The sequence below is a fragment of the Pseudomonas sp. GM79 genome (assembly GCF_000282495.1).
GTDB lineage: Bacteria > Pseudomonadota > Gammaproteobacteria > Pseudomonadales > Pseudomonadaceae > Aquipseudomonas.
On the sequence record NZ_AKJE01000013.1, the window covers coordinates 1 to 56438 of the forward strand.

Below are 56438 nucleotides of genomic sequence, written 5' to 3' on the forward strand. Positions count from 1 at the left end.
ACTCGCTGTAAAAGCGAAACCATAGGCGGCCGTTACCGCAGAAACGGATATGTACCCGATCAAAGACCCCAGTCGACTATCAGGCCACCTTCGCGGGCAAGCCTCGCTCCTACAAGGGCGGGCGATAACCGTCGGCCGCCGTGACCGCAGGAACGGATATGTACACAATCAAAGACCCCAGTCGACTATCAGGCCGCCTTCGCGGGCAAGCCTCGCTCCTACAAAGACGGGCGATAACCGCCAGTGGCCGTGACCGCAGAAACGGATATGAACGCAACCAAGAGCCGGGTCACCGCGGTAATGGATATGTCCCCGACCAAACCATCGGTATAAAAAAAACGGCCTCCCAGCGGAGGCCGTTTTACATTCTCACATTCGACTTTTCTTACGCCGCTTCCACTGCCGCCCAACCCACCAGCGCCAATACATCATCACCAGGCAATAGGCGAGGGCACCCAGCACCAACCCCGTCACCACCGAACCAAGCAAGAACGGTTGCCACAGGCTCGAGAGTTCGCCGCTGATCCATTCCCAGGTCAACTCATCCGGCAGGCTGCGGGCGGGAACGTCCATCAGCCAGGCGCCGGTCTGGTAAGTGCAAAAGAACACCGCCGGCATGGTGATCGGGTTGGTCAGCCAGACCAGGCTGACGGCAATCGGCATGTTGCCGCGCACCACAATGGCAAGGATGGCCGCTAACAGCATCTGCAACGGGACGGGCAGGAATGCCGCGAACAGACCGACCGCCATGGCCCGCGCGACGGAGTGGCGATTGAGGTGCCAGAGGTTCGGGTCATGCAGCAGGGTGCCGAGAAAGCGTAAGGATTTGTGTTCCCTGATGCTGGTCGGGTCTGGCATGTAACGTTTGAATAAGCGCCGGGGCATAAGGCTTCTCGGTCGGTTCAGGCGGCAAGTATGTCTGGATTCTACGAGCCGCCCATTCAGACTTTGTGACAATTGATAACGACGTACGTGCGGCGCACCGGCTAAGCCTAGGGAGGGGACTCTCAAGGACGGGCTTATGCGCACAGGGATGATGGCGCTGGCGTTGGGTTTGCTGGCCCTGCGTTTTTTACCGGTATTACCGCCGGCAGGGTTGTGGTTGTTGTTGCCGGTAGTGGGTTTGATGTTGTTGCCGTTTCGAACTTTTCCCTTGGCATTTTTTCTGTTCGGTTTCAGTTGGGCGGGCGCGAATGCACAGTGGGCGCTGAATGATCGCCTGGCAGCGACGCTCGATGGCGAGACTCGCTGGCTCGAAGGTCGTGTGACCGGATTACCGCAGCAGGCCGAGGGCGTGGTGCGTTTCGAACTGACAGACAGCCAGTCGCGTCGCACCAGACTGCCCCGGCACCTGCGTCTGGCCTGGTATGGCGGGCCGCCCGTCAACAGCGGCGAGCATTGGCGGCTGGCGGTCAAATTGAAGCGTCCTGCCGGGTTGCTCAACCCGCATGCGTTCGATTACGACGCCTGGTTATTGGCCCGGCACATCGGCGCCACCGGGACCGTCAAGGATGGCCAGCGACTGATGGACGCGCAATGGGCCTGGCGTGACGGCATTCGCCAGCGTTTGCAGGGGGTGGATGCCCAAGGGCGAACGGGGGCGCTGACCGCGTTGGTGCTGGGGGATGGCGCCGGGTTGAGTCGTGAGGACTGGCAGGTGCTGCAAGACACCGGCGCCGTGCATTTGTTGGTGATTTCCGGGCAGCACATTGGTTTGCTGGCGGGAGTGGTGTATCTGCTGATTGCCGGGTTGGCGCGTTATGGTTTGTGGCCCAAGCGCTTGCCGTGGCTGCCATGGGCATGCGGGCTGGCGTTCGCGGCGGCGCTCGGTTATGGGCTGTTGGCCGGCTTCGAGGTGCCGGTGCGGCGGGCCTGCCTGATGATCGGTCTGGTGCTGTTGTGGCGACTACGGTTTCGTCACCTTGGCGCATGGTGGCCGCTATTGCTGGCGCTTGACGGTGTTTTGCTGCTGGACCCGCTGGCGAGCCTGCAACCGGGTTTTTGGTTGTCCTTTGCAGCGGTCGCGGTGCTGATTTTCACTTTTGGCGGCCGATTGGGGGCATGGCGCTGGTGGCAAACCTGGACCCGTGCTCAATGGCTGATCGCGATCGGTCTGTGCCCGCTGCTGTTGGTGCTGGGGTTGCCGATCAGTCTCAGCGGGCCGCTGGCCAATTTGCTGGCGGTGCCCTGGGTCAGTCTGGTGGTCCTGCCGCCGGCCTTGCTTGGGACGATGTTGTTGCCCGTTCCTTATGTGGGCGAAGGATTGCTGTGGTTGGCCGGCGGTCTGATCGATCTTTTGTTCAAGGGGTTGGCGTTGATCGCCGGGCAATTGCCCGCGTGGGTTCCGGTGGCGGTCCCGTTGTGGGTATGGGCGCTCGGCACACTGGGGGCTTTTCTGCTGTTATTGCCGCGAGGCGTGCCGTTGCGCCCGTTGGGCTGGCCGATGCTGCTGTTACTGGTTTTTTCGCCCCGGCACATGTTGCCTGAAGGCATGGCCGAGGTCTGGCAACTGGATGTCGGTCAGGGTTTGGCAATCCTGGTGCGTACCCGCCATCACACCTTGCTGTATGACGCCGGGCCACGGTTCGGCGATATCGATCTGGGTGAGCGGGTGGTGTTGCCGTCATTGCGCAAACTGGGTGTGAACGGGCTCGATCTGATGCTGATCAGTCATGCCGACGCCGATCACGCCGGCGGTGCGCGAGCAATTGCCAATGGAATACCGGTGAAGCAAATACTGAGCGGCGATCACCAGGCCCTGCCAGACGAACTGCACGCCGAGAGCTGCGAGAGCGGTCGGCAATGGGCCTGGGACGATGTGAAGTTTCAGCTCTGGCAGTGGCCGTCTGCCATCGACAGCAATCAGAAGTCCTGTGTGCTGCAGATCGAAGCCAATGGCGAGCGGTTGCTGCTGACTGGCGATATCGATAGCGCGGCCGAGCGGGCGCTGCTCGACGGTCCTTTGGCGGTGCCGACGGATTGGTTGCAGGCCCCGCACCATGGCAGTCGCAGTTCATCTTCGATGGCGTTGCTCAGCGTGTTGCAACCCAACGCGGTGCTGATCTCCCGTGGCAACGGCAATTCTTTCGGCCACCCCCATCCCACGGTCGTGGCGCGGTATCAAAAACGCGGTGTGGCGATCTACGACAGCGCCGAGCAAGGTGCCATTCGTCTGCAACTGGGACGCTTCAAGCCGCCGTGGACGATGCTTCAAGAACGGCGCTTCTGGCGCGATCCGCCACCATCCAGCCAGTAACCCGAACTGTCGAAGCCCGACCGGATACGACATCGCGGTCTTCGGTGCGTCCACCCCCTATGTTAGAGTGGCGCACTTTTCGAGGGGACTGTCACTGTGTGGGAATTGGTCAAATCCGGCGGCTGGATGATGCTGCCGATCATTCTGAGTTCCATCGCCGCCATGGCGATCGTTGCCGAGCGTCTCTGGACCCTGCGTGCCAGCCGCGTGACCCCGGAGCACTTGCTCGGGCAGGTCTGGGTCTGGATCAAGGACAAACAACTCAATAAAGAAAAACTCAAGGAACTGCGTGCCAACTCTCCGTTGGGCGAGATCCTGGCCGCCGGTCTGGCGAACTCCAGGCATGGTCGCGAGATCATGAAAGAGTGCATCGAAGAGGCCGCTGCGCGGGTGATTCACGAGCTCGAACGCTACATCAATGCCCTCGGCACCATTGCTGCCATGGCCCCGTTGCTGGGTCTGCTGGGTACGGTGCTGGGCATGATCGATATTTTCAGTGCATTCATGGGCACGGGCATGGGCACCAACGCCTCGGTACTGGCCGGTGGTATTTCCAAGGCGCTGATCACCACCGCTGCAGGCCTGATGGTCGGTATTCCGGCTGTGTTCTTCCACCGCTTCCTGCAACGCCGCATAGATGAGCTGGTGGTAGGCATGGAGCAGGAAGCGATCAAGCTGGTTGAGGTGGTGCAGGGCGACCGCGACGTGGATCTGGCTGAGGGTAAAGCGTGAAATTCCGTCGTAAACCACGGGAAACGATAGACATCAACCTCGCGTCGTTGATCGACGTGGTGTTCATCCTGCTGCTGTTTTTCGTTGTAACCACCACCTTCACCCGTGAAACCCAGTTGCGCGTCGACCTGCCGGAAGCGGTCAGCGGTTCCCCGGCCGAAGACCAGCAGGCCAAGCAACTGGACATCGCTATCAGCGCCGAAGGGGTGTTCTCGGTCAACAACCAATTGTTGCCCAAGAATGACCTGACCAGCCTGATGGAAGCGCTACAAAAAGAATCCAATGGCGATACCAACCTGCCGTTGTCCATCAGCGCTGATGGCAAGACCCCCCATCAGTCCGTTATCACCGCAATGGACGCTGCTGGCAAACTCGGTTTCAGTCACTTGCGCATGACCACTGTCGAGGCGGCGCCGGCATCCTGATGGCCATGTCCGATCGATTGCTCGCTGCGTGGTACGAAGGCCATCCGGCGCTGAAGCTGCTGCAGCCTCTGGAATGGCTGTATCGGCGTGTGGTCATCGGCAAGCGCGAGCGCTTTCTGGCGGGTGAGGGCGAGATCTATCAGCCGCCGGTGCCGTTGATCGTGGTCGGTAACATCACGGTGGGCGGCACCGGCAAGACGCCGCTGATTCTATGGATGATCCAGCATTGCCAGCGCAACGGTTTGCGCGTTGGCGTCGTCAGCCGTGGTTACGGCGCCAAACCTGCGCAATTGCCGTGGCGGGTCGAGGCGGATCAAGGCGCGGACGTGGCGGGCGATGAGCCATTGCTGATCGTCCAGCGCACCGGCGTGCCGCTGATGATCGATCCGGACCGCAGCCGCGCAGTCAAAGCCTTGCTGGCGAGCGAGCCGCTGGACCTGATCCTCTCCGACGACGGCATGCAGCATTATCGGCTGGCCCGGCATCTGGAACTGGTGCTGATCGATGCCGCCCGGGGGCTGGGCAACCAGCGTTGCCTGCCGGCCGGGCCGTTGCGCGAACCGATCGAGCGTCTGCAAAGCGTCGATGCGGTGCTTTACAACGGTGCCACGGCCGACCGCATCGACGGTTTTGCCTTCCAGCTGCAACCCACGGCACTGGTCAACCTGCAAAGCGGCGAACGCCGGCCCCTTGACCACTTCCCCTCAGGCCAGGCTATTCACGCCGTGGCCGGGATCGGCAATCCCCAGCGTTTCTTCACGACCCTCGAAACGCTACACTGGCGGCCAGTGCCGCATGCATTTGCCGACCACGCCGAGTACAGCGTGCAGGCCTTGAATTTCACACCGTCATTGCCAGTGGTGATGACGGAAAAGGACGCGGTGAAGTGCCGTGCCTTCGCCGCCGCCGATTGGTGGTACCTAGCGGTCGATGCTGCGCCATCGCCGGCCTTCGTGGCCTGGTTCGATACGCAGCTGATGCGCCTGTTGCCGGCTCGTCTTTTGCCTTAAATCCGTTTCTATCCAGGGAATGTTCATGGACACCAAATTGCTCGATATCCTCGCTTGCCCGGTCTGCAAAGGCCCGCTCAAGCTCAGCGCCGACAAAACCGAGCTGATCAGCAAGGGCGCTGGCCTCGCATACCCGATTCGCGACGGTATCCCGGTGATGCTCGAAAGCGAAGCGCGCACCCTGACCACCGACGAGCGTCTGGATAAATGACCACAGCCTTTACCGTTGTCATTCCATCGCGCTATGCCTCCACCCGTCTGCCGGGCAAACCCCTGCTGCTGATCGCCGGCAAGCCGATGATCCAGCACGTCTGGGAACAAGCGAGCAAAAGCAGTGCCCAGCAAGTGGTCGTTGCCACTGACGATGCGCGCATTGTCGAGGCCTGCAAAAGCTTTGGTGCCGACGTGGTGCTGACGCGCGAAGACCATAATTCCGGCACCGACCGTCTGGCCGAAGTCGCGGCGAAACTGGGCCTGGCCCCGGACGCCATTGTGGTCAACGTTCAGGGTGACGAGCCGTTGATTCCGCCGAGCGTGATCGATCAGGTCGCCGCCAACCTGGCCGCCCACACCGAAGCGCGCATGGCCACCCTGGCCGAGCCGATCGAAGACGTGGAAACCTTGTTCAACCCCAACGTGGTCAAGGTGGTCAGCGACCTCAATGGCCTGGCGCTGACGTTCAGTCGTGCCACTTTGCCGTGGGCTCGCGACGCGTTCGCCAAGAGCCGCGAGCAATTGCCGGAAGGCGTGCCGTATCGCCGCCACATCGGCATTTATGCCTATCGCGCCGGTTTCCTGCAGGACTTCGTCACCTGGGGCCCGTGCTGGCTGGAAAACACCGAGTCTCTGGAGCAACTGCGGGCGCTCTGGCACGGTGTGCGGATTCACGTCGCCGATGCGCTGATCGCACCGCCTACCGGTGTCGATACCATTGAAGACCTCGAGCGCGTTCGTCGCTTGCTGGAGGCCTGATGCGGGTTCTGTTCGTCTGCCTGGGCAACATCTGCCGTTCGCCCACGGCCGAAGGCGTATTGCGGCACAAACTGCGTGAGGCGGGGCTGGCCGATCAAGTCGAAGTGGCCTCCGCCGGCACCGGTGACTGGCACGTCGGCAAGCCCCCGGACAAGCGCAGCCAGGCCGCGGCGAAACTGCGCGGCTACGACCTGTCCGCCCAGCGCGCTCAGCAAGTGACCCGCGCCGATTTCGCCACCTACGACCTGATTCTGGCGATGGACAACAGCAACCTGCGCCACCTCAAGGCCCTGCAACCGGCCAAGGGCAAGGCCGAGCTGGACCTGTTCCTTCGTCGCTACCAGTCGGAAATCGATGAAGTGCCGGATCCTTATCACGACAGCGACCAGGGTTTCGAACAGGTGCTGGACCTGATCGAGCGCGCCAGCGATTTGCTGGTGATCGAATTGAAGGGACGGCTATGAGTTTGCAGCTTCAACCCCAGGTTTCGCTCAAGCCGTACAACAGCTTTGGTGTGGACGTTCAGGCCCGGCTGTTTGCCGAGGCGCATAGCGATGCTGACGTGCGCGAAGCCCTGGCCTATGGGTTGGAACATGATGTGCCCGTGCTGGTGATCGGCGGCGGCAGCAATTTGCTGCTGACTGCTGATGTGCAGGCGCTGGTACTGCGCATGGCTACACGCGGGATTCGCATCCTCAGTGATGACGGCAGCAAGGTCGTGATTGAAGCCGAGGCCGGCGAGCCTTGGCATCCGTTTGTGCAGCACACCTTGGCGCAAGGGCTGTCGGGGCTGGAAAACCTCAGCTTGATCCCCGGCACTGTCGGTGCGGCACCGATGCAGAACATCGGCGCTTACGGCGTCGAAATCAAAGACGTGTTTGCCGGCCTGACGGCCCTCGATCGCCAGACCGGCGAGCTGCGCGATTTCTCGCTGGCCGAGTGCAACTTCGCCTACCGCGACAGCCTGTTCAAACAGGAACCGGGGCGGTGGTTGATCCTGCGCGTTCGTTTTGCCCTGGATCACGCCGCACACCTGCATCTGGAGTACGGCCCGGTGCGTCAGCGCCTGACTGAACAGGGCATTGATCACCCGACTGCCACCGATGTCAGCCAGGCCATTTGCAGCATCCGTAACGAAAAGCTCCCGGACCCGGCGGTGCTCGGCAATGCCGGCAGCTTCTTCAAGAACCCCTTGGTGCCGGCGACATTAGTGGCGCAACTCAAGGAGCAATACCCGGAGCTGGTGGCCTACGCGCAACCCGACGGGCAAATGAAACTGGCGGCGGGCTGGCTGATCGAACGGGCCGGCTGGAAAGGCTTTCGCGAAGGCGATGCCGGTGTACACAAATTACAGGCACTGGTGCTGGTCAACTACGGCGGCGCAACAGGCCTGCAATTGCTGAACCTGGCGCAACGTATTCAGAAAGATATTTCGGAGCGATTCAAGGTCGACCTGGAAATGGAACCCAATCAGTATTGAGGCTACGCTTTCAGGCTGATCCCAAAGCCCTGCACATCTTCAATGTGCAGGGCTTTTTTGTTAATGCTCAGTTAACTTAGCCACCTAACGATGCAAGCATTTGCTCCACCAAAGGCCCGATGCAGACGTCGCCGTCCGCATAAGAGAGCCCATTAGCCTGAGTCGATCTGCGTGAAGGAACCCAGCGACAGATTGCTCGACCCCATAACCTCGACCTCTTATGAGAAAAAATGGCGGGCGTGCCCATGATTACCCTGAAACTCAATGGACAAGATCATCAACTCGATGTCACCGAGGACATGCCGCTGCTCTGGGCGATCCGTGACGTGGCGGGTTACAACGGCACCAAATTCGGCTGCGGAATGGGCCTGTGTGGTGCCTGCACCATTCATATCGACGGCGCGCCTGCGCGCAGTTGCATAACGCCAATCGGCTCGGTGGTCGGCCAGAACGTCAGCACCATCGACAACCTGTACGCCGACCCGGTTGGCAAAATCGTCCAGCAAGCCTGGCTCGACAGCGCCGTGGCTCAGTGCGGGTACTGCCAGGGCGGGCAGATCATGTCAGCCACCGCGCTGCTGAAAACCAATCCGAACCCCAGCGACGAGCAGATTGAAGAGGCAATGGTCGGTAACATTTGCCGTTGCGGCACCTACAACCGGATCAAGACCGCCATCCGCCAGGCATCCACTCACCTGAAGGAGGCCAAGGCATGAGCCGGTTACCGAATGATTTTGCGCTAAGCAACCTCAGCCGCCGTGGTTTCCTCAAAGGCGTGGGCGCCACCAGTGCGCTGGTGCTGGCAGCCAGCTGGGGTTGGCAGGACGCGCTCGCCGCCGAAAAAGACAAGAAGTTCGGCGCCGACGGCATGCCCAACGGCTGGATCGATGATCCTAAGGTTTATGTCAGCATCGCCGCCGATGGCAGCGTGACCGTAGTCTGCAATCGCTCGGAAATGGGCCAGGGCGTGCGCACCAGCCTGAGCATGGTGGTGGCCGATGAACTGGACGCCGACTGGGCGCTGGTCAAAGTGCAACAGGCCCCGGGCGACGAAGTGCGTTTCGGTAACCAGGACACTGACGGTTCGCGCAGCATGCGTCACTGGTACGAGCCGATGCGCCGTTGCGGTGCTGCCGCGCGGACCATGCTTGAGCAAGCCGCCGCCGCGCAGTGGAAAGTGCCGGTCAGCGAGTGTCGTGCGCAACTGCATAAAGTCATTCACCAACCGACCGGTCGTGAACTGGGCTACGGCGCATTGGCCGCTGCTGCCGGTGCACTGGCGGTGCCGGCCCGAGACAGCCTACGGCTCAAGCAGCCATCGGAATTCCGTTACATCGGCAAGGAAGGCACCAAGGCCATCGACGGTGCGGACATCGTCAACGGCCGGGCAGTCTACGGCGCCGATGTGCATTTCGACGGCATGCTTTTCGCCACCATCGCGCGTCCAGCGGTCTACGGTGGCAAGGTCAAATCCTTCGATGCCAGCGCCGCGATGAAAGTCCCGGGCGTAATCAAGGTTCTGCAAATCGAAAGCCGACCATTGCCGTCCGAATTTCAGCCTCTGGGCGGCGTGGCCGTGGTGGCCAGCAATACCTGGGCCGCTATCAAGGGCCGCGAAGCGCTGAAAATCGAATGGGATGACGGCCCCAACGCCAGTTACGACTCGATCGCCTACCGCAAGGAACTCGAAGCCGCGTCCCTCAAACCCGGCAAAGTGGTGCGCAATACCGGCAGCATCGATCAGGCCATGAGCAGCGCCGACAGCACCCTCGAAGCCTCTTACTACCTGCCGCACCTGGCGCAATCGCCAATGGAACCGATGGTCGCCATCGCCCGCTTCAAGGACGGCGTGTGCGAAGCCTGGGCCCCAAGTCAGGCCCCGCAAGTCACCCGCGAACGGATCGGCGAGCGCCTCGGCATTCCATTCGATAACGTCACGTTCAACGTCACCTTGCTCGGCGGCGGTTTCGGTCGCAAATCCAAGCCAGACTTCGTCGTTGAAGCGGCGATCCTGGCCAAGGAGTTCCCGGGTAAGGCTGTGCGGGTGCAATGGACCCGTGAAGACGACATCCACAACTCCTATTTCCACACCGTGTCTGCCGAATACCTGAAGGCCAGCCTGAACAAGGACGGCCTGCCGTCCGGGTGGTTGCACCGCACGGTGGCGCCGAGTATCACCGCACTGTTCGCGCCGGGCATGAACCATGAGGCGGCTTTCGAACTGGGCATGGGCTTTACCAACATGGCTTATGCGATTCCCAACGTGCGCCTGGAAAACCCTGAAGCGACAGTCCATACCCGGGTCGGCTGGTATCGCTCGGTGTCGAACATTCCCCACGGCTTTGCGATTCAGAGCTTTGTCGATGAACTGGCCCACAAGGCTGGCCAGGATCCACTCAAGTACCAGATCAAATTGCTCGGCCCGGACCGTCAGATCGATCCGCGCACCTTGAGTGAAGAGTGGAACTACGGCGAATCTCCCGAGCGTTATCCAATCGACACTGCACGGATGCGCACCGTACTGGAAACCGCCGCCAAAGCGGCCGGTTGGGGGCGTGAGTTGCCCAAGGGCCGAGGTCTGGGCTTGGCGGTGCACTATAGTTTTGTCACTTATGTGGCGGCGGTGATCGAGGTGGAAGTCAAAGATGATGGCACGCTGATCGTGCACAAGGCTGACATCGCCGTGGATTGCGGCCCGCAGATTAACCCTGAGCGGATTCGCTCGCAGTTCGAAGGTGCCTGCGTGATGGGCCTGGGCAACGCGGTGCTGGGGGAAATCAGCTTCAAGGACGGCAAGGTCCAGCAGGACAATTTCCACATGTACGAAGTGGCGCGCATGTCCCTGGCGCCGAAGGAAGTCGCCGTGCATCTGGTCACGCCACCGGGCGATGTGCCGTTGGGCGGAGTCGGTGAGCCGGGCGTGCCGCCGATTGCGCCAGCGCTGTGCAACGCAATCTTCGCCGCCACCGGCAAGCGCATCCGTAATCTGCCGGTACGCTATCAGTTGCAAGGCTGGCAGAAGGCGCAAGCCTGATGGACAGCGTCGATCTGAACGTCCTGCGCAGCGTGCTGGAATGGCGCCGCGCCGGTCAGCGGGTGATGTTGTACAGCGTGGTCCAGACCTGGGGCACCGCGCCCCGGGCACCTGGCGCCATGCTCGCCTTGCGTGAAGATGGCGTGGTGATTGGCTCGGTGTCCGGTGGCTGCGTCGAGGATGATCTGATTGCCCGGCTGCACGATGGCCGTATTCCGGCCGATGGGCCGCCGGTGCAGTTGATTACCTACGGCGTCACCCGTGAGGAGGCCGCACGGTTTGGTTTGCCGTGCGGCGGCACGTTGCGCCTGACCGAGGAGCGCGTCGGTGATCCGGCGTGGGTTGCCGAATTGCTGACGCGCTGCGAGGCGCATGAAATCGTTGCGCGTGAGTTGAACCTGGCGACCGGTGAAGTGATTCTGCAGCCAGCGAGCAAGACTGATGTGCTGGTGTTTGACGGACAGACCTTGCGCGCCATTTATGGTCCGCGCTGGCGGTTGCTGCTGATCGGCGCCGGACAACTGTCGCGCTACGTTGCCGAGATGGCGCGGCTGCTGGATTTCGAAGTGCTGATCTGCGATCCGCGCACCGAGTTCGTCTATGGCTGGGAAGAGCAACACGGTCGCTTCGTCCCGGGCATGCCCGACGAAGCGGTGCTGACCATCCAGACCGACGAACGTACCGCCATCGTCGCTTTGACCCACGATCCGCGCCTGGATGACATGGCGCTGCTCACGGCGCTGGACTCCAAGGCGTTTTATGTCGGTGCGCTGGGTTCGCGGGTCAATAGCCAGAAGCGCCGGGACAACCTGGCTCAGCTAGGCTTGTCACAACAGGCCATCGAGCGCTTGCACGGCCCGATCGGTTTGCAAATCGGCAGCCATACACCGGCGGAAATTGCCTTGTCGCTGCTGGCCGAAATTGTGGCGATCAAGAACGGCGTCGAGCTGAAACAGAAGAGGCCGTTGCAGGAGGGCGTATGAGCGACTCCATCGGCGTTATCGTTCTGGCCGCGGGGCAGGGCAGTCGGTTTCGACAGGTAGCGGGCGACGACAAGGACAAGCTGCTGGTGGATTGCACAGCTCGTGACGGCGTCACCGTGCATTCGGTGATCGAGCAGGTGCTGGTGAATCTGCCGGCCACGCTTGAGAAACGCGTACTGGTGACCACGGCGGATCGCCCGCAAGTGATTCGCATGGCTCAGGCCTATGGCTGCGAGATTGTGCGGATCGAGTCGACCGGTCTGGGCGACAGCATTGCGGCGGGTGTGGCGGCGTGCTCACAACTCGCTGGCTGGCTCATCATGCTGGGGGACATGCCGTTTATCCTGCCGTCCAGCATTGAACAGGTTGTTGCGAATATTGCCGATGATGCGATCAGCGTGCCGGTGCATGAAGGGCAATATGGGCATCCGGTGGGGTTCGGGCGAAGCTTCGGTCCAGGGTTGATGGCGTTGACCGGTGATCACGGTGCCAAGTCGCTGTTTGCACAGGCGAGGGTGGTCGAGGTGGCGGTGGAGGATCCCGGGGTGTTGTGGGATGTGGATGTGCCAGAGGCGTTGACCTTTAAGTAGCTTTGGCGCAGATCCAATGTGGGAGCGGGCTTGCTCGCGAAAGCGGTGGGCCTGCTTGCATAGATGTTGAATGTTAAACCGCTTTCGCGAGCAAGCCCGCTCCCACAGGGTATGTGTGTTGTTTTCGGGCATAAAAAAAGCCCCGCCTGGATCACCAGGCGGGGCTTTTTAGTGGCCGATGGAATCAGGCGAGGGGTTTAGGCTCGTGCTCTTTTTCCTGGGCTTGCTCGTGTTGCTCTACCGCTTCCTGAACGGAGCGCGGTGCTTCGTCGATCGCGGATTCAACCGGTTCGGCAGCGACTTCAGCGGCCGGGGCAGGGGCTGCCTCGACAACTTCAGCAACAACAGGGGCTGGCTCGGCAGCGGCCGGAGCAGCAGTGGCAGCCAGTTCGGCTTCTTTCTGCAGACGCTCGGCTTCACGCTTGCGACGACGCACTTCACGCGGGTCATTCGGCGCGCGGCCACTTGGGGTCAGGGCGCTGACAGGGGCGGCTTCAACCACTGGTTCGGCCACTTCGGCAACCACCGGCGCTTCAACCACCGGAGCAGGCTCGGCAGCAGCGACTACTGGCTCGGAAACCATGGCTTCAGCAACCGGGGCTTCAGCGACTGGCGCTGGAGCTTCGACCGCTACAGGTGGCTCGGCAACCCAGTTGAACGTGGTTTGCTCTTCGCGAACTTCACGGACCGGTTCAGCCGGTGCTTCAACCACAGGCTCGGTAGCAGCCACTGGTTCAGCGACGACGGCCGGCTCAGCGGCAGCTTCAACTTCAGGCTGTGCTTCACGAACCGGTGCCACTTCGATTTCCGGAGCGGCGGTAACTTCTACCGGCGTGGTCGCTTCAACCACTGGAGCTTCAACCGGAGCAGTTTCCAGCGTGGCGGCAGTGGCGCGTTCAGCTTGCTCGTTGGCTTGTGCTTCAGCGGGAGCGCTGATCACGGAACTGGCAACGGCTGCGGTAACAGCCAGGCCGGCGGCCAGATCGGCAGCGCTTGGTGCTTCGGCGTTTTCAGCCGATTCGGACTCTTCCGAACCTTCGATCACGTTGCCGTTGGCATCGCGTTGACGCTCACGACGGTTGCTGCGACGACGCTGACCACGGGAGCGGCGGCGTGGACGATCGCCTTCGGCGCCTTCCTGACCGTCTTCCTGCAGTTGCTCTTCGTTGGTGGTCAACTCTTCTTCAGCAACGGCAGCAGCGGCTTGCTCGGTACGTGGCTGACGTTCTTCACGCGGTGGGCGTGGAGCGCGTTCTTCACGTGGCTGACGGGCTGGACGCTCTTCAGCGTTGGCAGCGGCGGCCGGAGCGGCATCCAGAGGCTCGCGCAATTCACGAACCGGACGTTCTTCACGCTCGCCACGTGGCTTGCGATCTTCACGCGGGGCGCGCGGTGCACGTTCTTCACGAGGCGGGCGTGGTGCGCGCTCTTCGCGCGGAGCGCGTTCCTGGGCAACTGCTGGAGCTTCTTCGCGGGCTTCACGTGGCTCACGTGGTGCGCGTTCTTCACGCGGTGCACGTTCCTCACGAGGCTTGCGCTCTTCATCGCGGCGACCATTACGGTTGCGGCTCTGTTGACGGCCGTTACGGCGCTCTTCGTTGCGAGCAGGGCGTTCGGCGGCTGGCTTTTCAACCACAACCGGCGCAGCAGGCTCTTCCTTGGTGGCGAACAGGCTGACCAGCGACTTCACCAGGCCTTTGAACAGGCTTGGCTCCGGGGCTACGGCCGGTGCAGCCACCGGAGCCGCGACGGCTTCGGTCGGAACCGGAGCGTTGGCGCGGGCCGGAGCCGTCTTGACTGCGGCTTCCTGGCGAACCAGGGTACGGGTCGCGGCGGCTGGCTGGACTTCTTCGACTTCGGCAGCGGCAGCGGCGATTTCGTAGCTGGACTGGCCGACCGCGGCTTCCGGGCTGTCATCGCGCAGGCGCTGAACTTCGAAGTGCGGCGTTTCGAGGTGATCGTTCGGCAGAATGACGATGCGGGCACGGGTGCGCAGTTCGATCTTGGTGATCGAGTTGCGTTTTTCGTTGAGCAGGAAAGCTGCAACCGGAATCGGCACTTGTGCGCGAACTTCGGCGGTGCGGTCTTTCAGGGCTTCTTCTTCGATCAGGCGCAGGATCGCCAGCGACAGCGATTCAACGTCACGGATGATGCCGGTGCCGTTGCAACGCGGGCAGACGATGCCGCTGCTTTCGCCCAGGGATGGACGCAGGCGCTGACGGGACATTTCCAGCAGGCCGAAGCGCGAGATGCGACCGACTTGCACGCGAGCGCGGTCGGCTTCCAGGCATTCGCGGACTTTCTCTTCCACGGCGCGCTGGTTCTTGGCAGGGGTCATGTCGATGAAGTCGATGACAATCAGGCCACCGATGTCGCGCAAGCGCAACTGACGGGCGATTTCTTCGGCAGCTTCAAGGTTGGTCTGCAGTGCGGTTTCTTCGATGTCGCTGCCTTTGGTGGCGCGCGCCGAGTTGATGTCGATGGACACCAGGGCTTCGGTCGGATCGATAACGATGGAGCCGCCGGAAGGCAGTTCGACGACGCGCTGGAAGGCGGTTTCGATCTGGCTTTCGATCTGGAAACGGTTGAACAGCGGAACGCTGTCTTCGTACAGTTTGATTTTGCTGGCGTACTGCGGCATCACCTGACGAATGAAGGTCAGGGCTTCATCCTGGGCTTCAACGCTGTCGATCAGTACTTCGCCGATGTCCTGGCGCAGGTAATCGCGGATGGCGCGGATGATCACGTTGCTTTCCTGGTAGATCAGGAACGGCGCGGAACGATCCAGCGAAGCTTCTTTGATGGCAGTCCACAGTTGCAGCAGGTAATCGAGGTCCCACTGCATTTCTTCGCTGCTGCGGCCAAGGCCGGCAGTGCGAACGATCAGGCCCATGTCGGCCGGGGCAACCAGGCCGTTCAGGGCTTCACGCAGTTCGTTGCGCTCTTCACCTTCGATGCGACGGGAGATACCGCCGGCACGCGGGTTGTTCGGCATCAGCACCAGGTAACGACCGGCCAGGCTGATGAAAGTGGTCAGGGCGGCGCCCTTGTTGCCACGTTCTTCTTTTTCGACCTGAACGATGACTTCCTGGCCTTCGCTCAGGACGTCCTTGATGTTGACGCGGCCTTCGGGGGCTTTCTTGAAGTATTCGCGGGAGATTTCTTTGAGGGGCAGGAAGCCGTGGCGCTCAGAGCCGAAATCGACAAAGGCAGCCTCAAGGCTTGGTTCGATGCGAGTAATCCGGCCTTTATAGATGTTGGCCTTCTTCTGCTCGCGTGCACCGGATTCGATGTCCAGGTCGTAGAGGCGCTGGCCATCTACCAGTGCAACACGCAACTCTTCGGGTTGAGTTGCGTTAATCAGCATTCTTTTCATGTAGTACCGTCGGTTTCCGGGCTGCCGGAAACGGCGTTCGGCACACACGACTTCTCACGGTCGGTGTCAGGTGCGTCAGGAGTGGTTGGCCACTCCAGTGTCTAGCGAACCCCGGCCAATTGGGCCGGTGTCGCGACGTACGCGTCCTGCTTGCTGTGGCTACTTAAGCACTCAGTCAGGAGGAGGAATCAACCGGCGGCTGTGGACGAGATGAAGCGTCTTGATAAAGCCTATTGCTACACAGTCCAGCGGTTGTGCATCTCCACCCTACACGTATCCCTGATAATTCGGGTGCTGCCGCGCGCAGAATCCGCAGCGGGTTGGCATTTACCGTGAGCTCCGAAAGGGGAGGTCACGCATCATGGCTAATTTAGGCGGTGTTTCCGAAGCGTTCGCTCGGGGTCGTTCGCAGCTGACTGCACTTTGTGAACTGGCCGTGAATATTTGCTCGGAAGGCGAGTGAAAACTCTGCTTTGCGGCATGATTCAGGCCTTATGTCACCTGCGCTCGTTACAACTGCAAACTCTGCCGTTACGTAGCGAAAGCCCCGTAGGACGGCCTCTCGTCCTCGTGAATTGCGTTGGTCAGGGCCGGTTTTTGACCGTTAGTCCGCTGTCCAGGCCACTTTTGGCGGCGTTCGCGACTATAGCAGCAATGATTAAGTGCTTCAATTCCATAAAAAATTGTTATCATCGGCGCCATGACGACTACTGCCCCTTCGACCCCAGCCGTACAACTGCTGGAGGTCTCGCCGGAATATGCCGGCCAACGTATTGATAACTTCCTTCTCGCTCGGCTCAAAGGCGTGCCCAAGACCTTGATTTACCGCATTTTGCGCAAGGGCGAAGTGCGGGTGAACAAAGGTCGGATCAAGCCCGAATACAAGCTGCAGGCGGGCGATATCGTGCGCGTGCCGCCGGTTCGCGTGCCTGAGCGCGACGAACCTGTGCCGCTGGCCCAAGGTCTGCTGCAGCGGCTCGAGGCCGCGATTGTCTATGAAGACAAGGCGCTGATTGTGGTCAACAAGCCTTGCGGCATTGCGGTTCATGGTGGCAGTGGCTTGACCTACGGCGTGATTGAAGCCTTTCGTCAGTTGCGTCCCGATTGCAAGGAGCTCGAGCTGGTTCATCGTCTCGATCGTGATACCTCCGGCCTGCTGATGATTGCCAAAAAGCGCAGCATGTTGCGCCACTTGCACACGGCATTGCGCGGCGATGGCGTCGATAAGCGCTACATGGCGCTGGTGCGCGGCAACTGGGCGACCTCGATCAAGCAAGTCCGTGCGTCGCTGGGCAAGAGCAATCTGCGCTCCGGCGAGCGCATGGTCGAGGTGGACGAGGATGAGGGCAAGGAGTCTGTGACCGTGTTCAAGGTCCTGCGTCGTTTTGGCGACTTCGCTACCCTGATCGAAGCCAAGCCGATCACGGGTCGCACTCACCAGATTCGCGTCCATACTCTGCATGCCGGACATTGCATTGCTGGTGATACCAAGTACGGCGATGAAGGTTTCAGCAAAGAGATTCGTGATCTCGGCGGCAAGCGTCTGTTTCTGCACGCCTACATGCTGACGGTGCCGCTGCCTGATGGCGGTGAGCTCAAGTTGCAGGCGCCGGTCGATGAGATGTGGGCCAAAACCGTGGAGCGCTTGAGTGCACCCTACTGATTACAAGCTGCTGATTTTCGATTGGGACGGCACACTCGCTGACTCCATTGGTCGGATTGTCGAGGCGATGCATGTCGCATCCGAGCGGTCCGGTTTTCAGTTGCGTGATGATTTTGCCGTCAAAGGCATTATCGGTCTGGGCTTGCCGGAAGCGATTCGCACCCTGTATCCCGAGATTGGCGACTCCGAACTGGTAGCATTCCGTCAGCACTATGCGGATCACTACATTGCGTCGGAAGCCGTGCCTTCGCCACTGTTTGAGGGCGTTGTCGAGTCTCTCGAAGCGTTTCGTGTCGAGGGGTATCATCTGGCAGTAGCGACCGGCAAAGCTCGTCGTGGGCTGGATCGGGTGCTGAAGTCTCACGGCTGGGAGGATTATTTCGATGTCACCCGCGCCGCTGATGAAACCGCCAGCAAGCCCCATCCGCTGATGCTTGAGCAGATTCTCGCCCATTGCGAGGTTCGTCCGGAGCAGGCGCTGATGGTCGGCGATTCGTCGTTCGACCTGCAGATGGCGCGCAACGCGGGCGTGGATTCGGTGGCGGTCAGCTATGGCGCTCAATCAATCGAAGCCTTGAAGCTGTTCGAACCGAAACTGGTCATCGATCGTTTTTCAGAGTTGCACGCCTGGCTGAATCAGCGGGTTTAATAGGTTTTTTTGCTGGGGTACATGGCATGACCGACGAATGGAAAGCGCCCGCCAAGGCGAGTGCGGAAACGGGCGACGAGAAAAGCTGGAAGCTACTGGAAAAAACCTTGCTCGCTGGCGTGCAGGAGCAGCGACGGTCCCGTCGCTGGGGGATATTCTTCAAGTCGCTGACTTTTCTGTACCTGTTCGGCTTGTTGGTTCTGTTATCGCCGATGATAAGCATGGAGAAAGGCGCAAGTCTCGGCTCTGGCTACACGGCGCTGATCGATATAACGGGCATGATTGCCGACAAAGAGCCGGCCAGTGCCGACAATATTGTCGGCAGTCTGCGTGCAGCCTTCGAGGATAAGAAGGTCAAGGGTGTGGTTCTGCGAATCAACAGCCCGGGCGGCAGTCCGGTGCAGTCGGGTTATGTCTACGACGAGATCCGTCGTTTGCGCGGTCTGCATCCAGATACCAAGGTTTATGCGGTGATCTCGGATCTGGGCGCTTCCGGTGCCTATTACATCGCTAGCGCCGCGGATCAGATCTACGCCGACAAGGCGAGCCTGGTGGGTTCCATTGGTGTGACGGCGGCCGGCTACGGTTTTGTCGGGACCATGGAGAAGTTGGGTGTGGAGCGTCGTACCTACACGTCTGGGGAGCACAAATCGTTCCTCGATCCGTTCCAGCCGCAGAAGCCCGCGGAAATCCAATTCTGGCAGAGCGTGCTCGATACCACCCATCAGCAGTTCATCAATAGCGTCAAGAAGGGTCGTGGTGATCGCCTGAAGGATAAAGAGCATCCGGAGCTGTTCTCCGGGCTGATCTGGTCGGGTGAGCAGGCCCTGTCGCTGGGCTTGATCGATGGGCTGGGCAATGCCAGTTCGGTTGCCCGTGATGTGATCGGCGAGAAAGAGCTGGTGGATTTCACTGTTGAGGAGTCGCCATTCGATCGCTTCTCGAAAAAGCTCGGGGCCAGCGTGGCTGAGCATTTGGCAATGTGGATGGGCTTTCAGGGGCCTTCGCTGCGCTGATCGTCTGGCTGCATAAAGAAACCGGCTTTTGCCGGTTTTTTTTAAGTCAAAAGATCGCAGCCTCGTTTCACTCGACAGCTGCTACAAGGGATACGCATTTCAATGTAGGAGCTGTCGAGTGAAACGAGGCTGCGATCTTTTGATCTTTAAGGTATCTGCACGCCTTCGGCCAGCAGCATGTCCACCAGGCGAATCAGCGGCAGGCCGATCAGGCTGGTGGCGTCAGGGCCTTCGGTGCTTTGAAACAAGCTCACCCCCAAACCTTCGGCCTTGAAGCTGCCAGCGCAGTCATAGGGCTGTTCAGCGCGCAGATAGCGTTCGATGCGCGCTGCGTCGAGTGTGCGCATGTGTACGGTAAAGGGCGCGCAGTCGACCTGGCAGTGGCCGGTCTGACTATTGAGCAGTGCCAGGCCGGTCAGGAAGGTCACGCTGGCGCCGCTGGATGCCAGCAGTTGTTCACGGGCCTTTTCGAAGGTATGAGGCTTGCCGATGATCCGCCCGCCGAGTACGGCGACCTGATCCGAGCCGATGATCAGATGGTCAGGATGACTGCCTGCCAGTGCACGGGCTTTTTCTTCGGCGAGGCGCTTTACCAGTTCGATGGCTGGCTCGCCCGGGCGATGACTTTCGTCGATATCCGGCGAGCTGCACGTGAACGGCAGCTGCAAGCGGGCCAGCAGTTCCCGGCGATAGGACGAGCTTGAAGCGAGTAATAAAGGCAGCATGCGCATCTCCAAAAGGGCAGGGGCGAATTCTAGCGCAGGCTCAAGTGACGGGCAGGGCTGAATTTCCTTTGACATGGCTGGGGGCATCCCTATAATGCTGCGCCTATGTTGAATGACCCGATTCCACCTCACGTTGACCCGCGCAAATTGGCTGACCGTGGCACCACCCTTCAAGGTGAACTGCTGCTGGCCGATTTGGAGAGACTCTGCGACCCGCTTTCCGATACTGTCGGTACGGTGCAGGCTAAATTCGTTTTTGAACGAGATGAACGTAAATCTGTGGTAATTCACAGCTTTATCGACACCGAAGTCAAAATGGTTTGCCAGCGTTGTCTTGAGCTGGTCACCCTGCCGATCCATAGCGAATGCAGTTATGCTGTGGTGAAGGAGGGTGCGAATACCCAGTCGTTGCCGAAAGGTTATGACGTGCTGGAACTGGGCGAAGATCCTTTGGATCTGCAGTCACTGATCGAGGAGGAGCTTCTGCTCGCCTTGCCCATTGTGCCTGCTCATCATCCGGAAGAATGCCAGCAGCCGGCGGGTCTCGATGAGCCCGAACCGAGCGAGGACGAGGTAACGCGGTCCAACCCGTTCAGTGTATTGGCGCAGTTAAAGCGTGACCCAAACGTTTAGGAGTTAATCAATTATGGCTGTTCAGCAGAACAAAAAATCCCGCTCTGCCCGTGACATGCGTCGTTCGCACGACGCTCTCGAGGCTAGCACCCTGTCTGTAGAAAAAACCACCGGTGAAGTTCACCTGCGTCACCACGTATCGCCAGAAGGCGTATACCGTGGCCGTAAAGTGATCGACAAGGGCGCTGACGAGTAATCACTTGTCCGCTCAAGTCATCGCGATTGACGCAATGGGCGGGGACTTCGGTCCCCGCAGCATTGTTCAGGCCAGCCTTGCTTGTCTGTCTGCTACACCCTCGCTGCACCTGACCCTTGTCGGTCAACCCTCCCTTCTTGAAGAACTGCTCGCCAGCCAATCGGCTGTGGATCGCGCGCGCCTGTCGATTGTGCCGGCGTCCGAAGTCATCACCATGGACGAAAAACCTGCCCAGGCCTTGCGTGGCAAGCCTGATTCGTCGATGCGCGTGGCGCTGGAGTTGCTGCGAGACGGCAAGGTCCAGGCCTGTGTCAGTGCCGGCAATACCGGCGCGCTGATGGCATTGTCACGGTTTGTGCTCAAGACCTTGCCGGGCATCGATCGACCGGCAATGATCGCGGCCATTCCGACGCAGAAGGGCTACTGCCAGTTGCTCGATCTGGGTGCCAATGTCGATTGCACTGCCGAGCACTTGTTGCAGTTTGCAGTGATGGGGTCGGTCGCGGCAGAAACCCTGGGTATCGTTCGCCCGAGGGTCGCATTGCTGAACATCGGCACCGAAGACATCAAGGGCAATCAGCAGGTCAAACTGGCGGCTACGTTGTTGCAGAATGCTCGTGGCATCAATTACATCGGGTTTGTCGAGGGTGACGGCTTGTACCGTGGCGAGGCGGATGTTGTGGTGTGTGACGGCTTTGTCGGCAATATCCTGCTCAAGTCCAGCGAAGGCCTGGCGACCATGATTGCCGGGCGCATCGAGGCGTTATTCAAGAAAAATTTCGCGTCGAAAGTGGTGGGCGCACTGGCGCTGCCGCTGATGAAGCGCTTGCAGGCCGAGTTGGCGCCGGCACGACATAACGGCGCAAGTTTCCTCGGTTTGCAGGGAATTGTCGTGAAAAGCCACGGTTCGGCGGGGGTGCAGGGTTTTCAGAGTGCGATACAGCGAGCGCTGATCGAGATCCAGGAAAACCTGCCGGAGCGGCTTCATGGGCGCCTGGAAGATTTGTTGCCTTAGGCGTTTTCGTCGGACAATGCTTAAATGTGACCGCTCAGTTCAATGGGCCATCCAACTGTGAGTTTCTTGCGTCCCACAAACGGGGCGTCAATTCTCCGACGACAAGATCATTAGGGGCTTGTTACATGTCTGCTTCCCTCGCATTCGTCTTTCCAGGACAGGGTTCGCAGTCCCTCGGCATGCTGGCCGAGTTGGGCGCGCAACATCCGGTGGTCCTCGAAACATTCAAAGAAGCTTCCGATGCTCTGGGTTACGACCTGTGGGCACTGACCCAGCAAGGGCCGGAAGAACAACTCAATCAAACCGATAAAACCCAGCCGGCCATTCTGACCGCCTCGATCGCCTTGTGGCGTCTGTGGCTGGCTGAAGGCGGCGCGCGTCCGGCGTACGTTGCCGGTCACAGCCTGGGCGAGTACAGCGCTCTGGTGGCTGCAGGCAGTCTGAGCCTGGGCGACGCAGTGAAACTGGTAGAGCGTCGCGGTCAGCTGATGCAAGAGGCTGTTCCGGCCGGGCAGGGCGGCATGGCCGCGATCCTTGGTCTGGAAGATGCCGACGTGCTGGCAGCCTGTGCCGAAGCGGCGCAAGGCGAAGTGGTGAGCGCGGTCAATTTCAACTCCCCGGGCCAGGTAGTGATCGCTGGCGCCAAGGCGGCGGTCGAGCGCGCCATCGAAGGCTGCAAGGCACGTGGCGCCAAGCGCGCCATGCCATTGCCGGTCAGCGTGCCGTCCCACTGCGAATTGATGCGCCCAGCCGCCGAGCGGTTCGCCGAATCGATCGCGGCGATCGACTGGCAGGCGCCGCAGATCCCTGTGGTACAGAACGTCAGCGCCACCGTGCCGGCCGATCTGGAAACCCTCAAGCGCGATCTGCTCGAACAGCTCTACAAGCCTGTACGCTGGGTTGAATCGGTCCAGACGCTGGCCGCCAAGGGTGCGACCCAACTGGTCGAGTGCGGCCCTGGTAAAGTGCTTGCCGGTCTGAACAAACGTTGCGCCGAAGGCGTGTCGACCTCTAACCTCAATACCCCAGACGCTTTCGCTGCCGCCCGCGCAGCGCTGGCCTGAACAAGGAGAAGCTTGCATGAGTCTGCAAGGTAAAGTTGCACTGGTCACCGGTGCCAGCCGTGGTATCGGCCAGGCTATCGCTCTGGAATTGGGTCGTCAGGGTGCCATTGTTGTCGGCACCGCGACTTCCGCTTCGGGGGCCGAGCGTATCGCTGCGACCCTGAAAGAAAATGGTATTCAGGGCACTGGTCTGGAACTCAATGTCACCAGCGATGAGTCCGTAGCGGCCGTGCTGGCGAGCATTCAGGAGCAATTCGGTGCGCCGGCGATCCTGGTCAATAATGCCGGTATCACCCGCGATAACCTGATGATGCGCATGAAAGACGACGAATGGCATGACGTTGTCGATACCAACCTGAACAGCTTGTTCCGCCTGTCCAAGGGCGTTTTGCGCGGCATGACCAAAGCCCGTTGGGGACGAATTATCAGTATTGGTTCGGTTGTGGGTGCCATGGGCAACGCAGGCCAAGTAAACTACGCTGCCGCCAAGGCCGGTCTGGAAGGTTTCAGCCGTGCATTGGCGCGTGAAGTCGGTTCGCGTTCGATTACGGTAAACTCGGTAGCCCCTGGGTTCATCGACACCGATATGACCCGTGAACTGCCTGAGGCGCAGCGTGAAGCCTTGCAGACGCAGATTCCGCTGGGTCGTCTGGGGCAAGCTCAAGAGATCGCGTCTGTGGTCGCTTTTCTTGCATCCGACGGTGCGGCTTACGTTACTGGGGCTACAATCCCGGTGAACGGCGGGATGTACATGAGTTAAATGTGACGGATTGCTTCAAAAAAATGTCATACGAGCTGTCTAAAATCCGTTATAAAGCTGCAATCTATTTATAGACAGAGGGTCGCCGGGTTTGAGGAGTGAAGCTTTCAGTTGAAAAACTGAAAAGTCTTTCTATACACTTACCCACCGGCCAGCTGCCTGAATTTGTCCATTAGGAGTGAAAACAAGGTATGAGCACCATCGAAGAGCGCGTCAAGAAAATCGTTGCTGAGCAACTGGGCGTTAAAGAAGAAGAAGTGGTCAACACTGCTTCCTTCGTTGAAGACCTGGGTGCCGACTCCCTTGACACTGTTGAGCTGGTGATGGCTCTGGAAGAGGAATTCGAGACCGAAATCCCTGACGAAGAAGCTGAGAAGATCACTACTGTACAAGCAGCAATCGACTACGTTACCAGCCACCAGGCGTAATAGTTTTTAGTCGTCGCTCGCTGTCATGGAAAAACCGCACTGCCATCCTGGCGTGCGGTTTTTTCTTTAGGCCTGATGCAAAGTCGTCATTTGAAAAAGGAGAGTGCTGTGTCGCGTAGACGCGTCGTAGTCACCGGTATGGGTATGTTGTCGCCACTGGGCACGGATGTGCCGAGCAGCTGGCAGGGCATTCTGGCTGGCCGCAGTGGCATTGGTCTGATCGAACACACCGACCTTTCTGCCTATTCCACCCGTTTTGGCGGCTCGGTAAAGGGCTTCAATGTCGAGGAATACCTGTCGGTCAAGGAAGCTCGCAAACTCGACCTGTTCATTCAATATGGTCTGGCTGCAGGTTTTCAAGCCGTGCGTAACGCAGGCCTTGAGGTCACCGACGCCAATCGCGAGCGGATCGGCGTGGCCATGGGTTCGGGTATTGGCGGCCTGACCAATATCGAAGAGACCAGCCGCACACTGCATGATTCCGGCCCACGACGGATTTCTCCGTTTTTCGTGCCTGGCTCGATCATCAACATGATTTCCGGTTTCCTGTCCATCCATCTGGGGGCACAGGGACCTAACTACGCCATCGCCACCGCGTGTACTACCGGTACACACTGCATCGGCATGGCGGCACGCAACATCATGTACGACGAAGCCGACGTGATGATCGCCGGCGGTGCCGAGATGGCCGCGTGTGGTCTGGGCATGGGCGGCTTCGGTGCCTCCCGCGCACTATCGACCCGCAACGACGAGCCGACCCGCGCCAGCCGTCCATGGGACAAGGGCCGTGATGGCTTCGTGCTGTCCGATGGCGCCGGCGCACTGGTGCTCGAAGAACTGGAGCACGCCAAGGCCCGTGGCGCGACCATCTACGCCGAGTTGATCGGTTTCGGCACCAGTGGCGATGCTTACCATATGACCTCGCCACCGGCCGATGGCGCGGGTGCTGCGCGTTGCATCACCAATGCCCTGCGCGATGCGAAGATCAATAGCGATCAGGTTCAGTACATCAACGCTCACGGCACTTCGACCTCGGCTGGCGACCTCGCCGAAGCCTGTGCCATCAAATCCGTGTTCGGCGATCATGCCTACAAGCTGGCGGTCAGTTCGACCAAGTCCATGACCGGTCACCTGTTGGGTGCGGCGGGCGCGGTCGAGGCGATTTTCAGCGTGCTGGCAATCAACAGCCAGGTAGCACCGCCGACCATCAACCTCGATGAGCCGGACGAAGGCTGCGACCTCGACTTCGTACCCCACACCGCGCGTGGCATGGATATCGACGTCGTGCTGTCCAACTCCTTCGGATTTGGTGGTACCAATGGCTCGCTGGTGTTCCGCCGGTTCGCTGACTGATGGACAGCTGGGTCGACGGTCAACCGGCTGACGCTTTGTCGCTGAAGGATCGCGGCCTGGCTTACGGTGACGGTCTGTTCGAAACCGTTGCGGTCAGGGGCGGGCAGCCGCTGCTGCTGGATCGACATCTGTCGCGTCTGGCGGAGGGGTGTTCGCGCTTGGCGATTGCCGCTGATCATCAACTGATCCGTGCAGAGCTGCTGGCCTATGCCGCCGCGCTGGGCGAGGGCGTACTCAAACTGATCCTCACCCGCGGCGACAGCCTGCGCGGTTACGCCATCGATCCCTCGGCTCAGGCTCGGCGCATTCTGCAAGGCAATCCTCCTTCGGCTTATCCGGCTGTTCATGCGGAGCAGGGCGTTCGTCTGTTTCCTTGTGCAACACGGCTTTCCAAACAGCCATTGCTCGCCGGTCTCAAGCATTTGAATCGTCTGGAGCAGGTCATTGCCCGTTCCGAATGGCAGGACACCGAGCATGCCGAAGGCTTGATGCTGGATCAGGTCGGGCGGGTGATCGAAGGCGTGTTCAGTAATCTGTTCCTGGTACGCGATGGCGTGCTGGTGACCGCCAATCTCAAACGCTGTGGCGTGGCGGGCGTGATGCGCGCCGAATTATTGTTTCAAGCCAAGTCATTGGGGATTCCCACGCAAATCACCGATATCACCCTCGAGCAGCTGCAATGGGCTGACGAGGTCTTTGTCTGCAACAGCGTGTATGGCGTTTGGCCGGTGCGCGCCTATGCCGCACTGAGCTGGCCGGTTGGGCCGCTCACCCGTAAACTCCAAACCATTGCCCGTGCGCTACTGGATGCTTGATTCGTGAGACGTAAATTCTTGCTGCTGCTGGAAACCGGATTGGTTCTGGCGGGGCTGTTGGCCGGTGCTTGCGCCTGGAAAATCGATTCGGCGCTGGAACAGCCGCTGAACATCGCCCAGGAAGAGCTGCTGGAAGTGCCCAAAGGCACTACGCCAAACCGTACCTTCCTTCGACTCGAAGCCGATGGCGTCATCAAAGACGCTTTCTGGCTGCGCGTGTATTGGCGCTTTAATCTGGCAGGGCAACCATTGCACAGCGGCGAATACCGCATGGTGCCTGGTATGACAGTCAATGGGCTGATCGACCTGTGGAAGCGCGGAGAAATGGTGCAATACAGTCTGACGCTGGTCGAAGGCTGGAATTTTCATCAGGTTCGCGCGGCCCTGGCCAAGGATGAAAAACTCGAACAGACCCTGAACGGTCTCAGCGACAGCCAAGTGATGGACAAACTCGGCCACAGCGGGATTTTCCCCGAAGGGCGATTCTTCCCCGACACCTATCGTTTCGTGCGCGGCATGACCGACGCCGATCTGCTCAAGAAAGCTTACGACCGCCTCGATGAGGTCCTCCTCAAGGAATGGAACCAGCGCGCTACCGACGTCCCTTACACTGAGCCCTATCAGGCGCTGATCATGGCCTCGCTGGTGGAAAAGGAAACCGGTGTGCCGCAGGAGCGTCGACAGATCGCCGGCGTGTTCGTGCGGCGCATGGAGATGGGCATGCTGTTGCAGACCGATCCAACGGTGATTTATGGTTTGGGTGATCGTTACAACGGCAAGCTGACCCGCGCTCATCTCAAGGAACCGACGCCGTATAACACTTACATTATTGCCGGCCTGCCGCCGACGCCGATTGCGATGGTGGGCCGCGAAGCGATCCATGCGGCGTTGAATCCGGCGGACGGCAACAGCCTGTATTTTGTCGCGCGCGGTGATGGCAGCCACGTGTTCTCCGATGATCTGGACGCCCACAACAATGCGGTGCGCGAGTTCCAGATCAATCGACGTGCCGATTACCGGTCCAGCCCTGCGCCGACTGTTACGCCGTCGACGGAGGATGCCCAGGCGCCAATCCCGGCGGCTTCGCCCAATACGGCGCCCGAAGAAATGCCGCCAGTAGCGCCGCAAGACGCTGTGCAAGATCCCGTACAAGATCCCACACAAGAATCTGCGCCAGCACCCGAAGCGGATGCGCCCGCGCCGCAAAGCCCGCAATGACTCTGACTAAGGACTGCCTGTGACTGGCTTGTTTATTACCCTGGAAGGCCCGGAAGGTGCCGGCAAGAGCACCAATCGCGAATACCTGGCCGAGCGTCTGCGCGCCGCCGGGATCGAGGTGGTGTTGACCCGGGAGCCCGGCGGCACGCCCCTGGCTGAGCGGATTCGCGACGTGCTGTTGGCCCCGGTCGATGAGGTCATGAACCCCGATACCGAGCTGCTCTTGGTGTTCGCCGCGCGAGCCCAGCATCTGGCCGAGGTGATCCGTCCGGCGCTGGCCCGTGGCGCGGTAGTCCTGTGCGATCGCTTTACCGATTCGACTTATGCCTATCAGGGCGGTGGGCGCGGTTTGTCGCTGGAGCGCATTGCGACCCTCGAAACATTCGTCCAGGGCGATTTGCGCCCGGACTTGACGCTGATTTTCGATCTGCCGGTAGAAGTGGGTCTGGCCCGCGCCAGCGCCCGCGGTCGGCTGGACCGCTTCGAGCTCGAAGGCCGAGCGTTTTTCGATGCGGTGCGCACTGCCTTCCTCGAGCGTGCCAAAGCGGATCCTGCGCGTTATGTCCTGGTGGATGCCGCTCAGCCGCTGGCACAGGTTCAGCAGTCTCTGGATGCCTTGTTGCCACGTCTGCTGGAGTTGACCCGTGGCTGAAGCCTATCCGTGGCAGGACAGTCTTTGGCAGCAATTGGCCGGCCGTGCCCAGCACGCCCATGCCTATTTGCTGCATGGCCCGGCCGGGATTGGCAAGCGCGCGCTGGCCGAGCGTCTGATGGCCCATTTGTTGTGTCAGCGCCCGACCGCCCAAGACGCCTGCGGTGAGTGCAAATCCTGTCTGCTGCTGAAGGCTGGCAGTCACCCCGACAATTACATTTTGGAGCCGGAAGAAGCAGACAAGGCGATCAAGGTCGATCAGGTTCGTGATCTGGTCAGCTTCGTGGTTCAGACCGCGCAGATGGGCGGGCGCAAAGTGGTGCTGATCGAGCCAGTCGAGTCGATGAACATCAACGCCGCCAACGCCTTGCTGAAAAGCCTTGAAGAGCCGTCCGGCGATACTGTTTTGCTGTTGGTCAGCCACCAGACCAGTCGTCTGTTGCCAACCATCAAGAGCCGTTGCGTGCAGCAAGCCTGTCCATTGCCAAGCGAAGCCATGAGTCTGGCCTGGTTGGCCAGCGCTTTGCCGGATTGTGCGCAAGAAGAGCGCATTGAGCTGCTTACCCTCGCCGCCGGTTCGCCATTGGCCGCGGTCAAATTGCAGGCACAAGGCGTGCGCGAGCAGCGGGCTCTGGTGGTCGAGGGCGTGAAGAAGTTGCTCAAGCACCAGCAATCGCCGACCCAGTTGGCCGAGGAGTGGAAAACCATTCCCATGTTGCTGCTGTTCGACTGGTTCTGCGACTGGTCGAGCCTGATCCTGCGTTATCAATTGACTCAGGATGAAGCCGGGCTGGGGTTGGCGGACATGCGCAAAGTGATTCAATACCTGGCGCAGAAATCCGCTCAGGACAAAGTCCTGAATATCCAGGACTGGATTCTCGCCCAGCGGCAGAAAGTGATGAGCAAAGCCAACCTCAATCCTGCGTTGTTGCTAGAGGCGCTGTTGGTGCAATGGGTATCCTTGCCTACCCAGAAGTGACCGTCTGACACTAGACTCTGATCATCAGACAGTGGAGGTCAACATGAACGAACCCATCAGTCCGGGGCCGCGCAATGGCATTTTGTCCTTGACCATCAAGGACAGGGCCGTGCTCTACGCGGCCTACATGCCGTTCATCAAGAACGGTGGCCTGTTTATCCCGACCAACAAAAGCTACAAGTTGGGCGATGAGGTCTTCATGCTGCTGCACCTGATGGACGAACCGGAAAAGATTCCGGTCGCCGGCAAGGTTACCTGGATCACCCCCAAAGGTGCCCAGGGCAATCGCGCCGCCGGAGTTGGCGTGCAATTCAACGAAGGCGACGACACCGCGCGCAGTCGAATCGAAACCCATCTGGCCGGAGCCCTGAAGTCCGACCGTCCCACTCATACGATGTAAGTTGCAGCCCTTTTATGCTCGTAGATTCCCATTGTCACCTTGATCGCCTCGACCTCACCGCCCACGACGGTTCCCTGGATGCCGCGCTCGATGCGGCCCGTGCGCGTGGGGTAGGGCACTTCCTGTGCATTGGCGTCAGCGCCGATAACGCCGCTGACGTCAAAGCGCTGGCCGAACGTTACGACGATGTCGACTGTTCGGTGGGCGTGCATCCGCTCGATGTGCAGCCGGGTGCTGCGCCCGCGCTGGACTGGCTGTTGCGCGAGCTCAATCATCCGCGGGTGGTGGCGATCGGTGAAACCGGTCTGGATTATCACTACGAACCGGAGGCGGCAGCGTTGCAGCAGGAGTCGTTCCGTCTGCACCTGCAAGCGGCTGGGCAAACCGGTAAGCCAGTGATCATCCATACCCGTGGCGCCCGGGCCGACACCCTCGAGCTGCTACGCGAGGCGGCGTTGCCTCAGGCAGGCGTTCTGCATTGCTTCACCGAAGACTGGGAAATGGCCAAGGCTGCGCTGGACATGGGGTATTACATTTCGTTGTCCGGTATTGTCACTTTTCGCAATGCCGATGCCCTGCGGGATGTGGCCAGCAAGGTACCGGCTGACCGGTTGCTGGTGGAGACCGACTCGCCGTACCTGGCGCCGATCCCTTATCGCGGCAAACCGAACCTGCCGCAATACGTACGCGAGGTAGCGGAATTTCTGGCAATGCTGCGAGGTGAGTCTTACGAACGATTTGCCGAGCAAACCACCGAGAATTTCAAGCGTTTGTTCCCGTTGGCGCACGTCAGGGCGCCGGTGTAACGTTAGAAAAAATCGCAGCCTTCGGCGGCACCTATGGGGCTTTGGCCGCTGAATCACAGGCAAAAAAAACCCGGGTTCTGGGGGGGGAATCCGGGTTAAGACCATTAGGAGTAAAACAAAGGCACGCAATCCGTTGGTACCTTCATCGGCGCGACACTTGGGGGAGATGCCTCGCCGACAGTTGAAGTATTGATCAGTATTGCGCCGAGTCCAGTTTAGCTGGTCGGGTTTTTAAACAAATTTGGAATACGCGCGCTTCGGTTGAGTTCTCATCAACCCTCAAGGTGGCGCGAATTCATCAAGAAACACAGATATGGTCGGATGATCCGTGCATTTTGGCGTAAGTTAGGCATAATACGCGGCTTCGAATTTTGACCCCTACAGACCTTTTCTTATGCATAAAGAACCTCGTAAGGTCCGTGAGTTTCGTCGCCGCGAGCAAGAAATTCTCGATACCGCGCTCAAGCTGTTCCTCGACCAAGGTGAAGACAGTGTCACCGTCGAGATGATTGCTGATGCCGTCGGTATCGGCAAAGGCACGATCTACAAGCACTTCAAATCCAAGGCGGAGATCTATCTGCGCCTGATGCTCGATTACGAGCGCGATTTGAACGAGCTGTTGCATTCCGCCGATGTCGATAAGGACAAGGAAGCCCTGTCCCGGGCCTACTTCGAATTCCGCATGCGCGACCCGCAACGCTATCGGTTGTTCGATCGCCTGGAAGAAAAGGTGGTCAAGGGCAACCAGGTGCCGGAGATGGTCGAGGAACTGCACAAGATCCGCGCCTCGAACTTCGAGCGCCTGACCCTGCTGATCAAGGGCCGGATCAGCGAAGGCAAGCTCGAAGACGTGCCGCCTTACTTTCATTACTGCGCGGCCTGGGCTCTGGTGCATGGCGCGGTGGCGCTGTATCACTCGCCGTTCTGGAGCAATGTGCTGGAAGATCAGGAAGGTTTCTTCCAGTTCCTGATGGACATCGGCGTGCGCATGGGCAACAAGCGCAAACGCGATACCGACACGCCGAGCAACTGAACCCGTCAGTTGCCTTGTTGCGCCATGATTTAGCTACATGGCGCAGTACCGCAGGAATATACTCAGGCATAGGGCTTGCTAAAACTTGATTTGTGAGTCAAGTTTTGCGTGTTCGAATCTTCTTTCGCCGGAGTGATCCATGATCGTTGACCGTCAAGGCAGGCGTTTTCGCAATTTGCGGATCAGTCTGACCTCAGCCTGCAATTACGCTTGTACTTACTGCGTGCCCAACGGCAAGCGGCTGGTGGCTGCGCAGGATGAGTTGTCGGCCGAGGCCATGGCACGCGGCGTGGCCTATCTGATCGAGGCGGCGGGCATCGAGCGCTTGCGCATTACCGGTGGCGAGCCATTGGTCAGTCCCAAGCTCGAAGCCTTCATGACTGCCGTCGGGCAGATGGGCCTGGCGGACATCAGCCTGACCACCAATGGTCAGTTGCTGGCGAAGAAGCTGCCACTGCTGGTGGATGCCGGCATTCGGCGCATCAACGTTTCCCTCGATACCCTGGATGCCAGCGCCTTTCGCAGCATTGCGCGCGGTGGTGATCTGGCGACCGTCCTCAACGGCATGGACCAGGCCGCTGCGGCCGGCATGAAGATCAAGGTCAATATGGTGCCGCTGCGTGGGCAGAACCTTGATCAGGTAATGCCGCTGCTCGACTACTGCCTGGAGCGCGGCTACGAGTTGCGCTTTATCGAGTTGATGCGCATGGGCCACTTGGCCAGCGACTCCAACGCCTTCCTGCAACAGTTCGTCAGCCTTCAGCAGTTGCTGAGCCTGATCGGCGAACGCTACGAGTACCTTCAGGCCGATGCGCCAGTCGATGCCACGGCGGTGCGTTACCAGATTCCGGGGCTGGGCCACTTTGGCGTGATCGCCAACGAAAGCGTTCCGTTTTGCCGCACCTGTTCGCGTCTACGCTTGTCGTCTACAGGTTGGTTGCATGGCTGCCTGTCGTCGAGCAATCGTCACTATGTCGGCGATTTGTTGGATAAACCTCGTCACCAGGCGCTGCCGGCGTTGCAGCGACTGCTGGTCAAAGCCTTGGGCGACAAGCAGGAAGTGGCGTTCTCCGGTGGCGCTACCATCATGAAGATTATTGGCGGCTGATCGGGCCTCATCGCGGGCAAGCCACGCTCCCACAGGTCATCTGTCGGATGCAGAAACTGTGACCGACAGATGACCTGTGGGAGCGTGGCTTGCCCGCGATAGCCATCTTCCAGTCACCCCAAAAACACCCGACACATCCCCTGTACATTGAGCTGGCGCGGAAGCTGCATCCCATGGCCATTCGCCGGTTTTCCGTCACCGGCCTCTGGAGGGTAGGATGCGTAGCCTGGTTTTGCTGCTGGCCGTTTTGGCGCTTGGTGGCTGCATGAATGTCAGCGATATGGCCGAAGGGACTCGCTACCACATGAGCGACGCCGGCCTGCTGGACCACAGCGACAGCCGTCGCGTGAATAACTTCCGCATTCAGCCGGACTCGTTCATCTACATCGCCCAAGGTGCCTTCGTGCCGCCGGGCAATGCCTACCCGCGACCTAACGTCGTGGCCGAAGAGGCCTTCAACGGCTTTATCGAATATTTCCCGATGGTCCGCCGCGCCCGCGCGCCGGAAGGCCTTGACGCTGCCATGGGCGAAGCCCGTGCCGCCGGCGCCCATTACCTGCTGTACACGCGTTTCGCCAAGGCCGACGACCGCATCGGCAACTCGGACGAATGGCTCGACCAGGAACACGTGGATCGCCTCGGAATCGACAACGGCGTGATTCAGATCATGTTGATCGAGACCAGCACCCAGTATTTGATTGATACTGCACGTATCAAGAGTCGTGGCGGTTTACTGACGTTCCACGACAACAAGCCAGAAGACTTGCTGGGCCCGCCGCTGGAGCAATACGCTCGTAGCCTGCTGGGGCTCAGCGACCAGTAATTCAAAGGAGAACGCCATGAGTGGCCCGCAAAAAGCCAACGATCTGTTGGGGCAAATCCCCAAAACCAAGGGCTTGCCGCCGGTCCACTTGTGGAACCCCGACTTCTGCGGCGACATCGACATGCGCATCGCCCGCGACGGCACTTGGTATTACCTGGGCACGCCGATCGGGCGCAAGCCGATGGTCAAGCTGTTCTCCACCATCATTCGCCGCGACGGCGATGATTACTTTCTGATTACCCCGGTCGAAAAGGTTGGCATCAAGGTCGACGACGCGCCGTTCGTGGCGATTGCCGTGGAGGTCGAAGGCGAGGGGGAAGCCCAGGTCTTGCGCTTTACCACCAACGTCGATGAAACGGCCGATGCCGGCGCCGAGCACCCTATGCGCGTGGTGATCGATCCGGTGACTCAGGAACCCGCGCCGTACGTGCATGTGCGCACCAACCTTGAAGCGCTGATCCACCGCAATGTGTTCTACCAACTGGTGGAGCTGGCGGTGAGTCGTGAAATCGACGGGCAGCGTTGGCTGGGCGTGTGGAGCGGTGGCGAATTCTTCCCGATCGGGCTTGAGCCATAGTCGATTGAGCGTTGGCAACGAAACGGCCCGTTATTGCAACGGGCCGTTTTTTTTGGGCTTACAAACCTTTGCTCTTGAGCCTGGCGGCATGTTCAAGGTAGAGCATGACCGGGCTCACGTTCCAACTGTTGATCCCTGCCATCTGATTGACTGCGTCGAAATGGTCCATGGGATAATCCGAGCGGATCACTTTGCCCAAGTGAGAGCTGTAGCGGCCGACCAATCCATCGTTGGCGTGCTCCTCCTTGTAAAACAACTTCGACAGCACTTTACAGTTCAAATGGGTCGGGTCGAGGAGTTGCAGGCTTTGGAAGTTCTGCACGATCCCGCTCCAGGAGTAGTAATACACGCCGTTTTCGATTTCGTTGCCTTCGCCGCCCCAAACCTTTGGCACCCCTTGCGGGTACTTGCGATTGAAGGCAGCCAATCCCGCGCTGGTCAGCGATTCGAATGCCGCTTGAGGGTCCACGGGATTTTCCGGGTGGCCGCTGATCAACGAAATGAAGGTGCCGACCGCGCCCAATAGCGCCAGTACGAATGCTTCGGGCAACTCTCCGGGCGTCAGCGCCTTATGCAATTGGTCGGCAATCTCGGAGCCATGATTGGGGCAACTGACCGACGTGACCGACGCGACCTTTTCCGGGTGCAGCGCTGCTACGTAGCGTGCAGCCAGAGGGCCTTGGCTATGGCCGATCAGATTGACCTTGGCAGCTCCCGTTTCCAGCAAAATGCGGTTGACGTGCTCGAGCAGTTTTTCACCGCGTTCCTCATTGCCGTTGACGGCTGGAATATTGACCGCAAACACCTGAGCACCGGCGCGTTCAAGGGCTTCCTCGATTTCGAAGAAGTAAGGGTAACCGGCGATTTTATCGAAGCCGAAAAGACCGTGAACCAACACAATGGGGTATTTCGTAGACGCATCCATGTCCATGTTCATACCTATCGATAGCGGATTTGAAGGGGAACAGACCGCTGACTGCCTGATCTGTTGCGGCTAACCGTAGTTTACAAAGTGGATGGGATCAAAGCGCTTCGAGCAGGATTCGGACGAACAGCTGTGTCCGTATGGCGAGGCATCTGAAAATCCAATTGACACCCAATCATATGATGATTAGCGTGGACACCCATCGCGAACGGCGTTGTGTCGTTTGTTTTTTATCACCGGTCGACGAGGTGCCCATGTCCAGCAGTTTTCATGCGTCGACGGTCGACTGGCTGGGGTGCTGGATTGCTGCCGGCCAGGTAAAGCCCGGCGAAACCATCAAGGTCGAAGCCGATTTGGGCGAGCAGCTCGGTGTCAGTCGTACGGTCATCCGCGAAGCCATCAAAACCCTGGTGGCCAAAGGCATGCTTGAAGTCGGGCCGAAGGTCGGCACACGCGTATTGCCGGTGCGTCGCTGGAATCTCTTCGATCCTCAAGTCGTCGGCTGGTTGTCGCGCAGCGGCTTGCCGGAAAACTTCGTCGACGATTTGCTCGACCTGCGCCGCACCATCGAACCCATGGCGGTGCGCTGGGCCTGCGAGCGGGCGACGGTGGAACAAGTGCAAGCCGTACTCCAGGCCTATAACGCGCTGGAACGGGCAGTGGACAGCGGCGTCGATTACAACCGCGCCGACCAGTTCTTCCACGAGTGCATCCTCGCCGCCAGCCACAATCAATTCATCGAACAAATGGTCCCGGCCCTCGGCGCGTTGCTGGCAGTGTCTTTCGAAGTGTCTGCCGCCGACCCGGACGAACTGCGCCGAACCTTGCCAATCCACAAAGACATGGCCGACGCCATCGCCGCCCGGGATGCCGCGCGGGGTGTGTGGGCCTGCATGACGCTGATCGATAACGCGGACCTGGCGATCAAACGCTTCTACCCGCAAGTCATGGCCGACAAGAAGGCCAGCTAACAATAAAGAACCCTTGTGGGAGCGGGCTTGCTCGCGAAGGCGATGTGTCAGGCGACAGAGATGGTGAATGTCACTGCCTCTTCGCGAGCAAGCCCGCTCCCACATAAAAGCAATAAAAAGGAGGTTTCATGACGTGGACTGCGGTTACCGGACACCGTGCGCAACTCGGCGAAGGCCCGTTTTGGGATGCTCCGACCCAGGCGCTGTATTGGGTAGATATCGCGGGTAAGCAAGCGCTGAGGCTGATCGGCGCCAACGTGGAAATCTGGCAGATGCCGGAACACGTGTCCGCATTCATCCCCTGCGAAAGCGGCGATGCCCTGGTGACATTGAGCAGTGGGGTTTATCGGCTGGACCTGGCTTCCCCAGGCCTGGAACCTCGGCTGACCTTGTTCTGCGTGGCCGATCCGCAACCCGGCAATCGCCCCAACGAAGCCCGCTGCGATGCCCAGGGCCGGCTCTGGCTGGGCACCATGCAAAACAACATCGGTGAGCAGGGCGAAGATTTACCCGTCGTGCGCCGCTCGGGGGGCCTGTTTCGCATCGACCGCGATGCTCGGGTTACGCCGCTGCTACGAGGATTAGGCATCCCCAACACGTTGCTATGGAGCGACGACGGCACAACCCTGTATTTCGCCGACAGCCTCGACAGCACGCTTTACCGACATTTCATCCATACCGACGGCAACCTGGACACCGCCTATGTCTGGTTTGGCCCCCACGAACGTGGTGGCCCCGATGGCTCGGCGATGGATGCCGAGGGCTATGTATGGAATGCCCGATGGGATGGCAGTTGTCTGCTCAGGCTGAACCCGGATGGTTATGTGGATCGGGTGATCGAACTGCCGGTCAGCCGTCCCACCAGTTGCGTGTTCGGTGGCGAAGACTTCAAAACCCTGTACATCACCAGCGCCGCAAGCCCGCTCAATCACCCGTTGGACGGCGCGCTGTTATCGATTCGAGTAGATGTGCCCGGAAAAGCCTGTCAGCGATTCGCTGGGTAAATCCCAAAATATGGGATGTAAAATTATATATTGAGATTATTTGGTGGTCGGGTTTATAGTCGGCCCCATCAGTTACACGCACTCACACTTAAAAAAACAAAACAGGTGAAGTGATGCAGCGATATTCCACCGCACTCCCTTTTGGAGTCAGTGCTTCAGGCCGCCTCGGCGCCCGGGCGTTTTCGCGCCTGCCTGCCTGGTCCCAACAGCTTTTTGACCGGACATCGACAGATGCCCGGTTTTCGTCGTGCCTTCGAACAGGAGTGTTGATCCATGGCTGAACCTCTTTCCTTGCCACCGGTGCCTGAGCCGCCCAAGGGTGAGCGCCTGAAAAACAAGGTGGTGCTGTTGACCGGTGCCGCTCAGGGTATTGGCGAAGCGATTGTCGCGACCTTCGCCTCCCAGCAGGCCAAGCTGATCATCAGTGATATCCAGGCTGAGAAAGTTGAAAAAGTCGCGGCGCATTGGCGTGAACAAGGTGCGGATGTCGTAGCGATCAAGGTCGACGTGTCGCGCCAGCACGACCTGCACGCCATGGCTGAATTGGCCATCGAACTTCACGGCCGGATCGACGTGCTGGTCAATTGCGCCGGGGTCAACGTGTTCCGCGACCCGCTGCAAATGACCGAAGAAGACTGGCATCGCTGCTTCGCCATCGATCTGGACGGCGCCTGGTATGGCTGCAAAGCCGTGCTGCCGCAGATGATTGAACAGGGCATCGGCAGCATCATCAATATTGCCTCCACCCATTCCACTCACATCATTCCCGGCTGCTTCCCGTACCCGGTGGCCAAGCATGGCTTACTCGGGCTGACCCGCGCCTTGGGCATCGAGTACGCACCGAAGGGCATTCGGGTCAACGCCATCGCCCCGGGCTACATCGAAACCCAACTGAACGTCGATTACTGGAACGGTTTTGCCGACCCCCATGCCGAACGTCAGCGGGCATTCGACCTGCATCCACCGCGGCGCATCGGCCAGCCGATTGAAGTGGCGATGACCGCTGTGTTCCTGGCCAGCGATGAAGCGCCGTTCATCAATGCCTCATGCATCACCATCGATGGTGGGCGCTCGGTCATGTACCACGACTGAATAACTCGGGTTTCAAGCGCGAAACTACGTCTGAAATCCAATCATCATACGATATGACTATTGGCTGCATGCTTTGAAGGCTTTCAAATAACGCTCAAAAAAAAATAACAAGGAGTCAGCTTATGAAACGTCGTCGTGGGATCCGTTCCCTGTGCTGTGCCGCTTTGGCGGTCACCGCGGTCAGCCTCAGCAGTACATTGCTGGCGGCCGAGGAAGTGAAGATCGGTTTTCTGGTCAAGCAAGCGGAAGAGCCCTGGTTCCAGACCGAATGGGCCTTCGCCGAAAAGGCCGGCAAGGACAAGGGCTTCACCCTCATCAAAATCGCCGTGCCTGATGGCGAGAAAACCCTCTCGGCCATCGACAGCCTGGCGGCCAACGGCGCCAAGGGCTTCGTGATCTGCCCGCCGGACGTGTCCCTGGGCCCTGCGATCATGGCCAAGGCCAAGCTCAACGGTTTGAAAGTGATCGCCGTCGATGACCGTTTCGTCGATGCCGGCGGCAAGTTCATGGAGGACGTGCCGTACCTCGGCATGGCGGCTTTCGAAGTCGGCCAGAAGCAGGGCGCCGCCATGGCCGCCGAAGCGAAAAAACGCGGCTGGGACTGGAAAGACACCTACGCGGTGATCAACACCTACAACGAACTCGATACCGGTAAAAAGCGCACCGACGGTTCGGTCAAGGCGTTGGAAGACGCCGGTATGCCGAAAGACCACATCCTTTTCTCGGCGCTGAAAACCCTCGACGTACCGGGCAGCATGGACGCCACCAACTCAGCCTTGGTGAAGCTTCCGAGTGCAGCGAAAAACCTGATCATCGGCGGCATGAATGACAACACTGTGCTGGGCGGCGTGCGCGCCACCGAAAGCGCCGGTTTTGCCGCGGCCAACGTGATCGGCATCGGCATCAACGGCACCGATGCCATTGGTGAACTGAAGAAACCCAACAGCGGCTTCTTCGGCTCGATGCTGCCGAGCCCGCACATTGAGGGCTACAACACCGCGAGCATGATGTACGAGTGGGTAACCACCGGCAAAGAACCGCCCAAATACACCGCGATGGATGACGTTACGCTGATCACGCGCGACAACTTCAAGCAGGAACTGGAAAAAATCGGCCTGTGGAACTGAGGCGCGGTTGATTTCATCGGCGGCCCTGGCGACGGGGCTGCCTGACCGGTGTGATGAGGTGGGTTTATGCACGCACACGTACAAACAAATGAACAGAGCATTGGCGGCAGCCTGCGCTTCAACGGGATCGGCAAAACCTTTCCTGGGGTGAAGGCGCTGGATGGCATCAGTTTCATCGCCCATCCGGGGCAGGTTCACGCCTTGATGGGCGAGAACGGTGCCGGTAAATCCACGCTGCTGAAAATCCTGGGCGGTGCTTACACGCCGAGCAGCGGCGACCTGCAGATCGGCGAGCAGAAGAGGATTTTCAAATCTACCGCCGACAGCATTGGCAGCGGGGTCGCGGTGATCCATCAGGAGCTGCACCTGGTGCCGGAAATGACCGTCGCCGAGAACCTGTTTCTCGGGCATCTGCCGGCGAGTTTCGGCCTGATCAATCGCGGCGTTTTGCGGCAACAGGCATTGGCCTGCCTTAAAGGCCTGGCCGATGAAATCGATCCGCAAGAGAAAGTCGGGCGCTTGTCCCTGGGCCAGCGGCAACTGGTGGAAATCGCCAAGGCGTTGTCCCGTGGCGCGCATGTGATTGCATTCGACGAGCCCACCAGCAGCCTGTCGGCGCGGGAAATTGATCGCTTGATGGCGATCATCGGGCGCCTGCGCGACGAAGGCAAAGTGGTGCTTTACGTCTCACATCGCATGGAAGAAGTGTTCCGCATCTGTAACGCGGTGACGGTGTTCAAGGACGGTCGCTTCGTGCGCACCTTCGAGGACATGAGCGCGCTGACCCATGATCAGTTAGTCACGTGCATGGTCGGTCGCGACATTCAGGACATCTACGATTACCGCAGCCGTCCGCGTGGCGCGGTGGCGCTCAAGGTCGACGGGTTACTGGGGCCGGGCTTGCGTGAGCCGGTGAGTTTCGAGGCGCACAAGGGTGAAATCCTCGGGCTGTTCGGCCTGGTCGGTGCCGGGCGCACCGAGCTGTTCCGAATGCTCAGCGGGCTCACGCGCAACACCGCCGGGCGCCTGGAGTTGCGCGGTCGTGAACTGAAACTGCATTCGCCGCGCGATGCCATTGCAGCGGGGATTTTGCTGTGCCCCGAAGACCGCAAGAAGGAGGGCATCCTGCCGCTCGCAAGCGTCGCCGAGAACATCAACATCAGCGCTCGCGGCGCCCATTCCACCTTCGGCTGCCTGTTGCGCGGCCTGTGGGAAAAAGACAATGCCGACAAGCAGATCAAGGCGCTGAAGGTGAAGACGCCCAACGCGGCACAGAAAATCATGTACCTGTCTGGCGGCAATCAGCAGAAGGCGATTCTCGGTCGCTGGCTGTCGATGCCAATGAAAGTCCTGCTGCTCGACGAGCCCACCCGGGGCATCGACATCGGTGCCAAAGCCGAGATCTATCAGATCATCCATAACCTGGCGGCCAGCGGCATCGCGGTGATTGTGGTGTCCAGCGACCTGATGGAAGTCATGGGCATTTCCGACCGCATCCTGGTGCTCTGCGAAGGTGCGATGCGCGGCGAACTGACCCGCGAACAAGCCAATGAATCCAACCTGCTGCAACTGGCGTTGCCACGCCAACGCGCTGCCGACGTGGCGAACTGAGAGGTGACTATGACCGTCCAAAACAACGCTCTGCCAACCCCGCGCAAACCGCTGGACCTGCGGCGCTTTCTCGATGACTGGGTGATGCTGCTGGCGGCCGTCGGGATCTTCGTGCTTTGCACCTTGCTGATCGACAACTTCCTGTCGCCGCTGAACATGCGCGGTCTGGGCCTGGCGATTTCTACGACCGGGATTGCCGCGTGCACCATGTTGTATTGCCTGGCGTCCGGGCATTTCGACTTGTCGGTGGGCTCGGTGATTGCCTGCGCCGGCGTGGTCGCGGCGGTGGTGATGCGCGACACCGACAGCGTGTTCCTCGGTGTGAGTGCAGCGCTGGTGATGGGGCTGATTGTCGGGCTGATCAATGGCATCGTAATCGCCAAGCTACGGGTCAATGCGTTGATCACCACGCTGGCGACGATGCAGATCGTGCGGGGCCTGGCTTACATTTTTGCCAACGGCAAAGCGGTGGGCGTTTCGCAGGAACAGTTCTTCGTCTTCGGCAATGGCCAGTTGTTCGGCGTGCCGGTGCCGATTCTGATCACCATCGTCTGCTTCCTGTTTTTCGGCTGGTTGCTGAACTACACCACCTACGGGCGCAACACCATGGCCATCGGTGGCAACCAGGAAGCAGCGTTGCTAGCCGGGGTGAACGTCGACCGGACCAAGATCCTCATCTTCGCCGTGCACGGTGTGATCGGCGCGTTGGCCGGGGTGATCCTGGCGTCGCGCATGACGTCCGGCCAGCCGATGATCGGCCAGGGTTTCGAGTTGACGGTGATCTCGGCTTGCGTGCTTGGCGGGGTGTCGTTGAGTGGCGGGATCGGGATGATTCGGCATGTGATTGCCGGGGTGCTGATTCTGGCGATCATCGAGAATGCGATGAACCTGAAGAATATCGATACGTTTTATCAGTACGTGATTCGCGGTTCGATCCTGTTGCTGGCGGTGGTGATTGACCGGTTGAAACAGCGCTGACTTCCACTTGTGGGAGCGGGCTTGCTCGCGAAAGCGGTTTGTCTGTCACATAGATACCTGGATGTGCCGACGCCTTCGCGAGCAAGCCCGCTCCCACAGTTGATTTGTGTCGTCCTCAAGTTGTGTGCACAGCAAGTCCAATGTGGCGATCCGACGATTGATTGCGCAGCGGTCGATTTTGAACCGGGATCCTTCACCCACTTTCACAAAATATCCCTTGCTCGCCCCAACCCGTTTCAGCTATGACGGTACACCCGAGGTGTACATGATTAGACCGCTACGAATTGACAAGAAACAACAGGTGGTCGACGAGCTCGTCCGGCGCATCGAAAACGGCCTCATGGAGGACGGCGTTCTATTGCCGGGCGAACATCAGTTGGCTCAAGAATTCAAGGTCAGCCGCGGCACGCTGCGTGAAGCCCTGGTCGAACTGAAGCGGCGCCACGACATCGTTACGCAAGGCGCAGTGGGGTCCATTGTCACGTTCGATGGCGTGGTGCTCGATCAGCGCAACGGCTGGGCCCAGGCGCTGGCCGACAATGGGGCGCTGATCAATACCGAAGTGCTGCGGCTGGAGGCGGTTACTCGTCCGGACCTGTTGGCGCGTTTCGGTACCGATCAATTCATCACCCTCGACCGTCGCCGCCGTGGCACCGATGGCACGCTGGTGTCCCTTGAGCGCTCATTGATGCCCGCCACCGGAGGCCTGGAAGGCCTGCCGCGAGTCGGCCTGATCGATGACTCCCTGACCATCACGTTGGCCGCCTATGGCTACATTGGCGATCACGGCGATCAGTGGATCGGCGCCGAACCCTTGAATGCCGAAGACGCCGAATTGCTCGGGCGCCCGGAGGGCACGGTGTTCCTCAAGGCCCTGCGCACCACTTACGACCGTCAGAATCGCTTCATGGAACAGGTCGAAAGCCTGCTCGATCCGGTGCATTTTCGTCTGCATCTGCAAATTGGAACTTCAAAATGACCGCGCTCGACCGTGCGCTGGGCGCCTTCTATGGGCTGGCCCTGGGTGATGCGTTGGGCATGCCGACACAGTCCCTGAGCCGCGCTGAGATCAAGGCGCGCTTCGGCGAGATCACCGATCTGCAAGACGCTGGCCCGGATCAACCAATCGCCGCAAACCTGCCCAAAGGCTCGATCACTGACGATACGGAGCAGGCGATCCTGGTCGGTCAGTTGTTGATTGAAGGCGAGGGCTGGATCGAACCGGCGGTGCTGGCCCAACGCTTGATCAAATGGGAAGCCGGGATGCAAGCCAAGGGCTCGCAGGATTTGCTCGGCCCCTCGACCAAACGCGCGATCGAGATGATCCTCGCCGGCCACTCGCTGGAAGAGGCAGGCCGCCATGGCACCACCAATGGCGCGGCCATGCGTATCACGCCGGTGGGTATTGCGGCCGATGTTGCCGATCCCGAGCGTTTCATCCGCGCCGTGGTGCAATCCTGTCAGGTGACCCACAACACCACACTGGGAATTGCCAGTGCGGCGGCGGTGGCGGCGGTGGTTTCTGCCGGGATCAACGGCATGGACCTGGGCGAAGCATTGAACCTTGGCCAGCAGATCGCTCGGCAAGCCGAAAGCCATGGCCACTGGGTCGCTGGCGGACGTATCGCCGCACGCATCAGTTGGGCGTGGAGCATCAGCGTCGACAGCGACAAGGCGTTGCTGGCTGATCTGCTGTACGACGTGATCGGCACGTCGGTGGCTTCGCAGGAGTCGGTGGTGGTGTCGTTTGCGCTGGCTCGGCAAGTGGCTATCGGGCAGATGAGAGCCTTCGAAGCGTTGTGCATGGCTGCCAGTTTGGGCGGAGATACCGATACCATCGCGGCGATTCTCGGCGCCATGCTTGGAGCCTGTCTGGGGCTTGAGAGTTGGCCTGTGGCGATGATCGAGCAGGTTAAAGCGGTAAATGATTTGCAGCTGGAACCGTTGGTGCAGGGGCTGTTGGCTTTGCGTTGACTGTACTGACGTCTTCGCGAGCAAGCCCGCTCCCACAAGGATGGCGCAATTCACATGGTTCACATCAAACCTGTGGGAGCGGGCTTGCTCGCGAAGGGCGCAACGCACACTTGAAGTATTTCACCCGCAATGGAACGCACTGATATGGCAAGGATCGCCGGAATGTTATCTCGACTTCCGAAATTGCCCATAACCACAACAATGGCAACAGGAGCAGTTTTATGAGTTCATCGAACACCGGGCAAAGTGCCGGGCAATTGGAAACCCGTGGCATCGAGCCGGTGCCGGAAGGGGAGTGCAACGGTCACCCACTGCAACTGTTCTGGGTCTGGTTTGCCGCCAACATTTCCATCCTCGGCTTACCGTTGGGCGCCACGCTGGTGGCCTTCCGCGGCCTGGCAATCTGGCAGGCGATCATCGTCGCCATCCTCGGTGCCGCCGGTTCGTTCGCGGTGGTCGGGATCATCTCCATTGCCGGTCGTCGTGGTCGCGCACCGAGCCTGACGCTGTCGCGAGCAATCTTCGGGGTGCGCGGCAATATCGGCCCGACGCTGGTCTCGCTGATGTCGCGACTGGGTTGGGAAACCGTCAACACCACCACCGCCGCATTCGTCTTGCTGTCGTTGTGCTCGATTCTGTTCGGCTCGCCGGTGGAAGCCAAAAGCGCGCCGCTGCTGACCCTGGTGTTTATCGCGATTTTTGTACTGCTGACGTTGTCGGTGTCCGGCCTCGGTCACGCCACGTTGCTGGTGATCCAGAGATGGGCGACCTATGTGTTCGGTGGGTTGAACATCCTGGTCGGCGGTTTCCTTTGCGCGACCATCGACTGGAGCGCCGTATTCAACGCCACGCCAGCGCCCCTGAGCGCAATGATCATCGGCATCGGCACCATGGCCGCCGGCACCGGGATCGGTTGGGCCAACGCCGGTGCCGACATGTCGCGCTACCAGCACCGCAGCGTCAAAGCCGTGCGTCTGGTGGCGTCGGCGGCGTTCGGTGCGGGGATTCCGTTGGTGCTGCTGATCACTCTCGGTGGTTTGCTGTCAGTGGGCAATAACGATCTGGCCTCGGCCACTGACCCAATCGTCGCGATCCGCGACATGCTGCCGACCTGGATGGCCGTGCCGTATCTGATCACCGCATTCGGCGGGCTGCTGCTGTCGAACAACCTGTCGGTGTACTCCGCCGGTTTGACCACGCTGACCCTCGGCCTGAAGGTCAAGCGCGTGTATGCGGTGGTGCTCGATATCATTGCGATCTTCGCCGGCTCGATCTACTTCATGCTGATCGCCGAGAGTTTTTACGGCCCGTTCATCACCTTCATTTCCTTGCTGGCGGTGCCAATCACGGCATGGGTCGGGATCTTTGTGGTCGACCTGATTCACCGACATTACTACAGCCCCAAAGACCTGCTGGACGTCAGCCCGAGCAGCGCCTACTGGTATCGCGGTGGCGTCGAGTGGCGCGCCTTCGGTGCATGGGCGGTGGCGATTGTGTTGGGTTTCAGTTTCACCACCATTGGCACCACTGAACAAGATGTCTGGTTCAGGGGCTTTTTGTCCGACTCCTGGCTGGGTCACAACGGCCTGGGCTGGATCGTCACGTTCGTGGTCGCCGGTGGCATTTACGGGGTACTCGGCGGCGCCAAGGACCGCCGCACTGCATTTATCGAGCTGGCTCATGCCTAATCTGCTACACACCGGCCAGGTCATGATCGACCTGGTCATGGCCGTGGATAAATTGCCTCATTCAGGCGGCGACGTGCTGGCGCAATCCGCCCGTTTCGAGGCTGGCGGTGGCTTCAATGTGATGGCTGCGGCCCGGCGAAACGGCTTGCCGGTGGTCTACCTCGGTGGCCATGGCAAGGGCCGTTTCGGCGACCTGGCCCGAGAAGCGATGACGGCTGAAGGCATTCGGATTGGCATTGATCAGAGCACTGAGCGCGACACCGGGCTGTGTGTCGCGCTGACCGAAGCTTCGGCTGAGCGCACGTTCATTTCCTGCATCGGTGCCGAAGGCGAATTGACCGCCGAAGACCTGGCGAGCGTGGCGATCGAGGCGGGCGATTTTGTCTATGTCAGCGGCTATAGCCTGCTGCATGGCGGCAAGGCTCAGGCGTTGGTGGATTGGGTGCTGGATTTGCCGGACGGGATCAAGGTGGTGTTCGATCCGGGGCCGTTGGTGGATTTGTCGGGCGCGCCGCTGATGAAGGCCTTATTGCAGCGCATCGATCTGTGGACCAGCAACCGCGTCGAGGCGCTGCGGTTTACCGGGGCGTCAGACATTGCCGAGGCGTTGAATGGGCTGGCGGATCATTTGCCGGCGGACGCCTTGATGGTGGTTCGCGATGGGTCGCAGGGGTGCTGGATCAGCCAGCATAGTGACCGTCAGCATGTGCCGGGATTCAAGGTCACGGCCGTCGACAGCAACGGTGCGGGGGATGCCCATGCCGGGGTGTTGGTTGCGGGGTTGGCGCAAGGTTTGTCGGCGATAGACGCGGCGCGGCGGGCCAACGCGGCAGCTGCTTTGGCCGTCACTCGTTGGGGGCCGGCGACTTCGCCGGGGGCGGTTGAGGTGGATGCGTTGATTCGTGAGACTTTTGGCGCCTGATCAGCCGCTTTCGCGAGCAAGCCCGCTCCCACATTTGATCTGTGTCGTTCACACATCTAACGACCAGCATAGATCCAATGTGGGAGCGGCGGTGCGACGATTCGACTTGCTCGCGAAGAGGCTCTCAAACTCACCATCAATTCAGATCTTCAACCTGCCCTGCGCAACGCCTCGATCAACTCCTGCTTGCGCATGCTCGAGCGCCCCGGAATCTTCTTCGCCCGGGCTTCTTTCTTCAGGCTGTCTACCGTCTGCGTCTCGCGCGATGCTTTGCTGTTGCGCGGCTTGCCTTCACGGGTGGCCACCGCACGTCGGGCTGATTCCTTGCGATCTGCAGACTTGGCGCTGGCCGGCTTCTTGCGCCCCGAGCCGCCAGCGCGTTCACCTCCGCCCGACTGCTTGTTCACCGTGGCCCAGGCGCGAGCTTCGGCTTCATCTTTCGACACGCCTTTGTGCTCGTAGCTTTCTTCGATGTGTTCGGCCTTGCGTTTTTGCTCGGCGGTGTATTTGTCTTTGCTTCCTCGAGGCATGGGATTTCTCCTGGTTGTAGGCGCTGGCGAAGGCTCGGGCCGCGTTCGGACGATCTTTGCTCTTCAAACATTCACAGGCAAAAGATTGCAACCTGTTGCAGCGCCTACTCGGTTAGACATCCAGCTTGCGCGCCGCTTCAACCCCAGCGGCGCTGAGTTTGATCGGCAGGTTCAGCGAGTGCTCGCCGGCTTCGTTGCAGATCACATGACCGTGCTGGATCAGCCCGCGATCCTGCAGAGTGGCGAGGGTGCTGGCCACGACTTTCTCCCCCCGGTAATTGTCCAGAACCTCCTTGCCCAAGCCATTTGGGTGGGCGTGTAGCAGACGGGTCAGGACTTCTTTTTCCAGGTTTTTATCAACGTTCATGGTTACCTCTTCGTTAGGACGGATAGGTATTGCAGGTCGCTCGCATCGGCGGTTTTACTGATTGACGCTACGGCCTTCGGAGCCCGAGCCACCGGTGGTGGTTTTCGAGCCGACGCCGGTTCCGGCGTTGTCGGGAGTCTGGGGGCGGGGGCCGGGTGTATTCATCCCGCCCTGAGCGCCCGCGTCGTCGTGATAAATCCGTGGGTCTGTGGCCGTCGGAGAAGGCGATCGGCCGCTGTCGATGCCTTGGGTGGTCGCAGATTCGGGCCTTTGGAGTGGATCGGTCGGGTCGGTCCCGGAAGAGCTGGTCGCGGCGAGCGCGACAGAGGAGAGCAGCGTGGTGAGAGCGAGGGCGGTCAGTCGGGACGTGATCATGGTGTCGTCTCCGTTGATTAGAGTCCTTACCCAATATTGGTCCTCGCTTACCTGGATTGGTGCCTGATGAACGACGAGTGGTGCCGCCCAGACTTATTGATCGGCGCCAATTTCCTCCTTGAACAGCTCCATGAAACCCTTCAGGCGTTCGTGGCGAATCTGTGCCAGACGTTGACCGGTGGTCGTTTGGAAACCGTCCGCCAGGTGCAGCAGTTTGGTCTGGAAATGATCGAGGCAAAAGCGCTTGTCGTCGTAGTCCCGCTCTTTTGCCTCTGGGTCCAACGGGTCGTACAACGCACTGCCCATGCGTCCGGCGATGTAGAAGGTACGCGCCACGCCGAGCATGCCAAGGGAGTCCAGGCGGTCGGCGTCCTGGATGATTTTCGCTTCGAGGGTGGTGGGCGTGATGTTGGCGCTGAAGCTGTGGGCTTCGATGGCGTGAGCGACCGCTGTAATTTTTGCGCCAGGCCAATCCAGGGCTATCAGTACGGTCGAAGCTTTCTGCGCCGCCAGTCGTGATGCCTGTGAGCGCAGCGGCGAGTTCTTCTCCACCGCCACGCAATCGTGCAACAGCACGGCGGCCAGCAGCACCTCAAGATCACCGCCTTCTTGCGCATGAAGCGTGCGCACGTTGTGCCACACCCGCTGCAAGTGCGACAGATCATGGGCGCCATCCTCGCCAGGTTCCAGTGCGTGGGGCAGCAGGCATGAGGCCAGATTATGCAGAGGCGCAAAAGCGATAGCGGTCATAAAAGTCCTTTAGTGTGGAAACGCTTTTGTGGCGAGGGAGCTTGCTCCCGCTGGGCTGCACAGCAGCCCCACCCCCAGACGACACGGTATTTCAGTTAGATCGGCGTCGCCAGTTTTGCGACTGCTTTGCAGCCGAACGGGAGCAAGCTCCCTCGCCACATTGCTATCAAATGTGACGAGCGCCGCGCGCGGACTTAGTATGGCGTTTTCAACTTTTCACAAGGCACGTTCATGACGATCGAAATCCGCCCGGCAACCCCCAGCGATGCTCCGCAAATCCTCGCGTTCATCACTGAACTGGCCGACTTCGAACGTGCCCGCCACGAAGTCATCGCCAGCGTCGCCGACATCGAGCGCAGCCTGTTCAGCGAAGGCGCGACGGCCCATGGCCTGATCTGCCTGCGCGATGGCCAGCCGATCGGCTTCGCGGTGTTCTTCTTCAGCTATTCCACCTGGTTGGGCAGCAACTGCCTGTACCTCGAAGACCTCTACATCACTCCCGAACAACGGGGCGGCGGCGCCGGTAAAACCTTGCTGCGCCATTTGGCGAAAATCGCCTGCGCCAATGACTGCGGCCGTTTCGAATGGAGCGTGCTGGACTGGAACAAACCGGCGATCGAATTCTACAAATCCCTCGGCGCACAGCCGCAGGAGGAGTGGGTTCGGTATCGGATGGATGGGGCGGTGTTAAGGGATTTTGCCGAGGGCAATTGATCTCCTAAAAGATCGCAGCCTTCGGCAGCTCCTACACGGGATTGTGTTCGACCGCGCTATTGCGTCGTACATCGATCTGTAGGGACTGCCGAAGGCTGCGATCTTTTTTTGTGTTCTTCTCAATATATGGGATTGATATTTATATATTGAGATTTGTCTCCGTCCAGGTTTATAGTCCAGCTCACTCACTGCCAAAAAACAAAACAGGTGAAGCGATGCTGGCGCAATTGATCGCGCTCGATTGGGGGACAACCTCATTACGTGCTTACAAACTCGGCTTCGGTGGCCAGGTGCTGGAACAGCGCTCGCTGTCGTCCGGGATCATGCAGCTGCCCAAGACGCCGCGAACCATCGCCGGCCAGGCATGCGTCGACGGTTTTGAATTGGCCTTCGATGAGGCGTGCGGTGACTGGCTCGACGCACAGCCCGATTTGCCGGTGATTGCTTGCGGCATGGTCGGCAGTGCTCAGGGCTGGCGGGAAGCGGCCTACTGCGACACGCCGGCGAACGTCGCCAATCTCGGAACCTCCCTACAAATCGTTCGCAGTCTTCGCGGTGTCGATGTGCACATCGTGCCGGGCGTGATTCAGCGTTCTCGCTTGCCGAACGTGATGCGCGGCGAGGAAACCCAGGTCCTCGGTGTGTTGCAGAATCTGCCGGTCGGGGCGGGCAACGATCTGTTGATCGGCTTGCCGGGCAGCCATTCGAAATGGGTGGAAGTGGCCGACGGCTGCATCGTGCATTTCGATACTTTCATGACGGGCGAAGTCTTCGCCGTGCTCAGTGAACACAGCATTTTGGGGCGCACTCAGCAGCGCGGCGCCTCTTTTGATGGCGAAGCGTTTGATCGCGGCGTACGGGTGGCCCTGTCGGCGGACGGCGAGATCGGACCGCTGTCGACATTGTTCAGTGCCCGCAGTCTGGGGCTGACCGGTGAACTGAGCGCCACGGCTCAACCGGACTACCTGTCGGGCTTGCTGATTGGTCATGAACTGGCGGCGCTGGCCAACGTTCAGCGGCGTCGGCGCAACAGCGTCCATCTGCCGTCGATCATCCTCATCGGCAACTCCCAACTCTGCGCCCGCTACAGCCGTGCGCTCGACGCCTGCGGTTTTGCCCGGGTGACCCTGGCCGAGCAGGCCACCGAACGCGGGTTGTGGCAGTTGGCGGTCGCCGCCGGACTGATCACGACACACCCATCCCGTTAAACCTGACTGGAGGTCTGACATGCTCAAGCAAGCACTGGCACAAAACGGTCTGATCGCGATCCTGCGTGGCCTGCGTCCGCAAGAAGCGGCAGCCGTCGGCGAAGTCCTGTATTCGGCCGGATTTCGCGTCATTGAAGTGCCGCTTAATTCCCCCGAACCGTACGAAAGTATCCGCATCCTGCGCAGTACCTTACCCGCCGATTGCCTGATCGGTGCAGGCACGGTGCTGACGCCGGAGCAGGTCGAGCAAGTGAAAGCGGCGGGCGGCCAAGTGATCGTCATGCCCCACAGCGATGCCAAGGTGTTGCGCGCGGCGAAAGCGGCGGGACTGTTCCTGTCGCCGGGCGTGGCGACGCCGACCGAAGCCTTTGCTGCATTGGCCGAAGGGGCGGATGTGCTGAAGATGTTCCCGGCCGAACAAATGGGCCCCGCCGTTGTGAAAGCCTGGCTGGCGGTGTTGCCGGCAGGGACGGTGCTGGTGCCGGTGGGCGGGATTACGCCAGACAACATGCAGGTGTTTATCGAGGCAGGTGTCAAAGGTTTCGGGCTGGGTTCCGGGTTGTTCAAACCGGGCATGACACCTGAGCAAGTGGCAGTAAACGCCAAGGCGTATGTCGCTGCCTGGAATGCTTTGCGTTAAGACTTTTTGGCGCTGCGAGCGCTGCATCTAATAAGAGAGGCAATAGATGAAAATCACCAAACTCACTACCTTCATCGTTCCGCCGCGCTGGTGCTTCCTCAAGGTCGAAACCGACGAGGGCGTGACCGGTTGGGGTGAGCCCGTGGTCGAAGGCCGCGCACACACCGTCGCTGCTGCGGTTGAGGAATTGTCCGACTACCTGATCGGCAAAGACCCACGCAACATCGAAGACATCTGGACCGTGCTCTACCGTGGCGGCTTCTACCGTGGCGGCGCGATCCACATGAGCGCTCTGGCGGGCATCGACCAGGCGTTGTGGGACATCAAGGGCAAGGCTCTGGGTGTGTCGGTCAGCGATCTGTTGGGTGGTCAGGTGCGCGACAAGATTCGCGTTTATTCATGGATCGGTGGTGATCGCCCGGCGGACACCGCACGCGCTGCGAAAGAAGCGGTCAGCCGTGGTTTCACGGCGGTGAAAATGAACGGCACCGAAGAACTGCAATTTCTCGATTCCTTCGAGAAGGTCGACCTGGCCTTGGCCAACGTCGCCGCCGTACGCGATGCCGTCGGCCCGAATGTCGGCATCGGCGTGGACTTCCATGGTCGGGTGCATAAGCCCATGGCCAAGGTGCTGATGAAGGAACTCGACCCGTACAAACTGATGTTCATCGAAGAGCCGGTGCTGAGCGAAAACTACGAAGCGCTGAAAGAACTGGCACCGCTGACCAGCACACCGATTGCCCTCGGCGAGCGGTTGTTCTCGCGTTGGGATTTCAAGCGAGTGCTCAGCGAAGGCTACGTCGACATCATCCAGCCGGATGCTTCCCATGCAGGTGGCATCACCGAAACCCGCAAGATCGCCAACATGGCTGAAGCCTACGACGTGGCACTGGCGCTGCATTGCCCGTTGGGCCCGATTGCCCTGGCGGCGTGCCTGCAGCTGGACGCGGTTTGCTACAACGCGTTCATCCAGGAACAGAGCCTGGGCATCCATTACAACGAGAGCAATGACCTGCTCGATTATGTGAAAGATCCACGGGTGTTCGACTACGACAAAGGCTTCGTGAAGATCCCCAACGGCCCGGGCCTGGGCATCGAGATCAACGAGGAATACGTGATCGAGCGCGCCGCCGTCGGCCACCGCTGGCGCAACCCGATCTGGCGCCATGCCGATGGCAGCTTTGCCGAGTGGTGAGTCCCTCCTGACTCAACACAAATCTAATGTGGGAGCGGGCTTGCTCGCGAAGGCGGTATCACATTCAACAGTGATGCGGCGTGACGCACCGCTTTCGCGAGCAAGCCCGCTCCCACAATTGATCTCCATGGACCGGATGATTTGCGCTCAAGCGCCCGTTTTTCACGACCTCAATAAACATAAGAAGAGGCACCCCCCATGCAACCGCAAACCCTCACCGGGCAGGCGTCGTTGGTGACGCCGAGCCGCAAACGCTTTTTCATCATGGTCCTGTTGTTCATCACCGTGGTGATCAACTACCTGGACCGCAGCAACCTGTCGATTGCCGCCCCGGCGCTGACCAGCGACCTGGGCATCGATCCGATCCATGTCGGGCTGATCTTTTCCGCGTTCGGCTGGACTTACGCCGCCATGCAGATCCCCGGCGGCTGGCTGGTGGACCGGGTGCCGCCGCGCATCCTGTATAGCGTCGCATTGCTGCTGTGGTCGCTGGCCACGGTGATGCTCGGCTTCGCTGCCAGTTTCATCGCGCTGTTCGTGCTGCGCATGGCCGTCGGTGCGCTGGAAGCACCGGCGTACCCGATCAACAGCCGTGTGGTGACGACCTGGTTCCCCGAGCGCGAACGCGCCACGGCCATTGGTTTCTACACCTCCGGGCAGTTCGTCGGCCTGGCATTCCTGACGCCGGTACTTGCGTGGCTGCAACACCAATATGGCTGGCACATGGTGTTTGTCAGCACCGGTGCGGTGGGCATCATTTGGGCGGTGATTTGGTACGCGGTGTATCGCGAACCACGGGATTTCAAGGGCGCCAACGACGCTGAAATCGAGCTGATCCGTGAGGGCGGCGGGCTGGTGGATATCCAGGCTGAAGCCGCGAAGACCAAGGCTAAATTCAGCTGGGTCGACCTTGGGATTGTCCTGAGCAAACGCAAGTTGTGGGGCATTTACCTCGGTCAGTTCTGCCTCAATTCGACGTTGTGGTTTTTTCTGACGTGGTTCCCGACCTACCTGGTGAAATATCGCGGCATGGACTTCATCAAGTCTGGCTTGCTGGCGTCGTTGCCGTTTCTGGCGGCATTCGTCGGTGTGCTGTGTTCGGGTTTTTTCTCTGACTTCTTGATTCGTCGCAGTTACACGGTGGGTTTCGCCCGCAAGTTGCCGATCATTGGCGGCCTGCTGATTTCCACCTCGATCATCGGCGCCAATTTCGTTGAATCGACGCCGCTGGTGATTGCCTTCCTCGCTCTGGCCTTCTTCGGTAATGGTCTGGCTTCGATTACCTGGTCGCTGGTGTCGACCCTGGCCCCGGCGCGCTTGCTTGGATTGACCGGTGGGGTGTTCAATTTCATCGGCAACCTGGCGGCGATTACCACGCCCATCGTCATCGGTTTCCTCGCCTCGGGTGATTCGTTTGCCCCGGCGATTACTTATATCTCGGTTCTGGCGTTGTTGGGTGCGCTTTCCTACGTGTTGTTGGTGGGCAAGGTCGAGCGTATCAAGTTGTAGTTGCGGCCATCGGGCGACCATAATGCCGCCCGTTCACTCGCTCAACGGTAAAGGCTGGATATGCAGGAAGACGCCCCAAAAATCGCCAAGGACGCCGCGCCGACCGGCACCCAGACACTGCTTCGTGGTTTGGGTGTGGTTCAGGCCGTGGCCAGTGGCGCCCGCGATCTCAAGGAAATCGCCCGGCTGATCGGCACGACGCGCAGTACCACCCATCGTCTGGCCAGTTGCCTGGTGGACGAGCGATATTTGCGGGTGGTGCCGCAAGTCGGTTATCTGCTGGGGCCTAAACTGATCGAGCTGGGTTTCCAGGCACGTGAAGAGCTGCCACTGGTGACGTTGGCCGGGCCGTATCTGGATGAGTTGTCGGCGTTGACCGGCGACACCATTCACCTGGCGATTCGTGAGGGTGACGAGGTGCTGTACCTGCACAAGAATCCGGGGCGCAACGGTCCGGAAATGCGTTCGCGGGTGGGGCATCGCATGCCATTGGCGCGTACCGGGATCGGTAAGGCGCTGATGCTCGATGACACGCAGGAAGAATGGCAACGGCTGTACGAAATCAGCTTGCCGGTGGGTGGGAAAAATCAGTTCTGGCCGCAGCACCCGGAGCAATCCTGGGAGCAGTTTCAGCAGCGCATGATTGAGTATGTGGCTGGCGGGTACGCCTTCGACCTGGAAGACAACGAACCGTCGATTCGCTGCGTGGCGGCACCGATCCGCGATGCCAGCAAGCGCATCGTCGCCGGCATCAGCATCGCCAGCACCGTGCCGTACATGCCGCTGGAAAAAATGGCCGAGCTGATTCCCCTGATCAAAGGGGTCACAGCCCGGCTGTCGGCGGAGCTTGGCTTGAAGGTTTAGACCTTCAGTGTCGCCATGTCGATCACGAAGCGGTACTTCACGTCACCGGCAATCATGCGGGTGTAAGCCTCGTTGATCTGGCGGATGTCGAGCATTTCGATGTCGCAGGTGATGCCGTGCTCGGCGCAGAAATCCAGCACTTCCTGGGTTTCGGCGATGCCGCCGATCAGCGAGCCGGCCAACACGCGACGACCTAATACCAGTTTGGCAGCGTGCACCGGTGGATCGATCGGTTCGATCAAGCCCACCAGAATGTGCACGCCGTCGAAACGCAGTGTATCGAGGTAGGGATTGAGGTCGTGCTGCACCGGAATGGTGTCCAGCAGGAAGTCGAAATGTCCTGCGGCGGCTTTCATCTGTTCTGCGTCGGTGGACACGATCACGTGGTCCGCGCCTTGGCGACGACCTTCTTCGGCCTTGCTCGCCGAGCGGGTGAACAACGTCACCTCAGCGCCCATCGCCTTGGCGAACTTGATGCCCATGTGGCCGAGGCCACCCATGCCGAGAATCCCGACCTTGTCACCGGCCTTGACGCCGTAGTGCTTGAGCGGCGAGTAGGTGGTGATGCCGGCGCACAGAATCGGCGCGGCGCTGGCCGGGTCGAGTTTCTCCGGAATACGCACGACAAAGTGCTCGCTGACCACGATGCTGTCGGAGTAACCGCCCATGGTGTTGCTGCCATCGACCCGGTCCGGGGTGGCATACGTCATGGTCGGACCTTCCAGGCAGTATTGCTCCAGATCCGCCTGACAGGCTTCGCAGTGGCGGCACGAGTCGACCATGCAGCCGACCCCGACCAGGTCGCCGACTTTGTGTTTAGTAACGTTCGCACCGACGGCGGTAACTTTGCCTACGATTTCGTGGCCGGGCATCAGTGGGTAAACAGCAATGCCCCACTCGTTGCGGGCCTGATGGATGTCGGAATGGCAGACGCCACAGTAGAGAATGTCGATCGCAACGTCGTCGGCCCGTGGGCTGCGGCGTTCGAATTTCATTGGGGCGAGGGGAGTGGTGGCTGACTGAGCGGCGTATCCGATGGCGGTGTACATGGTGAACCTCGCAAAAGCGGTGACAGGTGAGGCGAGCCATTCTGGGCGCCGCACGGGTGACCGGCCATGGCGATTCCTCCGGGTGTCATGCCTAATCCTCCGGCATACACCGTTGATTGGTCGCATTGGCGTTCAGACCTGCGATGATGCTTTCATCCCGTTTTTCGCGACTTTTTTGAAGAGCTCCCTCATGTTGTTGACCCGTCATCTCGATGCCAATGCCACCCTGGTTTCGCTGATCCAGCCGCTGACCATTCGCGATGGTTTCGCGCCCACCGCATTGCCGGGGGTGCAGGTTTTGCGCGCCAGTTGTGATGTGGCCCGTGGTCCGCAAATCTACGAGCCGAGCCTGGTCATCATCGCCCAAGGCAGCAAGTTGGCGTATTTGGGCCCGCGTACGCTGGAATATGGTGCCGGGCATTACCTTATTCAGGCGTTGCCGGTGCCCTTCGAGTGCGAGACGTTTTCGGCACCGGATGGCCCGATGCTGGGCGTTTCCATCGCCATTGACCGGGTAATGCTCGGTGAGTTGGTATTGGCCATGGGGTTGTCGCCAGGGCGCACGGTTCCCGCACAGACGCCCGAGTCCATGATCTCGGCGGTGCTCGACGATGCCATGCGCGGTTGTGTGGAGAGGTTGTTGCGCTGCCTGCACGATCCGCTGGAATGCCAGATCATGGGCCCGGCGCGATTGCGTGAATTGTTGTTCGTGGCGTTGCGGGGGCCGCAAGCGGATGTATTGCGCGCGCTGGTGGAACAACAGGGGCAGTTCGCCCGGATCGCGGCGTCCCTGAGTCATCTGCATGCGCATTACACCGAACCGCTGAACGTCGAGACCCTGGCCAGTTGCGCGAACATGAGCGCGTCGACGTTTCATGAGCATTTCAAGCGCAGCACCTTGTTGTCGCCGGTGCAGTATTTGAAGCGTTTGCGCTTGCTCAGGGCCCAGCAGTTGTTGCTGGGCGAAGGCTTGGGCGTGGCCCAGGTGGCGCATCGGGTGGGGTATCAGAGCACGTCGCAGTTCAGCCGCGAGTACAAGCGTTACTTCGAACGTAATCCCGGAGATGAGCGGGCTGCTTGATACACCACGAATCCCCATGTGGGAGCGGGCTTGCTCGCGAATGCGGTGGGTCAGTCGACTTAACGGGTGACTGATGCACCGCATTCGCGAGCA

Annotated in this window: 58 protein-coding genes; 49 read left to right on the top strand and 9 right to left on the bottom strand. The window is 60.0% G+C overall.

What is annotated here, in order from left to right; all coding sequences use genetic code 11:
- Nucleotides 1-369: 369 nt before the first annotated feature.
- Nucleotides 370-885, bottom strand: coding sequence for a DUF2062 domain-containing protein (locus PMI36_RS26805; protein ID WP_008067743.1), 516 nt, complete (start codon nt 883-885; stop codon nt 370-372).
- Between the two features lie 136 nt (nt 886-1021).
- Here PMI36_RS26805 and PMI36_RS26800 point away from each other — a divergent pair, with 136 nt between their 5' ends.
- The 12 genes from PMI36_RS26800 to PMI36_RS26745 all read left to right on the top strand — a co-directional run bounded on the left by PMI36_RS26800 (nt 1022) and on the right by PMI36_RS26745 (nt 12482).
- Nucleotides 1022-3256 (top strand): DNA internalization-related competence protein ComEC/Rec2, encoded by a 2235-nt coding sequence (locus PMI36_RS26800; protein WP_008067745.1) that lies wholly within the window; start codon nt 1022-1024, stop codon nt 3254-3256.
- Nucleotides 3257-3352: 96 nt separating this feature from the next.
- Nucleotides 3353-3988 (top strand): MotA/TolQ/ExbB proton channel family protein, encoded by a 636-nt coding sequence (locus PMI36_RS26795; protein WP_008067747.1) that lies wholly within the window; start codon nt 3353-3355, stop codon nt 3986-3988.
- The gene (locus PMI36_RS26790) at nt 3985-4413 is read left to right on the top strand and encodes an ExbD/TolR family protein (RefSeq protein ID WP_007904055.1); all 429 of its coding nucleotides are present in this window, start codon (nt 3985-3987) and stop codon (nt 4411-4413) included. The genes PMI36_RS26795 and PMI36_RS26790 overlap by 4 nt, the downstream gene beginning before the upstream one ends.
- Nucleotides 4413-5423, top strand: a complete 1011-nt coding sequence (lpxK, locus tag PMI36_RS26785; RefSeq protein ID WP_008067749.1) for a tetraacyldisaccharide 4'-kinase — start codon at nt 4413-4415, stop codon at nt 5421-5423. The genes PMI36_RS26790 and lpxK overlap by 1 nt, the downstream gene beginning before the upstream one ends.
- A gap of 25 nt (nt 5424-5448) precedes the next feature.
- Nucleotides 5449-5634 (top strand): Trm112 family protein, encoded by a 186-nt coding sequence (locus PMI36_RS26780; RefSeq protein ID WP_003179363.1) that lies wholly within the window; start codon nt 5449-5451, stop codon nt 5632-5634.
- A complete protein-coding gene (kdsB, locus tag PMI36_RS26775; RefSeq protein ID WP_008067752.1) occupies nt 5631-6395 on the top strand; it encodes a 3-deoxy-manno-octulosonate cytidylyltransferase in 765 nt (254 codons plus the stop codon). The genes PMI36_RS26780 and kdsB overlap by 4 nt, the downstream gene beginning before the upstream one ends.
- Nucleotides 6395-6859 (top strand): low molecular weight protein-tyrosine-phosphatase, encoded by a 465-nt coding sequence (locus PMI36_RS26770; protein ID WP_008067753.1) that lies wholly within the window; start codon nt 6395-6397, stop codon nt 6857-6859. Before kdsB ends, PMI36_RS26770 begins: the two co-directional genes overlap by 1 nt.
- Entirely contained in the window at nt 6856-7875 is a 1020-nt protein-coding gene (gene murB / locus PMI36_RS26765) for a UDP-N-acetylmuramate dehydrogenase (protein WP_008067755.1), read from the top strand. Before PMI36_RS26770 ends, murB begins: the two co-directional genes overlap by 4 nt.
- 245 nt (nt 7876-8120) lie before the next feature.
- Complete coding sequence (locus tag PMI36_RS26760) at nt 8121-8591, top strand: (2Fe-2S)-binding protein (protein WP_032830083.1); 471 nt, start codon at nt 8121-8123, stop codon at nt 8589-8591.
- The gene (locus PMI36_RS26755; RefSeq protein WP_008067759.1) at nt 8588-10909 is read left to right on the top strand and encodes a xanthine dehydrogenase family protein molybdopterin-binding subunit; all 2322 of its coding nucleotides are present in this window, start codon (nt 8588-8590) and stop codon (nt 10907-10909) included. The genes PMI36_RS26760 and PMI36_RS26755 overlap by 4 nt, the downstream gene beginning before the upstream one ends.
- Nucleotides 10909-11892: an XdhC family protein gene (locus PMI36_RS26750; RefSeq protein WP_008067761.1), complete on the top strand. Its 984-nt coding sequence runs from the start codon at nt 10909-10911 to the stop codon at nt 11890-11892. The genes PMI36_RS26755 and PMI36_RS26750 overlap by 1 nt, the downstream gene beginning before the upstream one ends.
- Nucleotides 11889-12482, top strand: coding sequence for a nucleotidyltransferase family protein (locus PMI36_RS26745; protein WP_008067763.1), 594 nt, complete (start codon nt 11889-11891; stop codon nt 12480-12482). The genes PMI36_RS26750 and PMI36_RS26745 overlap by 4 nt, the downstream gene beginning before the upstream one ends.
- Nucleotides 12483-12666: 184 nt before the next feature.
- Here the strand turns inward: PMI36_RS26745 and rne are convergent, their stop codons facing one another.
- The gene (gene rne / locus PMI36_RS26740; RefSeq protein ID WP_008067765.1) at nt 12667-15858 is read right to left on the bottom strand and encodes a ribonuclease E; all 3192 of its coding nucleotides are present in this window, start codon (nt 15856-15858) and stop codon (nt 12667-12669) included.
- Nucleotides 15859-16558: 700 nt separating this feature from the next.
- On the opposite strand from rne, the gene rluC reads away from it, so the two are divergent.
- Genes rluC through sppA form a run of 3 tightly spaced genes read left to right on the top strand, consistent with a single transcriptional unit; the run spans nt 16559 to nt 19186 of the window.
- Entirely contained in the window at nt 16559-17521 is a 963-nt protein-coding gene (gene rluC / locus PMI36_RS26735) for a 23S rRNA pseudouridine(955/2504/2580) synthase RluC (protein WP_008067767.1), read from the top strand.
- Nucleotides 17508-18170 carry an HAD-IA family hydrolase gene (locus PMI36_RS26730; RefSeq protein ID WP_008067769.1) on the top strand — a complete coding sequence of 221 codons (663 nt, stop codon included), beginning with the start codon at nt 17508-17510 and terminating at the stop codon, nt 18168-18170. The genes rluC and PMI36_RS26730 overlap by 14 nt, the downstream gene beginning before the upstream one ends.
- A gap of 26 nt (nt 18171-18196) precedes the next feature.
- Entirely contained in the window at nt 18197-19186 is a 990-nt protein-coding gene (gene sppA / locus PMI36_RS26725; protein WP_008067771.1) for a signal peptide peptidase SppA, read from the top strand.
- 146 nt (nt 19187-19332) lie between these two features.
- On the opposite strand, the gene PMI36_RS26720 is transcribed toward sppA, so the two are convergent.
- Nucleotides 19333-19911 carry a Maf family protein gene (locus tag PMI36_RS26720; protein ID WP_008067773.1) on the bottom strand — a complete coding sequence of 193 codons (579 nt, stop codon included), beginning with the start codon at nt 19909-19911 and terminating at the stop codon, nt 19333-19335.
- A 105-nt stretch (nt 19912-20016) separates the two neighbouring features.
- Between PMI36_RS26720 and PMI36_RS26715 the strand changes: the two genes are divergently transcribed.
- The 17 genes from PMI36_RS26715 (at nt 20017) to PMI36_RS26635 (ending at nt 33771) form a co-directional block, all read left to right on the top strand.
- The gene (locus PMI36_RS26715) at nt 20017-20544 is read left to right on the top strand and encodes a YceD family protein (RefSeq protein ID WP_004371317.1); all 528 of its coding nucleotides are present in this window, start codon (nt 20017-20019) and stop codon (nt 20542-20544) included.
- Between the two features lie 13 nt (nt 20545-20557).
- Nucleotides 20558-20740: a 50S ribosomal protein L32 gene (rpmF, locus tag PMI36_RS26710; RefSeq protein WP_003179396.1), complete on the top strand. Its 183-nt coding sequence runs from the start codon at nt 20558-20560 to the stop codon at nt 20738-20740.
- A 4-nt stretch (nt 20741-20744) separates the two neighbouring features.
- Nucleotides 20745-21755 carry a phosphate acyltransferase PlsX gene (gene plsX / locus PMI36_RS26705; RefSeq protein ID WP_081499222.1) on the top strand — a complete coding sequence of 337 codons (1011 nt, stop codon included), beginning with the start codon at nt 20745-20747 and terminating at the stop codon, nt 21753-21755.
- A 125-nt stretch (nt 21756-21880) separates the two neighbouring features.
- Complete coding sequence (fabD, locus tag PMI36_RS26700) at nt 21881-22819, top strand: ACP S-malonyltransferase (RefSeq protein WP_008067777.1); 939 nt, start codon at nt 21881-21883, stop codon at nt 22817-22819.
- A 16-nt stretch (nt 22820-22835) separates the two neighbouring features.
- Nucleotides 22836-23579 (top strand): 3-oxoacyl-ACP reductase FabG, encoded by a 744-nt coding sequence (fabG, locus tag PMI36_RS26695; protein WP_007942004.1) that lies wholly within the window; start codon nt 22836-22838, stop codon nt 23577-23579.
- A 191-nt stretch (nt 23580-23770) separates the two neighbouring features.
- Nucleotides 23771-24007, top strand: a complete 237-nt coding sequence (gene acpP / locus PMI36_RS26690) for an acyl carrier protein (protein WP_003175607.1) — start codon at nt 23771-23773, stop codon at nt 24005-24007.
- A gap of 108 nt (nt 24008-24115) precedes the next feature.
- Complete coding sequence (gene fabF, locus PMI36_RS26685) at nt 24116-25360, top strand: beta-ketoacyl-ACP synthase II (protein ID WP_008067780.1); 1245 nt, start codon at nt 24116-24118, stop codon at nt 25358-25360.
- Nucleotides 25360-26175: an aminodeoxychorismate lyase gene (gene pabC / locus PMI36_RS26680; protein WP_008067782.1), complete on the top strand. Its 816-nt coding sequence runs from the start codon at nt 25360-25362 to the stop codon at nt 26173-26175. The genes fabF and pabC overlap by 1 nt, the downstream gene beginning before the upstream one ends.
- Before the next feature lie 3 nt (nt 26176-26178).
- Nucleotides 26179-27393 (top strand): endolytic transglycosylase MltG, encoded by a 1215-nt coding sequence (gene mltG / locus PMI36_RS26675; RefSeq protein WP_008067784.1) that lies wholly within the window; start codon nt 26179-26181, stop codon nt 27391-27393.
- Between the two features lie 19 nt (nt 27394-27412).
- Complete coding sequence (tmk, locus tag PMI36_RS26670) at nt 27413-28045, top strand: dTMP kinase (protein WP_008067785.1); 633 nt, start codon at nt 27413-27415, stop codon at nt 28043-28045.
- The gene (locus PMI36_RS26665; RefSeq protein ID WP_008067787.1) at nt 28038-29024 is read left to right on the top strand and encodes a DNA polymerase III subunit delta'; all 987 of its coding nucleotides are present in this window, start codon (nt 28038-28040) and stop codon (nt 29022-29024) included. The genes tmk and PMI36_RS26665 overlap by 8 nt, the downstream gene beginning before the upstream one ends.
- 43 nt (nt 29025-29067) lie before the next feature.
- Nucleotides 29068-29424, top strand: a complete 357-nt coding sequence (locus tag PMI36_RS26660) for a PilZ domain-containing protein (protein WP_008067789.1) — start codon at nt 29068-29070, stop codon at nt 29422-29424.
- A gap of 14 nt (nt 29425-29438) precedes the next feature.
- Nucleotides 29439-30230 (top strand): TatD family hydrolase, encoded by a 792-nt coding sequence (locus PMI36_RS26655; RefSeq protein WP_008067792.1) that lies wholly within the window; start codon nt 29439-29441, stop codon nt 30228-30230.
- A gap of 394 nt (nt 30231-30624) precedes the next feature.
- Nucleotides 30625-31263: a TetR/AcrR family transcriptional regulator gene (locus PMI36_RS26650; RefSeq protein ID WP_008067794.1), complete on the top strand. Its 639-nt coding sequence runs from the start codon at nt 30625-30627 to the stop codon at nt 31261-31263.
- 139 nt (nt 31264-31402) lie between these two features.
- On the top strand, nt 31403-32371 hold the full coding sequence (locus PMI36_RS26645; protein WP_008067796.1) for a GTP 3',8-cyclase MoaA: 969 nt from the start codon (nt 31403-31405) through the stop codon (nt 32369-32371).
- Between the two features lie 217 nt (nt 32372-32588).
- Entirely contained in the window at nt 32589-33194 is a 606-nt protein-coding gene (locus PMI36_RS26640) for a DUF4823 domain-containing protein (protein WP_007903975.1), read from the top strand.
- A gap of 16 nt (nt 33195-33210) precedes the next feature.
- The gene (locus PMI36_RS26635; RefSeq protein WP_008067797.1) at nt 33211-33771 is read left to right on the top strand and encodes a DUF1285 domain-containing protein; all 561 of its coding nucleotides are present in this window, start codon (nt 33211-33213) and stop codon (nt 33769-33771) included.
- A 58-nt stretch (nt 33772-33829) separates the two neighbouring features.
- On the opposite strand, the gene PMI36_RS26630 is transcribed toward PMI36_RS26635, so the two are convergent.
- Complete coding sequence (locus PMI36_RS26630; protein WP_008067800.1) at nt 33830-34702, bottom strand: esterase/lipase family protein; 873 nt, start codon at nt 34700-34702, stop codon at nt 33830-33832.
- A 248-nt stretch (nt 34703-34950) separates the two neighbouring features.
- On the opposite strand from PMI36_RS26630, the gene PMI36_RS26625 reads away from it, so the two are divergent.
- The 10 genes from PMI36_RS26625 (at nt 34951) to PMI36_RS26580 (ending at nt 46063) form a co-directional block, all read left to right on the top strand.
- A complete protein-coding gene (locus PMI36_RS26625) occupies nt 34951-35667 on the top strand; it encodes a FadR/GntR family transcriptional regulator (RefSeq protein WP_007903969.1) in 717 nt (238 codons plus the stop codon).
- Nucleotides 35668-35795: 128 nt separating this feature from the next.
- Nucleotides 35796-36671, top strand: coding sequence for an SMP-30/gluconolactonase/LRE family protein (locus PMI36_RS26620; protein ID WP_008067803.1), 876 nt, complete (start codon nt 35796-35798; stop codon nt 36669-36671).
- A 273-nt stretch (nt 36672-36944) separates the two neighbouring features.
- Nucleotides 36945-37763: an SDR family oxidoreductase gene (locus PMI36_RS26615; protein ID WP_008067809.1), complete on the top strand. Its 819-nt coding sequence runs from the start codon at nt 36945-36947 to the stop codon at nt 37761-37763.
- Nucleotides 37764-37885: 122 nt separating this feature from the next.
- A complete protein-coding gene (locus PMI36_RS26610; protein WP_008067811.1) occupies nt 37886-38890 on the top strand; it encodes a substrate-binding domain-containing protein in 1005 nt (334 codons plus the stop codon).
- A gap of 66 nt (nt 38891-38956) precedes the next feature.
- On the top strand, nt 38957-40501 hold the full coding sequence (gene araG / locus PMI36_RS26605; RefSeq protein WP_008067813.1) for an L-arabinose ABC transporter ATP-binding protein AraG: 1545 nt from the start codon (nt 38957-38959) through the stop codon (nt 40499-40501).
- A gap of 9 nt (nt 40502-40510) precedes the next feature.
- Nucleotides 40511-41479 (top strand): L-arabinose ABC transporter permease AraH, encoded by a 969-nt coding sequence (araH, locus tag PMI36_RS26600; protein WP_007903950.1) that lies wholly within the window; start codon nt 40511-40513, stop codon nt 41477-41479.
- 265 nt (nt 41480-41744) lie between these two features.
- A complete protein-coding gene (locus PMI36_RS26595; protein ID WP_008067814.1) occupies nt 41745-42458 on the top strand; it encodes a GntR family transcriptional regulator in 714 nt (237 codons plus the stop codon).
- A complete protein-coding gene (locus PMI36_RS26590) occupies nt 42455-43453 on the top strand; it encodes an ADP-ribosylglycohydrolase family protein (RefSeq protein ID WP_008067815.1) in 999 nt (332 codons plus the stop codon). The genes PMI36_RS26595 and PMI36_RS26590 overlap by 4 nt, the downstream gene beginning before the upstream one ends.
- Before the next feature lie 221 nt (nt 43454-43674).
- Nucleotides 43675-45141: a purine-cytosine permease family protein gene (locus PMI36_RS26585; RefSeq protein WP_008067816.1), complete on the top strand. Its 1467-nt coding sequence runs from the start codon at nt 43675-43677 to the stop codon at nt 45139-45141.
- Entirely contained in the window at nt 45134-46063 is a 930-nt protein-coding gene (locus PMI36_RS26580; RefSeq protein ID WP_008067817.1) for a PfkB family carbohydrate kinase, read from the top strand. The genes PMI36_RS26585 and PMI36_RS26580 overlap by 8 nt, the downstream gene beginning before the upstream one ends.
- A gap of 149 nt (nt 46064-46212) precedes the next feature.
- Here the strand turns inward: PMI36_RS26580 and PMI36_RS26575 are convergent, their stop codons facing one another.
- From PMI36_RS26575 to PMI36_RS26560, 4 genes are all read right to left on the bottom strand, one after another.
- A complete protein-coding gene (locus PMI36_RS26575) occupies nt 46213-46593 on the bottom strand; it encodes a Rho termination factor N-terminal domain-containing protein (RefSeq protein WP_008067818.1) in 381 nt (126 codons plus the stop codon).
- 112 nt (nt 46594-46705) lie between these two features.
- Nucleotides 46706-46960: a hypothetical protein gene (locus tag PMI36_RS26570; protein ID WP_007903936.1), complete on the bottom strand. Its 255-nt coding sequence runs from the start codon at nt 46958-46960 to the stop codon at nt 46706-46708.
- 54 nt (nt 46961-47014) lie between these two features.
- Nucleotides 47015-47335 (bottom strand): hypothetical protein, encoded by a 321-nt coding sequence (locus PMI36_RS26565; protein ID WP_008067819.1) that lies wholly within the window; start codon nt 47333-47335, stop codon nt 47015-47017.
- A 93-nt stretch (nt 47336-47428) separates the two neighbouring features.
- Nucleotides 47429-48085, bottom strand: coding sequence for an HD domain-containing protein (locus PMI36_RS26560; RefSeq protein WP_008067820.1), 657 nt, complete (start codon nt 48083-48085; stop codon nt 47429-47431).
- 231 nt (nt 48086-48316) lie between these two features.
- Between PMI36_RS26560 and PMI36_RS26555 the strand changes: the two genes are divergently transcribed.
- The 6 genes from PMI36_RS26555 to PMI36_RS26530 all read left to right on the top strand — a co-directional run bounded on the left by PMI36_RS26555 (nt 48317) and on the right by PMI36_RS26530 (nt 54215).
- Nucleotides 48317-48799 carry a GNAT family N-acetyltransferase gene (locus tag PMI36_RS26555; RefSeq protein WP_008067821.1) on the top strand — a complete coding sequence of 161 codons (483 nt, stop codon included), beginning with the start codon at nt 48317-48319 and terminating at the stop codon, nt 48797-48799.
- Nucleotides 48800-49014: 215 nt separating this feature from the next.
- Entirely contained in the window at nt 49015-50007 is a 993-nt protein-coding gene (locus tag PMI36_RS26550; protein WP_008067826.1) for a 2-dehydro-3-deoxygalactonokinase, read from the top strand.
- Between the two features lie 19 nt (nt 50008-50026).
- On the top strand, nt 50027-50647 hold the full coding sequence (locus PMI36_RS26545; protein WP_007903916.1) for a 2-dehydro-3-deoxy-6-phosphogalactonate aldolase: 621 nt from the start codon (nt 50027-50029) through the stop codon (nt 50645-50647).
- 46 nt (nt 50648-50693) lie between these two features.
- Nucleotides 50694-51842, top strand: coding sequence for a galactonate dehydratase (gene dgoD, locus PMI36_RS26540; protein WP_007903915.1), 1149 nt, complete (start codon nt 50694-50696; stop codon nt 51840-51842).
- Nucleotides 51843-52040: 198 nt separating this feature from the next.
- A complete protein-coding gene (locus PMI36_RS26535; protein WP_008067827.1) occupies nt 52041-53351 on the top strand; it encodes an MFS transporter in 1311 nt (436 codons plus the stop codon).
- Between the two features lie 60 nt (nt 53352-53411).
- Nucleotides 53412-54215: an IclR family transcriptional regulator gene (locus PMI36_RS26530; RefSeq protein ID WP_008012044.1), complete on the top strand. Its 804-nt coding sequence runs from the start codon at nt 53412-53414 to the stop codon at nt 54213-54215.
- Here PMI36_RS26530 and PMI36_RS26525 read toward each other — a convergent pair.
- Nucleotides 54212-55264 (bottom strand): NAD(P)-dependent alcohol dehydrogenase, encoded by a 1053-nt coding sequence (locus PMI36_RS26525; protein WP_008067830.1) that lies wholly within the window; start codon nt 55262-55264, stop codon nt 54212-54214. The genes PMI36_RS26530 and PMI36_RS26525 overlap by 4 nt on opposite strands.
- A 190-nt stretch (nt 55265-55454) precedes the next feature.
- On the opposite strand from PMI36_RS26525, the gene PMI36_RS26520 reads away from it, so the two are divergent.
- Nucleotides 55455-56345, top strand: coding sequence for an AraC family transcriptional regulator (locus PMI36_RS26520; RefSeq protein ID WP_008067833.1), 891 nt, complete (start codon nt 55455-55457; stop codon nt 56343-56345).
- The last annotated feature ends 93 nt before the right edge of the window (nt 56346-56438 follow it).

Coding starts and splice junctions, on each gene's coding strand:
- PMI36_RS26805 (WP_008067743.1), bottom strand. CDS start 885: ATGCCCCGGCGCTTATTCAAACGTTACATGCCAGACCCGACCAGCATC.
- PMI36_RS26800 (WP_008067745.1), top strand. CDS start 1,022: ATGCGCACAGGGATGATGGCGCTGGCGTTGGGTTTGCTGGCCCTGCGT.
- lpxK (WP_008067749.1), top strand. CDS start 4,413: ATGGCCATGTCCGATCGATTGCTCGCTGCGTGGTACGAAGGCCATCCG.
- PMI36_RS26780 (WP_003179363.1), top strand. CDS start 5,449: ATGGACACCAAATTGCTCGATATCCTCGCTTGCCCGGTCTGCAAAGGC.
- kdsB (WP_008067752.1), top strand. CDS start 5,631: ATGACCACAGCCTTTACCGTTGTCATTCCATCGCGCTATGCCTCCACC.
- PMI36_RS26770 (WP_008067753.1), top strand. CDS start 6,395: ATGCGGGTTCTGTTCGTCTGCCTGGGCAACATCTGCCGTTCGCCCACG.
- murB (WP_008067755.1), top strand. CDS start 6,856: ATGAGTTTGCAGCTTCAACCCCAGGTTTCGCTCAAGCCGTACAACAGC.
- PMI36_RS26760 (WP_032830083.1), top strand. CDS start 8,121: ATGATTACCCTGAAACTCAATGGACAAGATCATCAACTCGATGTCACC.
- PMI36_RS26755 (WP_008067759.1), top strand. CDS start 8,588: ATGAGCCGGTTACCGAATGATTTTGCGCTAAGCAACCTCAGCCGCCGT.
- PMI36_RS26750 (WP_008067761.1), top strand. CDS start 10,909: ATGGACAGCGTCGATCTGAACGTCCTGCGCAGCGTGCTGGAATGGCGC.
- PMI36_RS26745 (WP_008067763.1), top strand. CDS start 11,889: ATGAGCGACTCCATCGGCGTTATCGTTCTGGCCGCGGGGCAGGGCAGT.
- rne (WP_008067765.1), bottom strand. CDS start 15,858: ATGAAAAGAATGCTGATTAACGCAACTCAACCCGAAGAGTTGCGTGTT.
- rluC (WP_008067767.1), top strand. CDS start 16,559: ATGACGACTACTGCCCCTTCGACCCCAGCCGTACAACTGCTGGAGGTC.
- sppA (WP_008067771.1), top strand. CDS start 18,197: ATGACCGACGAATGGAAAGCGCCCGCCAAGGCGAGTGCGGAAACGGGC.
- PMI36_RS26720 (WP_008067773.1), bottom strand. CDS start 19,911: ATGCTGCCTTTATTACTCGCTTCAAGCTCGTCCTATCGCCGGGAACTG.
- PMI36_RS26715 (WP_004371317.1), top strand. CDS start 20,017: ATGTTGAATGACCCGATTCCACCTCACGTTGACCCGCGCAAATTGGCT.
- rpmF (WP_003179396.1), top strand. CDS start 20,558: ATGGCTGTTCAGCAGAACAAAAAATCCCGCTCTGCCCGTGACATGCGT.
- fabD (WP_008067777.1), top strand. CDS start 21,881: ATGTCTGCTTCCCTCGCATTCGTCTTTCCAGGACAGGGTTCGCAGTCC.
- fabG (WP_007942004.1), top strand. CDS start 22,836: ATGAGTCTGCAAGGTAAAGTTGCACTGGTCACCGGTGCCAGCCGTGGT.
- acpP (WP_003175607.1), top strand. CDS start 23,771: ATGAGCACCATCGAAGAGCGCGTCAAGAAAATCGTTGCTGAGCAACTG.
- pabC (WP_008067782.1), top strand. CDS start 25,360: ATGGACAGCTGGGTCGACGGTCAACCGGCTGACGCTTTGTCGCTGAAG.
- PMI36_RS26660 (WP_008067789.1), top strand. CDS start 29,068: ATGAACGAACCCATCAGTCCGGGGCCGCGCAATGGCATTTTGTCCTTG.
- PMI36_RS26655 (WP_008067792.1), top strand. CDS start 29,439: ATGCTCGTAGATTCCCATTGTCACCTTGATCGCCTCGACCTCACCGCC.
- PMI36_RS26650 (WP_008067794.1), top strand. CDS start 30,625: ATGCATAAAGAACCTCGTAAGGTCCGTGAGTTTCGTCGCCGCGAGCAA.
- PMI36_RS26645 (WP_008067796.1), top strand. CDS start 31,403: ATGATCGTTGACCGTCAAGGCAGGCGTTTTCGCAATTTGCGGATCAGT.
- PMI36_RS26640 (WP_007903975.1), top strand. CDS start 32,589: ATGCGTAGCCTGGTTTTGCTGCTGGCCGTTTTGGCGCTTGGTGGCTGC.
- PMI36_RS26635 (WP_008067797.1), top strand. CDS start 33,211: ATGAGTGGCCCGCAAAAAGCCAACGATCTGTTGGGGCAAATCCCCAAA.
- PMI36_RS26630 (WP_008067800.1), bottom strand. CDS start 34,702: ATGGACATGGATGCGTCTACGAAATACCCCATTGTGTTGGTTCACGGT.
- PMI36_RS26625 (WP_007903969.1), top strand. CDS start 34,951: ATGTCCAGCAGTTTTCATGCGTCGACGGTCGACTGGCTGGGGTGCTGG.
- PMI36_RS26620 (WP_008067803.1), top strand. CDS start 35,796: ATGACGTGGACTGCGGTTACCGGACACCGTGCGCAACTCGGCGAAGGC.
- PMI36_RS26615 (WP_008067809.1), top strand. CDS start 36,945: ATGGCTGAACCTCTTTCCTTGCCACCGGTGCCTGAGCCGCCCAAGGGT.
- PMI36_RS26610 (WP_008067811.1), top strand. CDS start 37,886: ATGAAACGTCGTCGTGGGATCCGTTCCCTGTGCTGTGCCGCTTTGGCG.
- araG (WP_008067813.1), top strand. CDS start 38,957: ATGCACGCACACGTACAAACAAATGAACAGAGCATTGGCGGCAGCCTG.
- araH (WP_007903950.1), top strand. CDS start 40,511: ATGACCGTCCAAAACAACGCTCTGCCAACCCCGCGCAAACCGCTGGAC.
- PMI36_RS26595 (WP_008067814.1), top strand. CDS start 41,745: ATGATTAGACCGCTACGAATTGACAAGAAACAACAGGTGGTCGACGAG.
- PMI36_RS26590 (WP_008067815.1), top strand. CDS start 42,455: ATGACCGCGCTCGACCGTGCGCTGGGCGCCTTCTATGGGCTGGCCCTG.
- PMI36_RS26585 (WP_008067816.1), top strand. CDS start 43,675: ATGAGTTCATCGAACACCGGGCAAAGTGCCGGGCAATTGGAAACCCGT.
- PMI36_RS26580 (WP_008067817.1), top strand. CDS start 45,134: ATGCCTAATCTGCTACACACCGGCCAGGTCATGATCGACCTGGTCATG.
- PMI36_RS26575 (WP_008067818.1), bottom strand. CDS start 46,593: ATGCCTCGAGGAAGCAAAGACAAATACACCGCCGAGCAAAAACGCAAG.
- PMI36_RS26570 (WP_007903936.1), bottom strand. CDS start 46,960: ATGAACGTTGATAAAAACCTGGAAAAAGAAGTCCTGACCCGTCTGCTA.
- PMI36_RS26565 (WP_008067819.1), bottom strand. CDS start 47,335: ATGATCACGTCCCGACTGACCGCCCTCGCTCTCACCACGCTGCTCTCC.
- PMI36_RS26560 (WP_008067820.1), bottom strand. CDS start 48,085: ATGACCGCTATCGCTTTTGCGCCTCTGCATAATCTGGCCTCATGCCTG.
- PMI36_RS26555 (WP_008067821.1), top strand. CDS start 48,317: ATGACGATCGAAATCCGCCCGGCAACCCCCAGCGATGCTCCGCAAATC.
- PMI36_RS26550 (WP_008067826.1), top strand. CDS start 49,015: ATGCTGGCGCAATTGATCGCGCTCGATTGGGGGACAACCTCATTACGT.
- PMI36_RS26545 (WP_007903916.1), top strand. CDS start 50,027: ATGCTCAAGCAAGCACTGGCACAAAACGGTCTGATCGCGATCCTGCGT.
- dgoD (WP_007903915.1), top strand. CDS start 50,694: ATGAAAATCACCAAACTCACTACCTTCATCGTTCCGCCGCGCTGGTGC.
- PMI36_RS26535 (WP_008067827.1), top strand. CDS start 52,041: ATGCAACCGCAAACCCTCACCGGGCAGGCGTCGTTGGTGACGCCGAGC.
- PMI36_RS26530 (WP_008012044.1), top strand. CDS start 53,412: ATGCAGGAAGACGCCCCAAAAATCGCCAAGGACGCCGCGCCGACCGGC.
- PMI36_RS26525 (WP_008067830.1), bottom strand. CDS start 55,264: ATGTACACCGCCATCGGATACGCCGCTCAGTCAGCCACCACTCCCCTC.
- PMI36_RS26520 (WP_008067833.1), top strand. CDS start 55,455: ATGTTGTTGACCCGTCATCTCGATGCCAATGCCACCCTGGTTTCGCTG.